Source organism: Evansella halocellulosilytica, assembly GCF_002335745.1.
Taxonomy (GTDB): Bacteria; Bacillota; Bacilli; order Bacillales; family Salisediminibacteriaceae; genus Bacillus_CA; species Bacillus_CA halocellulosilytica.
In genome coordinates, this window is record NZ_NIST01000001.1 from 4,854,090 (window position 1) to 4,911,760 (window position 57,671).

Here is a 57,671-nt window from a genome sequence, read left to right on the forward strand (position 1 = left end):
CGATCTCCTACCATGACACCTGCTCTGAGAAAACGGTGAATGAGTTTGATTATAGACCCATCTGTCACTCGTTTCCTTATTTGATGTTCCAGTTTATCATGTGGGATCGTGTCAAAGTAGGATTGTAAGTCGGCATCGATGACATAATGGTATCCTGCATTCAAGTGTTCAGTGACTTTGTCTAAAGCCATATGAGCACTTATTCCGGGCCGAAAACCATAGCTACACGGAAGGAATTCTTCTTCGAAGATCGGTTCCAATACATTTCGAAGAGAAGCTTGTACGATGCGATCTTCCACCGTTGGTATCCCTAGTGGACGTTGTTTCTTGCCATTATCTTTGTCGATCATCTTTCGTCGAACAGGTTTGGGTCGATATTGTTTATCTTTTAGCTTCTGTTGGAGCACTTCTAGATTGTCCTCCAGCTTTGCTTCATAGCCTTCAATTGTTACCTTATCAACCCCTGGTGCACCTTTATTCTTCTTCACTTGATAGAAGGCACTTACTAGATTCGCTTTCTTGTACACTTTGTCATACAAACTGTACCATACACGTCTTTTCATCTGTTATTCCCCTTACGCCATTGCTTTCGCTTCTTCCTTTGTTTCTGCTTCCCCATATAAATGTGATTCTACAAGGTTGATAGCTCACGGCAATAACTTGTGCATCTCATTTGGCGGTAGACGGTGTACCCTTCTGTTCCACCCTGGCATCAGCCCCCTTGGCTCTTGTCCAGCTTCTGTCTACTTCCGCAGTCATAAGTAAGCCTACTCACATTGTTCTTCTATGGGTCACGCCCTTCGCACGAATCCCTACCTTTTGAGTATAGGTTCGCAACTGTATCTATGTACAGTTTCACTCATGTGCTGTCCTCGCTACTGTCGCCAGTAGGTCATTGGCATGTGCTTCTTCACTACTATGGCGATCTCTGACTTCTCCCTTTAAAGCTCATCCTGTGTCCTTGGCTTAGCCTTGTGACATCAGTACCTACTTTAGGAAGCAGGGAGATCTCAATGGGTCACATCATGTACTTTCCCTCTAACCCAGCCCTCATAACACTTTGAGTTTCTAACTATTCGGACTTTCTGTTGTCTTGCACAGTCATCCAACTCTCGTGCCAACATGGGATATCAGCTCTGTTCAGAGGTTTGCCTTCAGATCCTCCGCACGCTACTTCACAGTCAACGCACTACCTGTCAGCTAATGCTTGCCGGCTAGTCGATGCATTCGGGACTTTCACCCTTTAGCACATGTGCTGCCACTCGCGAAAGACACAATTTTCGTTTGCAAAAATTGTGCCATCTTTATGTTATTTAGATTAACTGTATCAATGAGCAACTTTTCTCAAGAAATATGTTAACATTTTTTTATAGTGTTCTCTAAATAGTTATGATGCAATCTCTTGTTGGCGATTCTGTTTTTCTTTCTCAAGTTTCTTAATGTCAAGCTGCAGGAAGATTGACATTAGTAACGCTAAAAAGATTAACCCCGTAAATACATAAAATACCGGAATGTAGCTTTGCGTACTTTCTCTAATTTGTGTGACAATGAGTGGTCCGAAAATTCCTCCTAATGACCATGTTGTTAAAAGATACCCGTGTATTGCACCGAGCTGCTTTGTCCCAAACAAATCGCCAATAAACGCAGGGAGGTTCGAAAATCCACCTCCATAACAGCTGACGACGATAAATACGAGCGCTTGAAACAAGAGAACATTCGTCATATTCGGCATAGTCAAGAAGGCGATTAATTGAAGGACGAAAAACGTAATAAATACGACCGGACGACCGAGATAATCTGAAATCGCTGCCCAACCTAGTCTACCGCCGCCGTTAAAGATCCCCATTATCCCGACCATCGTGGCGGCTCCTGCTGCTGATAAACCAACGACTTCCTGCGCCATAGGTGAAGCAACAGAAATCATCATAATTCCAGCTGTAACATTTATGAGCATCATACTCCATAGCAACCAAAAACGTCTCGTTCTCACAGCTTCTTTTGCGGTTAACTGTGACAAATCTTTTTTTACTGTTTTTTTCCCTGACGCAATGTCTTTTTTCATTCCTTCAGGCATCCAACCTTCTGGAGGTGGGGCGATATAAGATGCCCCTATCAACATGAGTACGAAGTAACTCAAGCCGAGAATGTAAAACGTGATCGGAATATTGATCATTTCCATTAAACTAGCAGCAACAGGAGCTGTAATTAGTGCGCCTGTACCAAATCCAAGTACCGCCATCCCTGTCGCTAACCCTCGCCGGTCAGGGAACCATTTTACGAGTGTAGACACAGGTGCAATATAACCAATCCCCATACCGAGCCCGCTTGCAAATCCATAGGTGAAAATAAATAGGAATAGTGAATCAATAGCAACAGCTACACCAGCCCCCGCTTGACCTAAACCGAATAAAATGGCTGCAAAAATCGCCGACTTTCTTGGTCCCTTTTTTTCAACAAAAGGACCAAAAAATGCAGCTGCAAATCCTGCAAGTGCCATCATAATCGTAAACGATAACGTAATTCCTGTCGTTGACCATCCCATCGTATCGTGAATCGGATTCGTATAAACACTATATGCGTAAGCAGCACCGATAGATAAATGAATCGCGATTGCAGATAAAGCGATGAGCCACCTGTTTTTCGAGATATTCATATTGATTCCTCCCTTGTTCTTATTTCATCTAAAAATAAGGTTCAGAAGCGTAACGATTTGATCGATAACAGTTCTTGTTCACTCATGCTTGAGTAGGGAATGATCTGCTCGTCATGAGCTTTATTTTCAAATATATATCTTATTTTTCCATTGTCGATAAGTCGCCGGTTGGAAGATCAAGCTCCCAAGCTTTTAACACGCGTCTCATAATCTTGCCACTACGAGTCTTTGGCAAACTTTCCTTCACTTCAATTTCTCTTGGAGCTGCGTGTGCAGCTAACCCTTTCTTTACATAGTTTCGAATATCTTCTTGAAGTTCATCACTCAGTTCATACCCGTCTCTTAATGAAATAAAAGCTTTTATAATTTCTCCACGAACATCATCTGGCTTCCCAATTACCCCTGCTTCTGCAACGGCTGGGTGTTCAACAAGTTTGCTTTCAATTTCGAACGGACCGACACGTTCACCAGCTGTCATGATGACATCATCAACGCGTCCTTGGAACCAGAAATAACCGTCATCATCCATGTAAGCCGAGTCACCAGAAACATACCAATCTCCAGCAAGGAAATACGACTCGAATTTTTCAGGGCGATTCCAAATGGCTCTCATCATTGAAGGCCAGCCCTTTTTAATGGCGAGATTCCCCATACGATTTGGAGGAAGTTCATTCCCTTCGTCATCAACGATTGCCGCTTTCACACCTGGAATTGGTTTACCCATGGAACCTGGTTTAATCTCCATTGATGGATAATTACAGATAAGCTGAGCTCCTGTTTCCGTCATCCACCACGTATCATGAATTCTTAAGTCCATTACTTGTATTCCCCAGCGTACAACTTCGGGATTTAATGGCTCTCCGACACTTAACACATGTCTTAAAGAGGACAAATTGTATTTGTTAAGGATGTTATCACCGGCACCCATCAACATACGGAAAGCTGTTGGCGCACTATACCAAACAGAAACTTGATAATCTTCAAGTGTTTGATACCAATCATCAGGGCTAAATCGCCCACCTCGGATCACATTAGAAACACCTACAAGCCATGGCGCAAATATTCCGTAAGATGTTCCTGTTACCCAGCCAGGGTCTGCAGTACACCAATACACATCATCATCTTTTAAATCGAGGACCCATTTCGCTGTTTGGTAATGTTGAATCATCGCATTATGAACATGTAACACGCCTTTAGGTTTTCCAGTCGAACCTGATGTATAATGAAGAATCATTCCGTCTTCTCGATCGACCCATTCTATATTTAGTGATTGGCTAGCATTTTCAAACTGGTGATAGAAGTCAACAATCTTTCTATCCTCTTTTACGTCGTGACCGACAACAACGATTTTCTCAAGATCCGGCAGCTCATTAACTGGAACACGCCCAAGTAAGTCTGGGGTTGTGACAAGTACCTTTGCACTACTGTCCTCCAAACGATCCTTTACCGCGCCTTTCATAAACGCTTCAAATAGCGGACCAACGACAGCCCCGAGTTTAATCGCACCTAGTAAAACGAAATAAAGTTCAGGCGTGCGCGGCATAAAAATGAAGACCCGTTCTCCTTTAGTAACACCAATATCCTTTAACACATTACCTGCTTTATTAGAGAAGTTCTTCATTTCGTTAAACGTATATTCTTCTTTTCTGTCTTGATCAGAATAGTATAGCGCTACCTTATTCCCTTTTTCAGATTCTGCATGACGATCAATCGCCTCATATGCGATGTTGACACGTCCGGTTATGTTCCAAGAAAATTGTTCTTCTACTTGCGACCAATCAAACGAATCATATACCTTAGCGTAATTTCCTAGAATAGAATTTGTGTCCTTTGTCGAAAGTGTTTGTTCTACCATTTTTATAGCCTCCTTAATCAATAGCCCTTTTTAGCAGGACATCCTCTCCTGAGGTAAAGCGCTTACATTCTCAGCAAAAAATAGTCACCATTGTCCATAAAGTAATACTGGGTCCCTTTTCTAAACCCACGATCTCATATATTTCCACTATTTCCACGATGAATATATTTGTTAATTGTATAGGAGTTCGAATATCATGTGTCAATAAATTGACAGAACACAATATAACTAGATAAAATAAAAATAAATCCGATTAATCAAAAAATTCACACAATAAAAAGTCATAGGAGGATGAGAAAAAAATTGAGGAGTAATGTTATTCATCAATTTTCTACATTCATTGAAGATTGGGTTCCAGAAGAGGCTTCAATTGCCATTGCAGGTGGCGATAAATATATTAATTACATTCCTGGAAAGCATGATATCCGTATTAATCAAGGTCAACCTATTCCTTCAGGGAGTATTACTGAGCGTGTTTATATGCAAAAGAGTAAAGTCGAATCTTTCGTTGATAAGTCCGTGTTTGGTGTTCCTTATTATGGAGTCGGTTATCCGATTGAAGATCAAGATACAGGCTTCTGTGGGGCATTAACTGTTATTCTGCCACCAGAATATCCAAAGAAAAAGCCTGAACCTTTGTCTTTTATCGTAGGTAGACTCGAAGATATTTGGGTCCCGATACGTGTCGAGGATATTATTTACATAGAAAGTCACCAAAAGAAAACGATTATTTATACGAAGGATGATTGCTTTCATTCAAAATTCCCACTAAAAATATTGGAGCAGCAGTTATCAGACTCGTTTCTTCGTATTCACCGCTCTTTTATTGTAAATATTGCATATATTAAACAGTTCTCTCGCGATATCTCATCTAACTTAGAGGTGAAATTAAAAGATCACAACGGAACGAAACTTGCGATAAGCCAAAGTTATGTACAGAGTGTACGAAACACTTTAGGCTTTTAAAACAAAAAGGAACATGGCGAATTTAAGCCAAGTTCCCTTTTTATTCTCAGTTTTTACCACTTTCGCTCATGCACGGTTGATTCAAAAAAAACTAAATAACCTACCAATAGTTGGGCTCGTAATATTATCATTATATTTTTCTGGCTAGAGGATCGAAAGTTGCCTTCCTAGTTCAAGTAAACGATCAATTACTTTAACTTTCATTTGACGCATACTACACTATAAAAGGCGTAATAAACTGACAGGCGCCACCGATAATCGTTATATCATAAACGTTTTTCTTCATTCATACGAAATAATTTATACTTTTCTACTATCTATTTAAACCAATGTAACGGTTCAGGATTCATATTTTGAAAGATGTGCTTTTGTTCTGTATATTCTTCTAACCCTGAAAGTCCTAATTCTCTTCCTATACCAGATTGTTTGTAGCCTCCCCACGGGGCATGTGGGATATATGGGTGAAAATCATTAATCCAAACCGTTCCCATACGAAGCTTAGCTGCGACTCGTTCTGCTTTTGTAATATCCATTGTCCATACTGCCCCTGCCAACCCATAAATTGAATCATTTCCAAGTGTAGTCGCTTCTCGTTCTGTTTTAAATCGCTCAATCGTCAGAACGGGACCAAATACCTCTTCTTGTACAATCGTCATTTCAGAAGTACAACCTGTAAAAATCGTCGGTAAATAGAAGAATCCGTTCGCAAGTTCTGGATCATCAGGTCGCTTTCCACCAATAAGAAGGTTCGCGCTTTCTTTTATCCCGATTTCGACGAATTGTTCCACTTTCTCACGGTGTTGTTCAGAAATTAATGGACCTGATTGTGTCTCTGCATCCATTCCATTTCCTAACTTAATGTTTTTCACTCGTTCCACTAGTGCTTCAACAAATTCATCGTGAATGACATCCTCAATGATTAATCTAGCACCTGCAGAGCATACTTGCCCCGCATGAAAATAAACTGCGTTTAATGCCTGATCCACTGCAGTTTCAAATTTACAATCTGCAAATATGATATTTGGATTTTTCCCGCCTAATTTTTTACCAGTCACAATACCGCCAGTAAATGAAATAAGGTCAACATCATGACTTACCGCTAGCTCATTTCCTACTGATGATCATGGACCTAACACAAGATTTATGACCCCTTTTGGAAATCCTGCTTCTTCCATCAGCTCGAACACTTTAATCGTTGTAAGCGGAGTAATTTCACTCGGTTTCATGACGAGCGTATTCCCTGATGCTAAAGCTGGTGCTAGCTTCCATGCTGCTTGTAAAAGCGGATAATTCCACGGGGTAATCTGGCTGCACACACCAACAGGCTCTCGGACAACGCGGCTCTTTGAATTCGGAATCGGTGAATCAATAATTTCTCCAGCATACTTATCAGCGAGTCCTGCATAATATCGAAAGACTCTAACTATATCGTCCATATCTGTTTCACTTTCTGTTAAGGTTTTTCCTGTATCCAAGGTTTCTAATTTCATTAACTCCTGTTTATCTCGTTCGATCAAATCAGCTACTTTATAAAGAAGTTGTCCCCGTTCTGTTGCAGAAATTGCCTCCCATTCACCGTGATCAAATGCCTCGCGAGCAGCAGCAATCGCCATTTTAGCATCTTCTTCATCACCTTCAGTGACAACTTCTATGACTTCTCCGTTAAAGGGATTGATTATGTCACGGGTTTCCTTTGATTGCGATTCAATCCACTGTCCATCAATAAACATTTTTTTCACATTCGCTCACTCCAATTGTCACTCTATTTATAAACAACCACTTTCTCGTTTTTGACGGCTACATTAAAATGTTTAATTTTGAACTTTTCATTCGCCACCATACATCCATTCTTTTTAATATCAAATTCACGCCCATGCCAAGGACAACGAAGAATATCCCCTTCTTTTCCAAAGTTATATTCCCCAATATTGTCAGTAGGCTCCGGAGCACCACAAAGCTTACCTTTCGATAATGGCGCTCCTTGGTGGATACATCGGTTTAAAAATGCATAATAATGCCCATCAGAAGCACGACAAACTATGATTGAATGCCGGCCAAATGTACTTTCCAACATTTCACCTGGTTGAAGGTCTTCCTTATGACAGACAACTTCTTCCATTATTTATCCCTCCTTGATTGGGGAAGCTTCGGATAAAAGTTACGTGCATTTTCAGAAAATAGCTTACGTTGTAATCCCTCATCTAAGCCCGGTGGCAAAGCTTCAAACGGTGAATCATAATCCCAATGTGGATAATCTGTCGAGAATGACACGATTTCATCTGAACCCATTTGCTCGATCGTTTGTAAAAACTCTTTTTTCGTCATTTCTTCTAACGGTTGTGTCGTAAAACAAAGATGCTGACGAATAATATCACTCGGCATCCGTTGAATCCACGGTACTTCGTGTCGAAGGTCTTTATATTGTTGATCCATTTTTCGCATTAAAAATGGAACGTAAGTAAAACCTCCTTCAATCATCATTAGTTTCAATTTTGGGAACTTTTCGAACACACCATTAAATACCATGTTTGTTACCATCGTCATGTGGGAGATCGGAATGAGCGTATGCCATTCGATAAAATATTTTGGCCAGCTTCCGTAATGAATCGGCGGTTCATTATGATGCATGCCAATCATCAAATTGTGTCTCTCTGCTGCTTCAAAGATCGGGTGATAATAAGGATCACCCCATAATTTATCATCAATCGGTAACAACACTTGGATCATTTTTTTGTGAGAACCAACCCTCTCTATTTCGCGTGCAGCTCCTTGAGGGTCTTGCGCAGCAATATGAACAGATCCATAGAGTCGCTCATCTTTATTTAACCAATGATCAATTTGCCAATCGTTATATGCAGTTGCAAGTGCTGTCGCCATCTCATACCATCCATGCATCGATGATGGAGATGGATCGAGTGCCCCAGTTAAAACCCCTATTTCATGACCGATCGGGTCTAATAGCTGCTTTTGCATAAAAGGTAGATCAGATCCTGCAGGACGTCCATCTGGTACGACCGCATCAGCCCGATCTACCCCAGCTACCGCGGGTTGTGTAAACGGCATATGCTTCTCCTGAATCCAATGGCAGTCTTCGATATATCGTTTGTACGGCTGATCTAAATAAGGAAGTAAATCTTTATATTGCACTCGTTCATGAATATCCGTATCAATTAAATGCAGCTTTTTATTATTTGTCATTAGACTTATTTCCCCCTTGTCATATACTTTCTTGCACTTGAAGAACAGCATATCACGTGGAAAATATTTCACCCAAACCTACTGAGTGGCGATGAGAAGAGCTTACCTCACTGAGTGACAGTCAGTGAACGTCAGTGAAAGCCAGTGACATATTTTCAATTATTCCAAAAAAATAGTAGCCTTGCTCGTTGACCAGTATTCTGTTTACTGCTGATAAAGACTATCTCGAGAATTAATGGACGATCCAACACATAACTAGGATCAGCATCCTGCTCGCATCGACACAAAAGTCACAGCACCTAATGATTTCAATTGAATCTAGTTTATCGTTCTATTAAACTAGTAGTAGACTAATAATTGATTTCCCCTTCTTTACATTACCCTACTTTTGGCGGACATCAAATCCGTTATTTCCACCTAAACCTTTGCTTTTGCAGTCTTCGAGGACACTCAGTTCCTTATTTACCTGAAATCATCTGTTTTGAGCTTCTTTTTCTTTCATTAACGGAACCGGTGGCCGCTTAACCTTCAAAATAGCTCTTATCCATACGATTAACGGATCTCTTGGCCGCCAAATTTGTGCTATATTCTACGCGGTCATCAGGTCCGTTATTTTCACTAAAAACGCTAGATTCGGATTGGCCGCCAAATACTTGCTCCTTATAGCCCGGACACGATATGCCTTACCTTATCCTCTAACATAATCTTCAACTAAACAAGTACATAGTCACCTTTTTCAGCTTCTGAGTGCTTTCTTGCTTTCTTTAAAATTTGCTCTAATTCAAAAACAATCGTATCAATTTCATCCGTTGTCGTGAATGGAGAAGTAATAAATAACTTTGTCGAAGCAATTGGAACGAGGCACCCTGTATCCTTTGCTTCAGCATAACAAACTTTACTCGTATCACCCCAAAGAATTTTATCTCTTACTTCTCCCATATATTCAAATATTTTCTTATTCAGGTCATTTGTTTGATTGATTTCTCCCTCAGTTAATAAGCCCTTTCTTTCCAAATCCCAGTTTTCCGACCCTTGATAAATTCTAAACGTCGTAATCGGACCAGGTGAAAATTTGTTCGTAATCGCAAGATTAGGAAAAATACTTGTTAATCGGCTCCTTAATTTTAAATTAAAGTCTAAGAAATGACCTAAAAGCTTTTGGTAACCTTCTATACCAAATTCCAATAACGTCGCATACATGACAATCGAACTCCCAGAGCGTGAACATTCGAACGTATAGCTCGTATGATAATTCCCATAGCTACGGTCACCAATATATGGACTGTCTTCTTTACTGATCGAAAGCCTGCTTACATCTTTTTTATCTTTCGCTAATAAAAAACTATTCACATACGGTGTTTGACCTAATTTATGAAAGTCAAAACATACACTGTCAGCTAAATGGAGATGTTGTAACCGATCTTGAATCGTTATCAAAGCATCTAATGTATCGTTGGAAAATGCAAGTGGATTGTTATTGAAATCATAATTATTAAAGAAAGCATAAAATCCGCCCATAGCTGAATCAGCATGAATAAAAATAGGATCGATCGCGTATTTGTTTTCCAGGTGAATACAAGTTTCCTTTACTTCTTTCATATGATCGATTCCAAAAGTATCTGTTGTGCCAGTTGTCGCAGCAATATATAATGGTGTACCGCCTTTTTGAATAACTTTTTCAATTTTTTCCGATAAATCATCGATGTTCATTGAATGGTCTTCATTCACCTTTACTTTCATTAAATGGTTGGTGCCAATACCTGTAGCTTCAATGGAGCGTAAAAGACTATAATGCGAAAGTTCTGATGCAAAGCAGTATAAATTATTTGGAATGCCTTCTTCTTTATAATTCGGTGCATGTCTTGCAATAGCCATTCTTAAACTAGAAAAAACAGCACCTTGTCCGCCCCAAGTCGAGTAGCCAAGACTTTCTTGTCTGTTGTAACCAACTAGTTCAGACAACATCGCAGTCACCTTAATTTCTGCTTCAGCAGCAGCCGTACCATAAGCATCCCAAATACTATTACCATTCGATAAACACATCGTTAAAGTTCCTATTAAACTCGCAATAGAGGGAGTTGTCACCACATTCCCAAAAAAGTTTTTATTCGGGTATGGATGACCATCCAATAAATGCGTCATTTCCTTTACAATCGTAGAATAATCTTCACCTATATTCGGAATAACTGTATCGTTTGTTATTTGCTCATAGTAGTTAGGGTGACGATCTTTTTCTTTACTATTTAATAAAGGTGAATGTTCATTTTTCATCTGATCCATATTTGATAAAAGATGATTCATTAAGTTTATTATTTCTTCTCTTTTATTTTTATTTCCATCTTGGCTCGGGTATAAATCGGAAATTTCCTTCATAATCAATTCACCTTTCAACTTCTCCATTTTCAAAAAATAAACGTTTAATGTACATAGAAATGGAAACCTTCACACTTTGGATTAACAATAGAAAACACCTGCTTTCACAGATGCTTTCCTTCATTTTTATTTGGTTCTACTTTTCTAATAAAAACAGCAGTCACTTACGATGCGTCTGCAACACTATCAATTAATGTTACTTTATCAATGAAAGATGGAATTCTCTTAATTTGCATCATTGCAACAGCAGAATCAAGCTTCACAAGGTAGATTTTTTTAAATCCTGTTTCAAAATACATTTGTACAGCTTGATTTAACATATCAACGATCTCTGCTGAAGACACCTTTAATTCTTTGCCATCCAAAACGAGTGAATATTCGTTCGCTGAAATACCCGCCACTTCTTTTTTAAAATCTTCTATATACTGCGCTCCCTCATCTGAAGTAAACATTCCTCCTACAGTAACAACCATTTTCTTATTCGTCTTATCCACATCAAACTTATACATATGTTCCACTTCCTTATATTTTTATTTTTTCTATTAAAACCGATTTTTAGTGATTAAAATCGGTATAGAACGACTGACACGACATGACCTGAGCCAATTGAAAAAATTAACGCAAAATCGCCTTCTTTTGCACTTCCTTTTTCTAATAAATCTCCGAAAGCAAACATTGGGCTTGCATTACCACAATAACCAAACTTGTCAGACACAAATGTAAACTTATCCGCGCTCACACCAAGCTTTTCGCTTGTAACATGAATAAGCTTCTTCGAAAATTGAGATGCGATATAATGTTGAACGTCGTTAGGTGTCAAACCATTTCGCTCTAATAATGGCTCAATCACTTTTACAAACTCTCCCGGTATAAATTCATCACTTTCATGATCCCAATTTAACTTTTTACTTTCTTCATCTATTTGTTCGCTTGATATGTTGCTGTAACCGCACTTTGGATACATCATCATTTCAAAATGGGATGAATCTGTATGATAACCAGAATCAATAATTCCCTTTTCTTGATCATTCACTTTATCAACAATTACAGCAGATGAACCATCAGACAAAACGCCATAAGTAACCGGGTTATCTTTATGTGCCATCTGACTTGCATTAAATGCGCCAGTTACTAAAACTCTATTTAGCCGACTGCTCCCTTTCATATACTTCGTCACTACATCTAATGCAGTAATGACCCCCGTGCAATTTTGATTCATATCTAAAACAAAGTGAGCATTTTTTAAACCAAGCCACTTATGTAAAACGATCGCATTACTTGGTGAAGTATACTCCGGGCTATCTGATACATAAATGACACCGTCTATCGAGTCTTTATTGACTCCCAACTTCTTTATGACATTTTCAGCCGCTTTAAAAGACATTGTCGTACTCGTCTCATCTTCATCTTTAAAAAATCTCGTCTTTCTTCCTACCGATTCATATAAACCATTAACGCTAATACCTCTTTCACTAAAATGGCTAGCCATTTCCTCATTCGATACTTCATTACTAGGTAAATACATTCCTACGCCTTTTACTAATACACTTCCTAAACCCATTTACTACCTCTCCCATTTTTCATATTTTCACCATCGTTTCCGACGATCATTTTTATGACAGCTAATGCTTGCCTACCGAAGTCCCCCACAGCCTTTGCCTCGTTTTCCTAACACTAAAAAAGCCACCCAAAAAAGGGTGGGCATTAACACGTGTATTGTTTACTCCCTCTCCTTCTTCGGTAACTCGGCTGCCATATCTATTAGACTTAGGCCCGTAGCTTTGCGTCCCTATCTTTCAAATAGGTTTGCCATTATCGGAAGAACATTCAATTCCAACAATAATCTCTTATATTCATCTTAAAACACCCAATAACAAGTACTATAGAATCATGACTACTATACCACTTAAGAATTTAACATACATAAAACTCTCTTTAAATAGGTATATAGTTCTATAAAAGTGTTAAATCCTCTTTTAATAAAGGAATATGTAAAAAAGATACAAGTATATCTAGTCCTTTTTCCTCTCTTAGGTCCCAAATGAAAATCTTTAATTAGTCTTCTAAATAATAAACGGCACAGTCCCACGATAGATGTGAGACTGTACCGCTTTTAACTTATTGTATACTTCGCTTTTTTGGCGGACATCAGATCCGTTATTCCCACCAAAACCGCTAGATTCGTTGTGTGAGAGGACACTGAGTACCCTATTTACCTAAAATCATCCGTTTCGTGCTGCTTTTTCCTTCATTAACGGAACCGGTGGCCGCTTAACCTTAGAAATAGCTCTTTTCGACACAAATAACGAACCTCTTGGCCGCAACAACATATGCGAAAAACTAACTAGATGAATAAGTGCTCTTACACAAAACACTATGCATCAAAGGACAACCACTAATAGTCGTTTGCCAATTCATAACCGGTACTATTTTTAAGGACGTCAAACATGACTGCTCCATTTGAGTCTCGATAAATGTTTAAAGAAAGATAGCCAGTACCGATTTGCATATTTTGAATCGTTAACTCATTGATTGAATCCAACAAATTTGGATTAATGTCTATTGTTTTGTTAATTCCATCTGGTTTTACTCCTGACATAAGCTGCACATAAAGAAGCGCTGTTGCTGCTGCCCATGCTTGTGGAGAACAAGTTGTCAAATAAGGAACTAGCAGATCATCTTCTCCTCGTTCATATCCACAGTATAATTCCGGTAGACGCTGGTCTGCAAACTGTATTGAAGCATCTAACAGCTGTCTCATTAGTTTACCGCACTCTGAGTTAAAATGATGTTTTTGCAGTCCGAGAAGGATCATGCCGTTATCATGAGGCCATACACTTCCATTATGATAACTCATAGGGTAATATCCAGCTTCACCTGAACTCATCGTTCTAACACCGTAACCATTGTTTAAGTCTTCTTGGAATAACCGGCTAACAATCGCTTCTTTTTTTTCAACTTCAGCGAAAAGAAGGTGCCCAGTATTGGAAGATATCGATTGCACCTGTTCATTCTTCCCATCTAAAGCCATCGCATAATATCCAGATTCCTCCATCCAGAAATGTTCTTCAATGTGTGAGTGCATTGCATTCGCTTCCTTTGCCATTGCTTCGCTTTCATCAGAAAAGCCTAACTCAGCATATACAGCACTTAACTCTTTTTTCGCCGCGTAAACATATCCTTGCACTTCGACTAAGGCAATAGGTGACTCTGCAAAGGTCCCGTCTTGATGAATCATGGAATTCGAAGAGTCTTTCCAACCTTGGTTCGGAATTCCTTTCTCTGCATTTTTCTTATATTGAACGAAAGGATTTTCTCCGTCCTTTTCTTTATTGCGTATCCATCCAAGAGCAGCATCAAGATTAGGTTTGAGCTCCTTCATAAAGTTGTCATCTTTTGTCCAGTGATAATATTTTGACGCTAGTATAAGGAATAAAGGTGTTGCATCCACTGTTCCGTAATACGGGGTAAATGGTACCTGCCGAGTATTTGAAAGTTCGCCAAACCTCAGTTCATGCATAATTTTCCCTGGCTCTTCATCTTTTACATCGTTATGTTCTTTCCCTTGATACGCTGCTAATGTTTTCAACGTATTCTTTGCAATATCCGGCTTAACAGACAGCATAAACAAGGCCGTGATCATACTGTCTCTTCCGAATGGGACTGCATACCATGGAATGCCTGCTACAGCCATGTCACCATAACCTATATCCGTTAAAAGCATTTGCATATCATCAACGGCTTGTTGGTACATCTTCATAAATTGCGGGTCATCAGCTTCAATAGATGGCAATGAAGCATGCCAGTTCTTATACTTATTCTTCAAAGCACTTTTAGCATGATCATAAGTGACAACCTCAACTTCTGCTGTATCACCGTCAAAAAGTGGTACAACTTGTACAACTAATGTCACAGACTCTTTCGGTTTTAAGCTCACTTCAAAATGAACACTCGTCCCAGTTACAGTTGAACGTAACTGAGTATCCCAGGATATTTTTGTTTTTCGCACCAATTCATCTATCCCTTTGTACGAAAATAAAAGAGAGTTCCCACTCTCAGTTACTCCAATAAGTTCACCAACATCTCCACCTCGGAAACCACGTACAATAAACATATCCGTAAAATTAGCATCAAATTTTATCTCAGGCTCGAATTGATAATTGGTTGAAAAATAATTAGTGAAAGTAAATTTTTCATAAAAAACTCCATTAGAAATAAGTGGCTCTCTCATTATTTCAACAGCGCCCTCGTCATGAACTTCATGCAAATAGCGAAATGACGTTAGATGATTTAATTGGGCGTGTTTTGACAGCAACTTCGGTCGTGCCCCATTAACGAGGAATGTATTTTCACTTAGAAACCTAGTATCTTTCGTATATAAACCCGCACCTTCAACAGCCGGGTCAATTTCCCCTTCTGCATTCGCAATTAAAAATAAATCTTGGTCTCTTAATACAAAGTTATCCATATTCCCCTCCTAAAAGCGCTATCAAAAGTCTGTTTATTTATTTGCGCTGTAAAATGCAGCTTTTATTTTCTCGAAAGATAATGTTTTTGTTTCTGGAAATATGATGTCTGCTTCATCAAGGATTTCTTTTGATCCAATGCCCACTGCAAACATCATAGCTGCCTTAATCGCTGTGACGCCCGCTTCTGCATCTTCAATGCCTATACAAGTCTCGTAAGAAACACCGAGATGATCAGCAGCAGTTAGGAACGTTTCCGGATGAGGCTTCCCGTTCATCACTTCCCCAGCATCAACGATATAATCAAAATAGCGATATAATTTTAATTGATCGATAATAAACGGTGCATTTTTACTAGCAGAACCTAAAGCAATAGGAATTCGTGCTTGTTTAATGTCTTCAAGTAAATCTAAAATTCCCGGAAGAATGTCTTCAGGGGTGATCTTGGCAATGAGCTTTTTATAATGATCGTTTTTCTTTGCAGCTAAGTCTGTTATTTCCTCCATAGTGAAATCGTTCTCTTTCCGGCCGTGTTTTAGAATACGCTGAAGTGATTCAATCCGGGAAACACCTTTAAGCTGTTCATTAAACTCCTCATCTATTTCAATCCCGATCTCTTCTGCCAATGCACTCCATGCCTCGAAATGGTATTCTGCAGTATCAGTAATAACTCCGTCGAGATCAAAAATAAAAGCACTTATTTGATTTCCCATAATCATTCCTCTTTTCTTTACCTTTACTTCACGAGACGGTAAAATACTTCGATGCCAGCTCCGACGGCAGCCGCAAGTTCCCCAAGGAACCCTCTTCTTATTGTCAACGGCCGATCCTTCTGATATCTGGATTGTTCAATTGTTTCTTTAACTTTTTCAAAGTAACTTTCGCATTCGTAAATGAATTTGCCATGCAAAATGACAACCTCTGGATGTAAAATGTTGACCATATTGGCCACACCGATTCCATAATATTCACCAGCTCTTTTCACGATTCTCTCTATTTCTCCATGTCCCTCATTCACCATAGGAACAAGGTCGTCAACATGTTTAATATCAATGTTAGGAAATACTTCATGAATTTCATTTATAATCGCACCGATGGATGAATACGCCATTAAACAGCCGCGATTTCCACATACGCACAGTTTCCCGTTTCTTTCAATAATCATATGCCCCCAAGCACTTGCATCTCCAGGGTTTACATTGCTTGAAATCCCATTCTCGATAAAAGCGCCTCTAATCCCGTAACCATTTATCATGTATAATAATTTCTCGTCATGATATGAGCCGAAATAATATTCAGAAAGACCAGCAGTATCGACTCCATTACTTAAATATACTGGAATTTCCAATGCTTCATATAACATAGAAGAAATCGCCACATTTTCCCACCCACTCGCTTGAAATCCTTCAGGTAAAAGAACCACTCCTCTTTCACGGTCAATTGGTCCCACTGCTCCAACACCTATACCGACTATTAAATGATGACTACCAATGAATTGGTTTTTTAACCGCTCAATTTGTTCGATGATCTCTGCTGTTGTTTTTTCAGGTGTATACGAACGATCCATCTTAAAAGTAGACTCCGCGAGCATTGTAAAGTTTGCATTCAACAAGACTGTTTTCACGTGCGTCCTAGATAAATCCACACCAAAATAATACCCAGACGTTGGTGTAATACGATATAGCATTGGTGGACGTCCTCCGCTCGTTGTCCCAGGTCCGGAAATAAAAATGAGCTGATCTTCCTCCAATGAATCCAAAATTCTCGAAAGTGTCGTTTGAGGAATCTTGAAATGCTCCTTAAGTTCATTTTTGGAGGTTTCTCCATTTGTCTGAATATAGAAGTAGATTTGTTTTTTTAATGTGTTTTTTAATTGATCGTCTTCAAGAAATTGTTTTAACATGCTTTTCACCTGCTAATTGGATGACGAAACGAATGGAACCTCATCCTTTATCTAGTTCATCAGTAAGCCAATTTTTCGCTTACTAAGGATTCATATACGAACGAAGGCGGTATTTGTCCTCTTGATATACTTTTGAGATAATTGATTTAAATCGTAAATTCTCGAACAGACTCTCTTTCGTAAATCTCATGTGGCAAGTAAGTTTTCGTATCGAATTTTTCCCCATTCAAGATACTGTTTAGCTTAACGACTGCCTGATCACCAATCTCATACATTGGCTGCGCTACCGTAGTAAGCTTCGGGATAAACATTCGTGCTATTTTCGTATTATCAAAGCCTAGGACTGAGACTTGCTCAGGAACGTTTATACCTATTTGATTTAAATAAGTGATCGCCCCTACTGCCATCTCGTCACTTGCTGTAAACACAGCTGTTAAATGAGGATTTTTTTTATACAAACGTTCCATAGCTTGATAGCCGTCTTCGAACCGGAAATCGCCACATTCTATATCATTAGAAGGTAATCCCGCTTCACTAAGACGCGCGCAAAACCCTTGGTGCCTCGTATACCCTGCAATTGGATCGTCCAATGGACCGCTGATCATCCCAATCGATCTATGCTTTTTATGAATTAAATATGAAGCTGCATCATACCCAGCCTGTACATCATTTATTCTAACCGTCGGAAGATCATGTACCTGGCTTTCAGTCGATGCTAATACGATCGGAAGATTTGAAGTTTTACAAAACTCATAATAACAGTCAGTTAAAGCCTCACTCGTAAAAATGACACCATCTGCCTGTTTTTCTTTTAGCGCTTTTAAATAGTTTAATGTTCTTTCTTCGTTTCTATCGGTGTTGCATAACATTAAATTAAGATTCAATCGATTCGCTGCATTCTCCATGCCTAGTATGACTTCTGATACGTAAGGGTTGGAGATATCAGGAATTAACGCGCCGATTGTTTGTGTTTTTTTATAAATCAGGCCTCTTGCAAGAGCATTTGGCGAATAATTTAATTCCTGAATCGCTGCGAGCACTTTTTTTCTTTTTTCTTCCTTTACAGTGTCAGGTGAGTTCATCACACGTGACACTGTACTGACCGAAACTCCAGACCTTTTCGCTACATCTCTAATTGTTGGACTCATACCTATCACTTCTTTGCTTTCAAATTATCTATTAATTGATCCCTTTTCTTTCAGAACGAGCTTTTCTTTACGGTGGAACAGCTCTAGTTCCTCTCCTTTTTCAAGCGAATAAGTTACACGATCTTGAGACATGTCAATCTTAAGCAGCGCCCCAAGATATACGAGTTTAAAAGATAAGTTCTTCCATTTTTCAGGGAGGTGAGGATTTAAATGAAGTTCCCCATTTTTAATCCGTAGACCCGCAAAACCATAAACAATCGCCAGCCAAGTCCCCCCCATATTTGCCATGTGTAAACCGTCTTTCGTATTTTTATGAATATTATCAATATCTAATCTGGCCGTTTTATTAAAGTACTGATACGCTTTATCATCATAACCAAACTTCGAGGCCATCACACTAAAAATACAATAGGAAAGCGATGAGTCATGTGTCGTCACTTTCTCATAATAATCATAGGATCGCTTCATCACATCAAGACTTTCAATATCATCTAAAAGAAAATGTGCTAACACTGTATCTGCCTGCTTACATACTTGATATCTATATAATGTTAACGGATGATAGTTTAATAATAATGGAAATTTTTCCTGAGGGGTATTGCTTAAATCCCATTTTTTCTTTTGAAGGAACGTATCATCCTGTGCATTAATTTGCAGTTCGTCATTATAAGGCAAGTACATCTTCTCTGCAGCTTTCTGCCATTCGGTTACTTCTTCCGCGGTCACTGACGTTTTTTCTTGTACTTTATTAAACATGTCGATATCTTCTTGCAAAATCGAATATGCTTTCACAGCCCACTCTAAATTATATTTGGCCATTGCGTTCGTATAATAGTTATTATTCACGATACAAGTGTACTCGTCAGGTCCTGTCACATCATCAATGCGGAATTTCCCTTTATAGAAGTGCCCTGTATCCATCCATAAACGCGCAGTCTCAATGAGAAGTTCAGCACTGTAATTTTTAAAGAACTCGTCATCTTTCGTGACTTGATAAAATTGAATAAAACTGTAGGCTATATCTGCACTAATATGGTATTGTGCTGTTCCAGCTGGAAAAAATGCTGAGCTTTCTCCTCCGTTAATTGTCCGCCACGGAAATAATGCACCTTTTGTATGTCCGACTTCCTTCGCTCTTGCTTTTGCTGATTCTAATATACCATAACGGTTAAGTAGCAAGTTTCTTGCAATCTTTGGATTTGTCATTAAAAAAACCGGGAACATATAAATTTCTGTATCCCAGAAGTAATGTCCTTCATAGCCTTCTCCGGATAACCCTTTTGCTGCAATATTACTTTTTTCGTCTTTTCCTACGGATTGTAAAAGATGATATAAATTAAAGCGGATTCCTTCTTGGAGCTGATCGTCGCCGTCAATTTCGATATCAGAAATAGTCCAGAACTCCTCCAAATATTCTTTTTGCTTTTCAAGAAGCTGATCAAAAGTTAAATCAAGTACTCCGTCAAGCAGTTCGTTTCCCGCTTCCACAAGGTTCTCTCCATGTCTAATCGTATCTGTGAAAATCGTAAACTTTTGAAACTCAACTCGCTCACTCATATCAAAACGATACGTTTCTGTAACCCCTTCTCCTACACAGGCATCTACTTGATGTTCATATGAACAGTCTATTAAGTTCGTTTTCGCAGCTGCTGCTACTTTAAACTTTGTTTCATACGTTTCATCAACGACATTTGAACGACCATTTTCATATCCTGATTGAATCACACGTAAACGCTTCGCGTGACCTGAAGCAATCCTCGGGTCACCTTTGTCAACATAGTTCGATACATTCCCGTTAACTTTAGACACAATTCGGATATTCATGTTATTGTTCACTGGCTCAACCTTTACGTGTACAGCGAATAACTCTTTCGTCACAAAAGAGACGAGCCTTCTAAATGTAATATTGACCACATCTCCTTTATTAGATCGCCAGCGCACAGTCCTCTCAACATACCCTTGGTCAAAATAAAGCTCTCGTTTATATTCTAAAATCTCTCCATCAAACAAAGAGAATTGTTCTTCATTAATAAAAATTTGGATCGTTTGTGCATCAATAATATTTAATAGTTTCTCCTGTTGGTCAGGAAAACCGTGCAACTTTTCCCCATATTTTATATCTGTTTTATCATGGAATGCATTAATGTAAGTGCCTCTGATCGAGTTTAACCCTTCTTTATACCCTTCTTCAAAATTCCCTCTAACACCTAAATACCCATTCCCTAATGAAAACAACGTTTCTTTTAATAGCAGTTCACTTTCTTGTATTTCTGTATCCGTTATACTCCAAATCATCTGCCAACACCTCTAGTAACTTCATTTTGGAAAAACTCTAAAATGCACGTTCAAAAAGGAAAACAAAAAGAGCCGAGTAAATCAAGGCGACTAAGTTTTGAGTCGCGGAGCGTATGGTGTTAATACGTGAGATACGTAGAAACGAGTCAACGCAGAGATACGAAAGCTATTTTTCCTAGACTTTTTGAACATCCTCTAAAAGAACTGTTTCACTTATAAAATAACGAAACAGTTCTCATTTACCTTTACTTCTTGCTATTATAAGCTCGGCCAGCCTTGATTTCTTCTTCCCACTCTGGGGCATCTTTCCCTGGTATTGGCCCTTTCAATAATGGGTCATTGGTTTCTTCCATCCAGTCAATGACATCTTGCCGTAACTTCTTCAGTACATCCTTATATTCCGGATGGTCTGCAACATTCACTTCTTCAACTGGATCTTTTTCAAGATCATATAACTCTTCTTCTGTATTTGGAACATAGTATTTATCGCGAACGACTTGGCCTGAAGGACTTGCATGTAAGTCATGTGGCAAATAGACGGAAGGACCTTCCTCAAAGTTGCGGATATACTTATACTGCTTCGTTCTTACTCCCCGCATCGGGTGATACTTATCATGCCAAGTTAATTCACAGAAGAAGTTTTCCCGTTCTACATAATCGTCCCTCTCTTGCAGGAGTGGGTAGAAACTATGGCCATCGATATTATTAGGAGTCTTACCACCGACAATTTCCATTATTGTAGGCATTAAATCTACATTACACAGAAGTTCAGAGGAACCCCCTCTCTTCGTTGCTTCGTGCCCTTCAGGAAACTTCATAATTAATGCTGTTTCGAGACCCGAGTCCTTTAACGTCCCTTTTGCTCTTGGAAAAGCAATACCGTGGTCGGTCGTAAAAATGACAATTGTATTTTCCTGCAACCCGTATTCTTCGATTGCATCCGTGATACGTTTGATCGCTTTATCCATTTCTTTTACAGACCCTTGAAAACGGGCAATATCTTCACGTACTTCAGGGGTATCAGGCAAATATGGCGGGATATCTACGTATTCATCATCATCTTGCTCAAAGGCATCAAATGGACGATGTGTCTCTTCAAAACCTAAAGACAAGAATAATGGTTGATCACCTTTTTTTTCATCCAAACTATTTTCTAAAAAGCGAATAAACGTATCCGTTACCTCTTTTGCTGGGTTACCAGGCACTTTATGATGATATTCATATCCTAAACGGGAAGCGTCGAGTTCTCCTTCCATCGCTTCATGGAAAAAGCCAAATAAGTGTGTTTCGTAGCCTAATTTACTTAATTCACCAGGCAGTGTTTGATTATTCTCATTCATACTGAACCCGAGATGTCCAAGCCCCATCATCCCATGGTTATGACTGTATTTTCCTGTTAAAATACTTCCCCGGCTCGGGCTGCATTGCGGCTGGGAACAAAAGTAGTTATCAAACCTTACCCCATTTTCTGCAAGCTCATCAACTGCAGGTGTTTGCACCTTCTTCCCGTAACATCCTAAATGTGTACCAGTATCATGTGTAATAATGTATACTATATTGGGTTGCACCTTTTTCGCCATCCGAGTCTCTCCTTTTTTTAATGAATCTATATATGAACGAATCTGTCATTTCTGTCATTTTCAAGATTAAGTGGTTAATAGCTAGTTTTATGATCCTACCTTTTCTTTCACCTTTAATGTAAATTGATAAAATAGATAGAAGGTTACAATCGCACTTACAGACATTGTGAAAAATGCGACTACAAACCAAAACCTGATACTCATATAAACGATAATCAAATGTAAAACTAAAATGAAAATGGTAAGCAACGGACTGCCTACCGTTACAAAGAAAGCATTTTTCAGCTGCGCTTTTCTGCCCATGTCGTAATGAACGTATATCGATAAGAAAATGAGCGTGAAAGCAAAGAGGAAAACACCTATTATCGTAAAGATGACCCCAAATATTTCGTGTTGCTGATTAAAGTAATACATATCGACTGCCCAGACAATCCATAATGATGTAAGAATGAGTCCAGCGATCAATGAATGCTTGTAATTGACGCTAAAATGCCTCCAAAATGATTTCCAAAGTGAGACACCTTCATTATTCATCACCCATTCACGGGCTATTGCAAACACTGCAATTGTACTAGGGTAAAAGAGCAGGAGTAGAGAAATGATTAAAGGAATACCGAATATAAACATCGCGTTTATACTTGGGCTGATGATGATAAAGAAAACAATCGCAAGAACAGGCAAATTCACAATAAACCAAAGAAGGTTTACGATACTTAACTTCATAATCCAATCAGCTATGATATGAATTCCGCCCATAAAACCAGATCTAGGTTGCATATTCCCTTCCCCCATTTAATTCTTCGTTCAAAATCGTTCATTCATATACTCTTCTCATACCCTGCACTCTATTTAACTGCACCTTCACCGATTCCTTTAATAATGAATCGTTGAGCAAAAATATAAAAGATAACGACCGGGATTACGGTTAATGTTAAGCCTGCCATTGCCATGTTCCATTGGATATTAAATTGCCCAAAGAAATAAAAGGTTGTTAATGGAATCGTTCTTAAATCTGTACTTGTAAGAACAAGAGATGGTAATAGGAAGTCATTCCAAATTTGAATCACATTTAAAATGATGACGGTTACTGTAATCGGCTTTAACATCGGGAATACAATCCTCCAGAATAAGCCTAATTTTGTACAGCCATCAATTGTTGCTGCTTCTTCAAGAGAAACTGGAATCGATTTTACGAATCCATGATACAGAAAGATCGCCATACTTGAATTAAACCCAACATGCATGAAGATTAATCCACCGTGTGTATTTAACATTGGGATGCCTGTAGCTTTCATAATTTGGTCCATAAACTGTAGTAACGGCATCATAATCGTCTGAAACGGGATGAGCATTGTTGCGATGAAAACCATAAAAATCACTTTACTTAACGTGTTATCTGTACGCGCTAACATCCATGCTGTCATTGATGATAAAATGACAATGAATATGACCGAAGTAATCGTAATAAAAAGGGAGTTTCCAAATGCATTCAGAAAATTCATCCGTTCCATTGCTTCTACATAGTATTGAAAACTGAATTCCTCCGGTAAGGCGAGAACATTATCATACATTTCTGATCTCGTCTTAAAGGAGTTAACGACCATAATGTAAATGGGAGATAAGAAAATGAAGGCACCTAGTAAAAGGAGAACTTCTCTAGCAATTTTCCATGTTTTATTCATTACATTTCTACCTCCCGCTTCTTAGTCATATACACTTGCGTTAATGTTATACCTGCTACTAATATAAAGAATACAACTGCTTTTGCTTGTCCATATCCATAATTGCTATAGCCAAAAATTTCATTATAAATATGAAGTGCGAATAGCTCTGTCGAGTTTACAGGTCCTCCTCCTGTTAATGACAAGTTCACATCATAAATTTTAAATCCGAATGAAAGAGTTAAGAATAAACAAATCGTAAATGCAGGCATTAATAGTGGAAAAATAACGTTTTTTAACCTCTGCCACCAGTTTGCGCCATCAATATACGACGCTTCTAAAACTTCATGAGAAATACCTTGTAGCCCAGTAATGTAAATAATCATCATGTATCCAGCCATCTGCCAAGTAAATACAAACACTAACGCATATAATGCATAATCAGGATTTAACAGCCAATTAAAGAAGATTGACTCAAAGCCTGTTAACTGCCCCATAATCCTGAAAGCATCAGAGAAAATAAACTGCCAGATGTAGCCTAAGATTAGCCCACCAATTAAGTTAGGCATAAAAAACATCGCTCTTGCTGCATTTACCGTTTTTAATTTGGACGTTACTAAAAGGGCTAATCCTAACGCGATCACATTTACTGTTATTAATGAGAGAACAGTAAATTTAATTGTCAGTATACCGGAATCTATAAATCTCGAATCTCCTAATAATTGAATATAATTATCTAAACCTACAAAAATTTTCGGGTTGGCACTTATTCCATCCCAGTTAAAAAATGAATAGAATATTCCCATCCCAAATGGAATAAGTACGACTGTCGTAAATATCAAAATGAGCGGAACTGTAAATAAGATATACCAGCCTTTATTCTTCCAACTTTTCACGGTCTATCCCTACTTTCCATCAGTACCATATTAAAAATAGTAGCTATAAATAGGTGGAAGATAAACAAAGCTCGTTTGCTTTGTCTATCTCCCGAAATAAACTAATTATTCACCGGTTGCCATCCAAGCTTCATACATTGCGTTAATGACATCCTGACCCGTTACTGAATCGTCAATAAAGAAATCTTCCGCTACTGGTACCCAGTCATTAATTACAAGGTTTGCAGGATAATGCCCTTGTGACCAAGGAATCGTTTGCCCTTCATTTGTGTAGTCAAGAACGGTTTGTGACAGTGGATCTAAATCAGGGGCTTCGATATTTGTGTACGCTGGAATTGCATCGAATTCTTCAACAATATAACGATGTCCTGTTTCACTCGTATGCATCCACTCTAAGAAGTCTAATGCAGCTTGAATTTCATCATCTTCCTTATTCGCATTTACTGCCCAGTTTTGACCAACGCCTACCGCTAGTTTATCGTTATCCATTAATGGAACAGGCAGCATGCCAATTTCAAAATCTAACTCGTAGTCATTAAACATTCCGTAAGCCCAGTTCCCTTGGTGAATCATCGCTGTTCTTCCTGTCGCAAAGTCACCAATTTGTGAATCATAATTCATTTCTAATGGATTCACAGTGTATTCGCGAATATCTTCAAGCATTTGTGCAAATGCGTTAAACTCTTCAACATCTGAAAAATCTACTTCTCCATCAGTAACTTGTTCCATAAACTCAATGTTATCTTCTTGAAGTGAGAACGGATAGTTACTCATATGTCCAATAAGGAAGTATCCTTCTTGTGATAGGGATAACCCTTCAATATCATCGCCCTCATATTGAGCTAACGTATTTACGAAAGAGTCATAATCAGCAACGTCTTCTGGGTCAATCAAATCTTTGTTATATACTAAACCGAAACCTTCCACACCATATGGTACACCAACTAATTTCCCGTTAATTTCCATCGCCATGTTTTCTGCGATATTTTCTACGTAAGATTCATCACTCATATCATAAATATAAGAATCGATTAGGTGTGCTTCAGAGGCATGACCGATCGTGAAAATAGATGGGCCTTGATCACTATTCATACGAATTTGTAACTGTTGGAAGTAATCGTCACCTGTCGTACCCCAAATCTCAACTTCTACGCCTGTCTCTTCTTCATATTCTTCAGCCATTCTTTCTAACGGTTCAGAGATTTCTACTTTACTTTGGAAGATCGTAATTTTGTCCGCACCACCTGTTGCTTCTCCATTATTCGAGCCGCTGTCACCTGCATCCTCGTTGTTGTCACCACCACAAGCTGCAAGGAATAATGATGTACCGAGTAAAACGGATAAACATAGACCTGCTTTCTTCATGTTTCATTCCCCCATTCATTTTTTAAGCTTTACAGCCACAAATAATCGATTTCAGAAATGAAAGAGCTTTATTCTGGAATCGGATTTTTTTGAAAAGGTTTTCAAAACTTCCGAAAATAAAATCTCTATCTTTCTAGCATGTATCGAAATAGAGATAATATTTTTATATAAAATCGTTGGAATTAAACCTTTTTAGAGGATGTTCAAAAAAGTCCGGGAAAATAACTTTTGTATCTCTACGTTGACTCGTTTCTCCGTTACCTACGTATTAACACCATACGCTTCGCGACTCAAAATATCGTCGCCTATATCTACTCGGATCTTTTTCTCCTCCATTTTGAAATGTACTTTTACTCATTTCGGTTTAAAGTGATCTTTGAAAACCTTTTCTGAAAACCTTTTCATAAATTATTATGCTTCTTTATTTGAGAAATGTCAATTGTATATACAAGAAAATTTAATCTTTTTTTACAACTCGGAATCCCATATTCCCAGTAGAAGAATCTTTCGTGTTTCCGATTCTTGCAGCAATGCGGTATCGATTGCAATACGTATCGTGACACAAATAAGACCCACCTTTTAATGCCATGAATCCAGGAGCTTCCTTAACATTTAACCCTTTACTTTCATTACAAAAATGATCGTCGGTCCATTCCCATACATTTCCGATCATATTGTATAACCGGTACTTATTAGGTTTATAAGCGTCTACTGGGGCTGTCCCAATGTAACCGTCCTCCCCTGTATTTGAAACTGGAAACTTTCCTTGCCAAATATTACATTGATGCTCTCCATCAATTAAGAATTCATCCCCCCATGGATGGATCGTATCGACAGTCCCACCGCGAGCAGCATGCTCCCATTCAAGCTCTGTCGGCAGCCTAGTACCCGACCAATCACAGTATGCAAGCGCATCATTCCAAGACACATGAACAACAGGGTGATCCATCTTCCCTTCAATTGAAGAATCCGGTCCCATTGGATGTTTCCAGCTTGCTCCTTCAACAACACACCACCACGGTGTATTTTCCACGACTTGTATGACTCGTGATTTATCTTTCTCACTCAAAAATAAATGAAACACAAAAGACCAGCCAAACCTTTCAGCTTCCGTTATATAACCTGTTTCCACAACAAACGTTTTGAAATTACGGTTCGACACCGCACATTGATCGATCATAAAAGGGGACACGTCTTTTTGCAGCTGTGGTGTTTCAAAATCAGCTGGATAACCTACTTTCGAATTCGTACCTAAATATGCCGTTCCACCGGCTATTTTCTGAAACCGATGTTTAACATCGGACTTTTTTTCTTCAGTCTTTTCAAATCTTTGAGGCTCGAGATCACTTTTCTGTTTTCTCACTGGTGTACAGCAACTCTTTTCCATCTTTCATTTACACCTCGCATTATAATAAAATGACGCCGCAAATCCCCGAAGCGACAATGAATATGACTGGATGTACTTTATATTTGATGAGTCCTATTAATGTCACTAAAAAAATCATGGCGATCATGAAATGGTTGAAAGAAAATTGAAATTCCAAAAGCTGATTAGCTAACGCAAACTTAATCGCTGCATAACAAATCAAACTTAGAACGACTGGCCTTAAGCCATAAAATACAGCCCCTAAAACCTTCCCGTTTTTTATTTTTAAAATAAGGGATGACAATAATAAAATGATCATTAAAGACGGTAATGTCATCGCTACACTCGCAATAATTGCCCCGCTTATCCCTCCTACGTGATACCCTACGACAGTTGCACTATTTGTAGCAATAGGGCCTGGAGACATGCCGGCTACCGCAATTATATCGGTAAACTCCTGGGTCGTAAACCAGCCTTTATTTGTCACCTCTGCTTCTATAATTGGGAGCATCGCATATCCCCCTCCGAAAGAAAATGCTCCTATTTTAAAAAACATGATAAATAACTCAATATACATACAGCGCCCCCACTCGAGACTTTACTTTTTTCTCCGTTTCCAATAGCCGATCATACCACCAATGATAATGAAAAGAATTGGATGCATTCCGGAAAATAACAACAACAATAATATGACAACAAACAGCCCGATTGTGAATGAATCTATTAATGCTGTTTTTGAAATTTTAACTCCGGCATAGACAATTAAAGCTACAATGGCTGGTCTTACCCCCTCAAAAAAGAGAGTCATAAATTCATGGTCTCTAAAATGAAAGTACAACAAACTAAGGAATAAAACACTCCCAAAAGTGGGCATTAATACACCGAGCAGTGCCGTAATTGCTCCTGCAACTCCTGCAATTCTATGACCAATGAATGTCGCAGAATTAATCGCAATTGCTCCAGGAACCGATTCAGCCATGGCAAAAACATCGGAAACATCTTCTAAATCGAGCCATTTCTTCTCCTCAACAACCTCCCGTTCGATCATCGGAATCATCGCATAACCTCCACCGAATGTAGCAGGACCAATTCGTAAAAAAACATAAAAAAGTTCCTTTAGTGTACATGTCTTTTTCTCCAAATCTCATCCCTCGTTCTCAATCTCCATCTTATTCATTTAGTTTACCATACTTTTAACCATTTCGGTTAAAAGTATGGTAGATTTATGAGAATCTTTCATATAGGCATGAAACTTCCCATATTGCTTCTCTACAAGCAATCTATAATTACATAAAAAACGAACAACAAAACATTTGTAAAAACATGAGGCATTACTCCTCCCCATGCATCGACATCCACTTTACCATCTGGTGAAAAGCGCAAAATGTTTAGTAAATGTGACAGTGGTAAAAGGATAAACTCTCATCCTTTTATATTTACTACAATTAAGTCTTCCCTAATAATATCTAGAATTTCCCCCACCTCTCACCACACAAATATTTGCAATTCAGAATATTCCATTTATAATTAACAAGAGAGCTTAATCGCATTGAGGATTTCAAAAAGGGATGAAATCATAAAGTCCGTGCTTTCATCAACTAACTAGAGGAGGTGATTTTTTTTGAATTCGGATGAATTGCTCGTATATTCTTTGAAAACAATGATGAAAGAAGCGTTTGAAGGCCCATCAGAAGATGGCAGTTTTTATATTACAACACGACCAGAGGCCGGTCTATTCGGCACGTTAAATGCATTATCAGCAAATGATGCCTCACAGCCTTCAAAGACAAGTGACACACCGATCGTTTCTCATATTTACCATATATACTATTATTTAATGATCTCAAACTCAGATTTTACAGATAGTCCGCTTGATTATAATGATAAAGACAGTTGGAAAGTGCGGAAAGCAAATGAGAAGGAATGGCACCAGATAAAAACAGATCTCTACCATGAGTACGAAACGTTTATTGAAAACGTGGAGCAAGTTGTTGAGTGGACCGATGAAAAAGCAAACACTGCCCAGCAAACTTTAGCACATACAGCTTATCATTTAGGAGCATTGCGACAGATGATATAGTCAGAGCATCATTCATTACTTAATTAAGGAGATACTTGCTACAAAATGCGCTATATTAAGTTACATTGCACGGTAGTCAGGATTTTTGGATTGCTCATTATTGTTCGTATCTATTTATGTATGCCTTCATGCATCCTTTTTGTCAATATTCATTCCACATACTAAAGTTTAAAAACCTAGTAAATACCACAGAACAGCAGTATACTGTCATGTGCTTGTCCATATGGTAAATACTAGGTGTGATTGTAGAAACTATGACACTTCTTCTATATTTCTATGATAGTTTTTATTTTCTGCAATACCTTCGACGGTTGAATCTTTTGTTAATAGTGAGACTACAATCATAGACGCAAATGAAATTGGTAATGCAATTAAGATCTCAGTATTACTCGTCATATCAAAAAAGAAGAAAGAAATGAGATAAGTTAAAGCACCTGTAGTTAAACCAGCAATCGCTCCATTCGTGTTTGCTTTCTTCCACCAAATCCCAAGAAGCATTGGTGCGAGGAAAGCACAAACCATAAATCCGATTGCAGCTGTATATAATACAATTAAAAATGGCGGCGGGTTTAATGCGAGTAACATAACAATAATTCCTATAATCCATGTGCTGATCATCGATACTTTTAATATTTTTTCTCTGCTTGCATCGGGATTAAGTACTTTATTGTATAAATCATAGGCAACTGCGCTACTTGTTGCTAACAACAAGGCATCTGTTGAAGACATGACGGCAGCTAATAGTCCAGCAATGATAATTCCCATAATAATTGGACCAAAAAATTGTTCTACAATAAGCAGCAACCACATATCTGAGGCATGGCTTGCTAAAGTTTCCTCACCTAATGTAGGTATATATGGAATCATTATTAAAAATGGGACTAACAACAAAGTAGCATAAATGAACATACTAATATTCATGGAAAGTTTTGCAGATCTGACATTCGATGCTGTAAACACACGCATAATCAAATGTGGTGCAACACATACTGCCGCTGCCCAAGTAATAAAGACTCCTAAGTTAGCAGATATTGTCCCATGACTTCCAAGAACTTCATTTTCACTCACAGCTCCTAAAAAGAATTGTGACCAATTTTCAGGTAAGTTTATTAAACCTACAACACCAATTAACAATACAATTAAAACAATCGTTCCTCCTTGAAGAACATTTGTCCATGTAACAGCCAACATTCCCCCCATCGACACATATAGGATAAATACTAAACTAATAATAAGAAGACTCCACTCGTAGGATAACCCTGTAACATAAATAGTAAGAAGTCCTCCAGCCGTTAATTGAGACATGAGGTACATGCCTGAACCTACGACTATGACTAATGGTACAGCTATCTTCAAAAATTTACTCCCATAAAATCGGTCATTTAAAAAACCAGAAACAGTAAATTGTTGGCTGTTTCTTAGTGCCCTAGCCACAAGAATGCTCGCTACCGGGAAGCCAACAATAGCACCAGCAAACATCCAGCCAACATAGGACATTCCCAATCCCCATAACGTTCCTACAAGTGCTAAGAATGTTCCACCACTCCCTAATGCAGACAACATCGCCAAAGCATTCACGGTTGTACCTATCTTTTGTCCAGCTGCATAATATTCACTTACACCTGAACTGGACTTGGCGATACTTTTTTGAGAAATAAAGCCTAAATAGACACAAAATATCAAATATAAAATGACAATAAACAACTCAAGAGTCATTCTTTTTCCTCCTTATGTTCTTTCTGAATTTTCAGTCAAAACAAGATACAAGCCAGCAATAGGTGCTATGAAAAATAATAAAATTGAACCCCAGACTACTAATGAAACATTTAGCAATTCGATTTGGTAGCTCCAAGGTAGTAAAAATAATGTTACATATAGAACTAATCCAATTAAATACCACTTTTCACCACGTGGCATTGGGTACCAATTACGATTTTCCTTCATACTTTTACCTCCTCATATAAAATAAAAATTCATTCACTTACATAACTGTCGAATACCTTTTCCATTTCCATTTATTTATTAGTCGCAAAAGTACAGCATATCGAAATCGTGTATGACCTTTCAGTTCCCAAGGCTTTTCAGGTGAAGATTTTACAAAGCTGTGTAGTATATTGGAAACTTCACTTTTTGCGTGTTTGTTAAACTGGACAGACAATAATGTAACTGATGATAAATGACCTTTTGTACCTAATATTGAAGAAAAGAAACGTGTTAAAGGATCTGCAGTAACATAAATTAAAGAAATATTCATATTTTCATTTTTAACGATAGTTTGCTCTTTAGTAGGGTCGTACATATAAAGAGGTGGTGCCTTTTTTAAATCATATTGAATGTCATGCTCTTGCAAAACAGACGTTAATGTTTGAACAGAATGATCTGGTGAACGCCCAATGTAAACTTCCCATCGGTTTATACCAAATGACAACAAGTTAATCACCCCCTTATTCTTATTTCTTCCTATTGACCAGTAAAATGTGGAGTTCTTTTATCTAAAAATGAATCCATCCCCTCCTTTTTATCTGTCGTTTCAAATAAGACAGATTGGATTAGTCTTTCAATTAATATTCCTGTATGAATGTCCGTCTCATAACTTTTGTGCACCGCTAACTTTGCTAGTCTCACAGCTAATGGGCCTTTTCCCCCTATACGATTTATGATGTCAAATACTGTTGATCAAGCTCAACTTTAGCGACACAATCTGTTAAGAGCCCCATCGTATAAGCTTCTTCTGCCTTCAATATCTTTCCAGTTAATATGAGTTCCAACGCTTTCCCTTTAGGAATAAGTCTCGCTAACCTTTGAGTTCCACCTGCTCCAGGTACGATTCCTAAATTTAATTCAGATAATCCGACTTTTGCATTTTCAGCTGCTATTCTAATGTCACACGCAAGGGCTAATTCGAACCCTCCACCTAATGCATAACCATTAATTCTAGCAATAGTTAGTTTCTCAAAGCTTTCAATTTTGTTATATACATTTTGTATTTTCGGATTTAACAAAATATCTAAACCAGATGTCTCTCTTAATTCTTTTATATCAGCACCTGCAGCAAAAGCATCATTTCCAGCCCCGGTAAAAACCAATGCAGTAATATCATCGTTTTCTTCAACAAATCATAAAGCGCTTTCAATTTCAGTTATTACGTTATGATTTAAAGCATTATTCACTTTCGGACGATTAATCGTGATTGTTGCATGATTCTCTTTAACGTTGAAATGAATGGTATCAAATGACATAGAAACACTCCTCATTTAAGTATCTTGTCGAATGAGATGTTCATTTAATTTTTCTTTAATTCCATCTGGTATAGGCTCTGCTTTTTGTTTTTCAAAATTAAAGTTCACATAAACTGCTTGTCCTTTTGCACATAAAATTCCATCTTGATGTACTTCTTCATATACTTCAAAGCTAGAGTTTTTCACTTTGGAAATAAACGTTTTAATCAACACTTCTTTCCCATAATAAATTTGATGAAGATATTCAACATTCATTTTAATAATGACGCACTTCCAATTTGAAAATGATAAGTCTGGGGTAAATAACTTAAAGATCTCATCTCTTCCTGCCTCAAACCAAATAGGTAAAGTCGTATTGTTAATATGACCTGCACCATCTGTTTCGGAAACACGTGGTTCAATCCTTTTCCTAAACATTCAATCCCTCCTATCCTCTCACCTTAAAAGCTATAATGAGATCTCTCCATTAAACGCTGATAAATAGATTTTATAAATATCATTTTCCTCTAGCTTTAAAGGACTTCTAGCTAGTAATCTCGTTTGCTTTAAAGCTTCTTTTGTTAAACCTGATAAATCCTCTTCTTTGATTCCATACTCTTGTAAGCTCGTAGGAAGGTCTAATGATTGCACGAGATGATATAAAGTATGAACACAAGATATCGATAAATCTTCTAGGTTATTGGATTGTTTTTTATGACTTCTATCTAGATTAGTCACGACATTTGCTAGTTTTTCTTCACAGCTTTTTTTTATATGCTTGACAACATAAGGCAGCAATACGGCATTTGATTCACCATGCGGCAGTTTAAACTTATTCCCTAGCGGATAAGCAAGAGCGTGGACACCGCCAACACCGGCATTATAAAAAGCCATTCCTGCTAAATAACTAGCAGTAATCATCTCTTCTCTTGCTTTCATATTATCTCCATTCAAATAAGCAGTTTTTAATGAATTGCCGATTAACTGAATGGCCTTCATAGATATTCCGTCTGTGACTAAGTTAGCATTGACAGAAATATAAGCTTCTATTGCATGTGTTAATGCATCTATTCCTGTAGCAGCAGTAACACGTTTCGGTACTGACAACGTTACAGTCGGATCGACAATCGCTACATCTGAAAGTAAATATGGATGTGTTATAACATCTTTTGTACCATCGAGAGAAAGAACAGAGATATCTGTCACTTCAGAGCCAGTCCCAGCTGTAGTAGGAATCATCATTTTCGGAAGGCCTTTCTTTTTGATTTGTTTTGTACCCGTCAAATTTAAATAATCACTGACTTTCCCTTCATTTGCAGAAATAACTGCTGCTAGTTTTGCTAAATCAATTGCACTTCCTCCCCCCATTCCTATGATTAATTCAAAATTCCCCTCTCTCGTGAATTTTACTAGCCTCTCTGCGTCTTCAAGTGGAGGCTCTGGAATAATATCCGTATAAATATCAATGTGATACTTTTCCTCTATACTTTTTAACACTTTTGCACATAAGCCAATATCTACAAGTGTTTGATCTGTAACGACCAATATTTTTTTTACGCCTAATTTCTCTATTTCTGAAGAAAGGTTAGACAAAGCTCCTTCACCTACATAACTTAGGGAAGGAAAGATTAGTTTTGAAGTCACAAGAATCCCCCTACTCATTTAAATTAACCATGACAAATTTCGTTTTCGTCATTTCATCTAAGGCGTATTTAATCCCCTCTCTGCCATAACCACTATTTTTCACACCGCCATATGGGATATGGTCTAGCCGAAAGGTTGGCACTTCATTAATTAATACACCACCACTTTCAATTTGCCCCGCTGCTTTTAAAGCTCTATTCATATCTTTCGTATATAAACCAGTATGCAGTCCAAACTGTGATTCGTTTACCATTGAAATAGCTTCTTCCAAATTTTTATATGAAATAACAGATACAACCGGTCCAAAAACTTCCTCACAACATACATTTAAGCTAAGGTCTGTATTTAATAAAATGGTTGGTTCAAACGTATTATTAGTTCCATTCCCACCTAAAGCTACTGTTGCACCTGAATTTTTCGCTTGTTCAACCCAATTTTTAATTCGATTAAATGAGTCGGGTGATATTAACGCAGCAACATCTGTGTTGTCATCAAATGGCGATCCTATTCTTAATTCCTTTGTTTTTTCAACTAATTCATTGCAAAAGGTGTCATAACATGACTCATGCACAAAAATTCTTTGAAGTGAGATACAAATTTGCCCCGAAAATGTAAATGCAGCCTTCACACATTTTTGCGCCATTTTTTTTATATCAGTATCTGGTTCAACAATTAATGCTGAATTTGATCCTAACTCCAATGTTGTTCTTTTTAAACCGGCATTTTCCTTAATAATCTTCCCTACCGGAACACTTCCAGTAAAGGTTATTTTCTGTATATCTTCGTCCTTAACGATCGAGTCACTTAGTTCTTTACCATATCCAGTAACTAACTGGATTGCCTCTTTCGGTAAACCTGCCTCAAGAAAAATCTCCGTAATTTTAATTGCACTTAACGGTGTTTGCTCGGCAGGTTTAAACAATACTGCATTTCCAGCTGCAATCGCAGGACCTAATTTATGAGCAACTAAATTAAAGGGAAAATTAAAAGGTGTAATTGCTGCAATGATACCTAAAGGTTCTTTTATCGAATAACCTAATCTATTTTCTCCTCCAGGTACCGCATCCATCGGAATCGTTTCCCCATTCAACCGTTTTGCTTCTTCAGCTGCTAATTTATAAGTAATAATCGTTCTATCTATTTCACTCCTTGAATCCTTTATAGGCTTTGCTGTTTCTAAAGAAATTGTCCTACTCAGCTCTTCCTTATTTTTTTTTATTAACTCACTAACACGCTCTAAAATCATACTTCGCTCATGTGCACTTCTTTTTTTTAATGACTGATAACCTTTTCGTGCAGAAATAATCGCATCTTTTATATCAGTTTGATCGCCTTTACTAATATGAGCGATCACAGTCTGATCTACTGGAGATACAAGCGGAAATGTCTCTTGTTTTTCGTACCAGACTCCCCCTGTATACATGGACAGCGACTGAATATTCATTTATTCACCTACTTTCATACTTTTCACTTTAAAAATCAATGCAAAACTCATGCCAACTCTAAAACCTTGTTTTACAAGCTTTAGTTAATATCAATTAATAGAGCGGTTAACTTTGTAACCGATATCCTTTTAAAATTTTCTGAATTTACCGTCTATTACATCCTTTTGAATATCGGTTAAATTTTTAACCGTCGGTGATTTCTCGAACCATCTTTTGGCCATTAGAGGATCACCATACGTGATCGTTTTTTGACAATTGCGCATTTCTGTTTTAGGTTAATAAATAAAAATGAAAAAGGAGAAGGGAAAATTATGAATGGTCCGATTTATTTAGATGAAGTGAAGAAGGAGTATGTCGATTACAACAATCATATGAATGATGCTGCCTACTTTAAAATGTTCAGCCTTGCTACCGAACATTTCATGGATGCCATTGGATTAGATGCTAAAGGAAGGGAAGAAATGGACTATTCCATCTTCACACTAGAATCTCACGTACGATATTTAAAAGAGATAAAAGAAGGAAAGAAGTTTTCGATTTCATGCCAAATTTTGCAGCATGATAAAAAAAGAATTCATCTATTCTTAGTGATGAATAACGAAAAAAGTGAAAAGATATCATCATGTGAAATGATGCTTATTGGGATTAATCTTAAGACAAGAAAGCCTGCGAACTTTCCATCCGTTATATTAAAAAATATCGAGAACTTCTCTTTACAGACTAAAGAGGATGATTGGCCGAAAGAAGTAGGGAAAATAATGGAGTTAAAACACAAAAAGAAGAAGTGACCTTTGTTCAATCACTTCTCTATACCATCATTACTAGATCCTCTACAACGTCACTTCAATTCGATGTTTTTTTATTTTATTTAATAAAGTCGCATGATGGATCCCTAGTTGTTTTGCTGCTTGCCTAATTGAACTCGTTCTCCCTAATGAATCTTCAATCAGCTGTTTTTCTAATTGATTTAATTGCACTTTTAAAGGAGAACTAGAATCCGTCACTACTTTCTCTTTAATAGATGTTGAAATATTAAGATGCCTGTTATCTATAACGGTATCATGTACAGATACAACTAGGTTTTCAATCGTGTTTTTCAATTCTCTCACATTTCCAGGCCACTCATAGTTAACTAATAGTTGCATAGCCGAATTTGATATACTTTTATTTAAATTATATCTCTTATTAAAATGGTTTAAAAAGCTATTGAGGATTTCTTTAATATCCTCTTTTCTTTCTCTTAAAGGAGGAATATCGATCTCTAGAACTGCTATTCGATAATATAAATCCTCTCTAAACTCTCCTTCAGATACAGCCCTTTTCAAGTCTCTATTCGTCGCTGCAATGAGTCGAATATCAACTTCCCGATACTTCGTGCCGCCAACACGCTGTATTCTTTTATCTTGCAAGACTCTTAACAATTTTACTTGCAATGACAGCGGCATATCTCCTATTTCATCTAAAAGAATCGTTCCTTTATGCGCTAACTCAATCAATCCCATTTTCCCGTCCTTTTTTGCTCCAGTAAAGGAACCAGCTTCATACCCGAATAACTCCGACTCAATCAAATTCTCCGGTAAGGCACCACAATTAATTTTAATAAAAGGCTTATCATACCGATTACTAAAGTTATGGATTTGATTTGCAAGCACTTCTTTACCTACACCTGTTTCCCCTCTTAAAAGGATACTCGTTGGATACGGTGCTACTTTCATAACTAATAAGTTAATTTCTTTCATTTTATCACTTTTAAAAATAACCTCTTCTGATGATTGTTGTTTATATCTATATGTGTTGTTCGTAAGCATAGAAATCTCTTCTGCCCTTTTAATTTTATCTTGCATCCTATTCAATCTAGTCACATCTCTTACACTCGTCACAACCATATTTATTTCTCCATTATGATTAAAAACAGGGCTGCCAGTTACGATCACTTCATTTTTTTTATTAATTGTTTGTACTAATGTCATTTCTTTTTTTTCTTTTAATACTGACAATGAAACCGATCTATCAAGTTTACCCCCTTCGATTAGTTCACCCATATGTTTCCCTATAAGATGACCCCTCTTGATCCCAGATATCTCTTCATATGCTTTATTCACTAGTAATGTATATCCGTGGCCATCAACTACGTAAATGCCATCACTTGAAAATTCTATTATTTCTTTCATTTGATAAAACAAATCGATTTCATTAGCATTCATCAGAATGAATACGGTAGCCTCATGATAATCTAATTTCATTACACGAAGATTGTCACCTTCAAAAGAACAATTAAATAAGTCCTCATTACTTTTCAAATATTTACTTAATAAATGAACAAGTTTATCTTTATACTTTTGAAAATGATACTTAGACTTACTTTTTATTTCCCAACTACCATTTTTATAAAGTGCTGTTCCAATTAACGTTTCTTTTTTGAGCATACGACCCCTCTTTTTGGTTATTTTTTTAACCGCGGTGGTAAAATCAACCGCCACTTTTAAACTATTATAGTTATAATATTTAGAATAATCAATATTATAAGGTTATTTTTATAACCACTTAGCTTATATGTGTATACTGAAATCGCTCATTGATCTACGTGCATTATTGGCATGAATATTGCATGTTATATAAAACAAATTCGTAAAAACATATCATAAAGAAGGAGAAGATCTAATGTATGACTATTTAACATTTACTATTGATCAAGGAGTTGGAACAATCTCTCTTAACCGGACTAAATCTCTAAATGCATTAAATAATGATGTCATTGCAGAGTTAATGGATGCTTTTGAAACGTGTCAATATGGTGAAAAAATTAGAGTCATTGTACTAGAAGGAAAAGGAAGAGGTTTTTGTGCTGGAGATGATTTAAAAGGGATGGGTACAGAAAAACACCCTAATCCTGAAGATAAATTAAAAGAATTTCAAGAAGGGTATCCTAGATTAGTTTTAAAAATGCAGTCAATAGAAAAGCCAATTATATGTAAAGTCCATGGTTTTGCTTTAGGTGCTGGCTTCGAGCTTGCTCTCTGTGCTGACATTTTAATCTCTACAAAAGATGCAAAATTCGGTTTACCTTTTGTTTTAAGAGGGATTGCTGCAGGCACCCACCTTTTGCAGCAATATGTAGGATATCATAAAGCTTGTGAAATGTTATTTACCGGAGAAACGATAACAGGTGAAGAAGCCAAAAAACTTGGTATTGTCAATCGGCTCTCGATAGAGAAGGAATTAGACGATGATGTCAATCAGTTAGCTTCTCAATTAGCTAATGGAGCTACAAGAGCTATCGGACTAATGAAATCAGCATTAAATAGAAGTGCAAATTATACTCTTGAAGAAGGGATGCATGAACAAGCCTACGCTACAACAGCTTCATTTATGACCCAAGACTTTGTCGAAGGTCATGAAGCATTCAAGGAAAAAAGAGAACCGGTTTTTAAAGGAAAATAACACATAAAGGAGCGATAACAATGCGAATACCAATTCATGAACTATTAAGACAGCACGCAAAAGAAACCCCGAATAAAAAGGCTATTGTTTATTATGGAAACGCCATTACTTACAAAGAACTTGATCTATATTCTGATAGATTTGCAGCTTTCTTGCAAAATAAAGGGATTGAGAAAGGTGATCGAGTAGCTCTCTTTTTACAAAACAGCCCTCAATACATCATTGCTCATTTCGGAATACAAAAGATAGGTGCAATTGTTGGACCTTGCAACCCGATGTTTAAGGAGTGGGAGCTCGAGTATCAGCTAAATGATTTAACCGCAAAAGCAATTGTTTTAGCAAATGATTTATATCCTATATATGAAAAAATCAAACATAGTACAAGCGTAAGAGAAGTGTTTTTAACAAGTTACTTTGACTTTTTACCAGATGAGTTACACATTCCTTTCCCCGAAAAGGTAGAGCCATTCGTCAAAATAGAAAGTTGCTGGTCTTTTAAATCAATCGTTCATAATGACTCTCTTCATACTCCGCAAAAAGTAGATATAAACATGGAAGAAGACGTTTCATTAGTCGTTTATACATCAGGCACGACCGGTGCTCCAAAAGGAGCTATGCTCACTTTCAATAATGCATCTTTTAAAACTGAATGTTTAGTTAAAACATATGACTTCTCACCTGATGATGTTCACCTAAGTATTATGCCAATCTTTCATATCGCCGGTATGTTAGTCGGCTTAAATGGTCCGATCATGACAGGAGGAACAATTATTTTATTAACTAGGTTTGCACCTAATGCCGCTCTATCGGCAATAAACCACTACGAAGTGACAGTAGCATATACGACCCCACCAATGAATGTAGAGATGATGAAACATCCATTATGTAAAGTTACTCAGTTTGAGCATTTACGTGCCAATTTAGCTACTAGCTTTGGACTACCAGTGACAGAGGAAATTTCAAACCAATGGAAGGAGGTTTCAGGAGTTGAATTATTCGAATTTGCTTATGGAATGAGTGAAACTCATACTGGGGATGCACTGATGCCAAAAGACCGTATCCGCTTTGGGACAGTCGGAATGCCAACGTATGAAACGCAAATAAAAATCGTCTCGCTCGAAAATCAAAATATTGAATTACCTCAAGGAGAATTAGGGGAAATTGCTATCAAAAGTCCAAGTGTTTTTAAAGGATATCTAGATAAACCAGAAGAAACAAACAAAGATCTCCAAGATGGCTGGTTCTACACCGGTGATATGGGAAAGTTTGATCAAGACGGATACTTGCATTTTACTGGTAGAGCAAAAGAAATGATTAAATGCTCTGGATATAGTGTGTTCCCAGAAGAAGTTGAAAAAATGTTGATAAGACACGATGCGATAAGTAAAGCGGCAGTTATCGGCGTACCTGATCATAAACGTGGCGAGTCTGTTAAAGCATTTGTGGTGCTCGATGAAGAATATAAAAATAAGATAACTCCAGAAGATATTATCAGCTGGTCGAAAGAAAAGATGGCAGCTTATAAATATCCTAGATATGTAGAGTTAGTAGATTCACTGCCCCAAACGACATCAGGAAAGCTACTAAGAAGATTATTAAAAACTCAGTAAATTTTAGGTGGTGTGCATATGAATCAACCCGTTATTGTATCAACCGCTCGAACTCCGATTGCTAGAAAAAATGGAAAATTAAAAATGATGGATCCTGCTCAATTTGGAGCCATATGTATACGTGAAGCATTAACAAGAGGAAAGCTTGATCATACGGATGTCGACGATGTGATTATTGGAAATTGCCTCTCAGGCGGCGGAAACATCGCCCGCCTATCTTTACTTGAAGCAGGACTAGATGTCTCTGTCCCGGGCATGACAATCGACCGACAGTGTGGTTCTGGAATAAATGCTGTTTCATTAGCTGCACAAGCTATTTCTTTAAAAGATCAAATCATTGTTGCTGGCGGGACAGAAAGTATGACAAATGAGCCATTTCTCATGCAATTACCAAAAACAAAAGGACTTAATGCTACCCCTACTTTTGAAACAAGACCATTATCTCCTGAGTCGATAGGCAATCCGAGCATGGGAATAACTGCAGAAAACCTCGGAGAGAAATACGATATTTCTAGAGAAGAGCAAGATGATTTTGCTTTAAGCAGTCAATTTAAAATGAAAGAAGCTCAACGTAAAGGCTATTTTAAAGAGCAAATTGTCCCTATACATGTAGTAGAAAATAATCAGCAAATACTTTTTGATACAGATGAACACCCTCGTCCATCTACAACAATAGAAGGCCTTGCCAAGCTTACTCCAGTTTTCAAGGAAAATGGAACGGTCACAGCTGGAAATGCCTCCGGTTTAAATGATGGCGCTGGGGCATTAGTCATGATGAGTGAACGCAATGCATTAGAGAGGAACTTAAAGCCATTAGTAAAAGTGGCAGGCTGGGAAGTTGCTGGTGTAGACCCCCATTACATGGGGATCGGTCCAGTCCCTGCTACTCAAAAATTACTTAAACATACAAATTTAACACTAGATGATATCGACCTCATCGAAATAAATGAAGCATTTGCTGTACAAGTTCTTGCTTGTTTACGCGACTTAAAGATCGACCCTCATAAAGTAAATGTTACTGGAGGTGCGATTGCACACGGACACCCCATTGGAGCAACAGGAGCTATTTTAGTCATAAAATTGGCGCACGAATTAAGAAGAAGGAATTTGAAAAGAGGAATTGTAACAGCTTGTATTGGCGGTGGACAAGGTATTGCATTATTATTAGAAAATGATCAATAGGAGTGTGTTAAATGGTTCAATCAGCAGCTGTAATCGGTTCAGGTGCAATGGGCTCTCAAATTGCCATGGTTTGTGCCTTAGCTGGAGTCAAAGTAGTTTTAAACGATATTGAACAAGAAAGTCTTGATACAGCGAAACGAAACTTACAATCTCTAATGAAAAGACGAATCAAAAAAGGAAAGCTTTCAGAACAAGACGTCAAGCAAGCTTTTCAAAACATAACATTTACAATAAATTTCGATGATGCCGTGCATGAAGCAGACATCGTGATTGAAGCCATTATCGAAAATCTTGAAGCAAAAATCAGCCTGTTTAAACGTTTAGAAGAAAAAGTAAGCAGTGAGACGATTTTAGCAACTAACAGCTCCACCATCGTTAGTTCAAAGTTAGCTAATTTTATGGAGAAGTCTGAACGAGTATGTAATATGCACTTTTTCAACCCTGCACTTGTCATGGATTTAGTCGAAGTTGTGAAAGGGGAGCATACTTCTACAGCTACAGCTAATCATGTAGTAGATTTCTCAAAGAGGATTGGAAAAACCCCCATCCTTATAAAAAAAGAAGTTCAAGGCTTCGTCGTAAATAGAATCTTAAATGCGATCAACGATGAAGCATTATGGTTATATGAAAATGGGATTGCAGATTTTAAGGATATTGATTTAGGCTGCAAAAAAGGGCTTAACCACCCAATTGGGCCTTTTGAGCTCCTTGACCTTACTGGTATAGATGTTAATTATCATATTAAGGAGATTATGTATAAAGAAACAAATGATGAAAAAGATAAACCATCACGCACACTTGAGCAAAAATATAAAGAAAATAAACTCGGCAGAAAAACGGGTGAAGGTTTTTACACTTACGAATAAGTCTAAAACCTTCTCATTACTCTCCGCTTTCTGCCTATACATAATGCCCGCATATTTGTGTGGGCATTATTCAGTTGTAGAAGATACAACACTCAATTGCGGGTCAATTTACGGAAAACTTGGCTGATCACTAAAGAGATTCTCAGCAAGTACATTGTGTTTAATTAAAATCTTTTAAATTTTTGTGCAAACCTTTCAAAACACCACAATCAAATCATATAGTCATTCATTTAAAACTTCCTCATCACTTACATAACATCCGCTAATAGTTCATTTTCCCGTTCTCTAAAGTATTTTGCTGTTTTCGTGACCATCTGATCCAGTTTCCTTTTATCTGGGATTGCATTCATTGCAGGGTAGGGATCTCCACCCGGACCGAGCGGTTCTGGTGTCACAAACTTCCCTTCTTGATTAAAACCAATTAAATATAGTGCCATAATAATTGTATCTAAATCCATACTCCCTTCTCCAAGAGCCCCTCTATTGCTATCAGCCATATGTAGATTAACAAGTTGATCACCTGCTTCAAGAATCGCCTCGCCTATATGCGCTTCTTCAGATTGCATATGATAAACATCTCCATTTATATGGTTTATACTACTATGGTTAATAGCTCGAATATATTTCTTTGCATCTAATATTGTATGGATCAAACTCACTTCAGCTGAACGCACAGGTTCAATTGCAGCTTTTATTTTTCTTTCCATAAACAAATCCCCTAAGCTTCTAAGTGTCATCACACTTCTCTCAAATTCCGTATCGTCATAAGCGTCCGGTCTTCCAACTGCTGCTGGAACAACTAATAGATAATAGCCCCCTACTCTACTTGTAAAATCAATTTCACGTTTTATATAGTTGATTGCAGCCTGTCTTTTACTAGGCATATTACTAGAAAGATCGTTTTCTTTTGAATACATCCCACATGTCCCGGAAACTTTCATTTGATGTTTTTCTAAAACTTCTAAAGTGCTTTCAACATCATAGCCTAGATCTTCACCGTAATGATTTCCATGAAGTTCTATATAATTGATACCAGCACCCTTTAACCTAATTACAGAGGCTTCTAACGGCTCCAACCCAAATCCCCAATTACTCCAAGATAAATTCAAACGATTTTGAAAAAGTTCTGGCTTCTCTTTTTTTAATTGTAAAAAAGCATGTTTTATTTTTTCAGACTTCAATTGATAATTTTGAGCTTTCACCAATCTCTCACCCTTTCCATAAAATATATTATTCTCGTGTTTCATCGCTAATACAGTAGCCCCTCACATTGTAGTTGAAATGTTAGGGGCTACTTTACTTTCTGTCATTTCTATTTAAATTGATTTAAAAATCAAAACCTGCGTAATTATCAACTGTGTAATCTACTGGTGGTCCCATAATAACAATTTTATCTTGTACTTCTATTGGCCCTATTTCATCAGCAATAACATCACCATCTTGTGGATTGTTACCATTTACTAATTCTTTTGATAAATAAACTGTTAAATAGCCAAGGTGTTCTGGATTCCAAAGTGAAGCTACATCTAGAGAGCCATCTTCTAAAAATGGTCCTGAGTCCGTCGGTAATGCAGACCCTACAACTGAAACTTCATCATTTAAATCACGCTCTTGCACAGCCTGTGCTGCACCTAATGGAGCTGGTGTTGATACTGCTAAAACACCTTCTAAATCCGGATTAGCCCTGAGTAAATCTAAAGTTATTTGATAGGCTTCTTGTTGTCTTTCATCTGTCGGGATACGATCTTGTATGACATTAATATTTGGATATTTTTCCTCAATCGTGGCTTCTGCAGCATCAATCCAAGAATTTAAGTTTGCAGCCGACAGACCACCGGTTAAAATGGCAATATCACCTTCATCCGTTCCCATACTTTCGACTAAAGCGTCCATCATGTGCTCACCAAATTGCTGATCATCAATTTGTCTTATTGAAAGGTCAACAACACTTTGGTCTGCTGGTGTGTCCCAATCTACTACAATTATCCCTTCTTCTTTCGCACGTTCCAAAACTGGTGTAAGACTTTCAGGGTCATTTGGGGCAACCGCAATCACATCAACCCCTCTACTAATTAGATCCTCAATAACACTTACTTGCTGAGCAGCATCTGCTTCTGTCGGCCCTGTATATATGACATTTACTCCCAACTCTTCTCCAGCTTCAATAGCTCCTGTTTCAGAGGCATTAAAGTATGGAATCCCAACTAATTTAGGAACAACAGCTATCGTCATTGCATCTTCATCTACAATTACTTCCTCTCCTGCATCACCAGAGTCTCCCCCCTCAGCAGCATCGTTAGAATCTGCTCCAGTATCCTCATCCCCACACGCTGTTAAAAACAATAGAAGTAGTGCTACTGCTAGTACAGAAAAAAACTTTTTCATAGAATCGTTCCCCCTATTAAATAGAATTTATATGTTACATACATTCAGTATGATAACAACATTACGCGGCTGCGCTTGCAGAGCTTTTCTTTTGTTGCAATTTATCCGAATAATAATTCATGATTAAAACTAATATTAGTATCGCCCCCATTAAAACGTTTACAAATGTTCTTGGTGTCCCTAATAAATTTAATCCACTTGAAATTAACTGAAAGATTCCAACAGCATAGACGGTTCCTAACACTTTTCCGTAACCACCTTGGATTTGAGTTCCACCTAACACAGCTGCAGCAACACTTTGTAATAAGTAAGCTGAACCAGTGTCTACTCTACCGGCATTATATCTGGATGTCATAATAACAGCTGCGATACATGCTAAGAGTGCTCCGTAAAAGTAAACAAACATCAGTACTCTTTTCGTATGAATACCAGAGAATAATGTAGCCACTGGATTACTCCCTACCATGTATACACTTCTTCCCCATTTTGTTCTATTTAATAGAGTGGCTGTTAATATCGCTACTAGAATAAAGATAATCATTGAAATAGGAATTGGACCAATCGCTTCATTCCCAATAACTCGATATGATTCAGGAAAACCTGAAATCGAACTTCCACGTGTAATCCCTAATCCTATTCCTTCAAACAAAATCATTGACCCTAATGTAACTAATATCGGAGACACGCCTATAATGGCAACAAAAAAACCATTCAGTAATCCACATAGAAGAGCGACAACTAACCCGAGTAAAATCGCAATTGGAATAGGGTATCCTACACTTAGTGCTAAGGCAATAATTACACCAGATAAAGACGCTTTATAAGTTAATGAAAGATCAATTCCAGAAGTTAAAATGACAACCATCATCGCTAATGCAAGTATTCCGAATTCAGGTAATTGAAACATCATATTTCGAAGGTTACTTGCTCCTAAGAAATTAGGTACAAATAAAGCCATACATACAAACATTGTTAAAAATACTAAGCCTAATATTGATTCTTTAGATAGTCTTCTTCCTATCACCATTCATCATCAGCCCCCTTCCTTTCTATTTGACTTCTATTTGAGTTAATGTTGAATCCAATCTTCGTTTTTGAATATGATCGTATGAAACAGCGATCAGGATTATGGCCCCAGTTACAACATTTTGCCAATATGAAGCTACACTTGCTAAAATTAATCCATTTTGCATAACTCCGAGTAATAACGTTCCTAATAACGTCCCAATGATGGACCCATTTCCTCCTAAAATACTTGCTCCACCAATAACGACTGCAGCTATTACAGTAAGTTCAAATCCTATTAATCCATTCGGATCAACTGCTCTTATATAGGCAGTTTGAGCAATTGCAGCCATGCCTGCTAAAAAACCCATATAACCATAAATGAAATATTGTACTTTTTTTACGTTAATCCCTACCCTTACTGCTGATACTTTGTTACCTCCAAAAGCATAAATGGACCTGCCAATAACTGTATACTTCAAAATAACCCACGTTAAAATTGCAAAGAAAATAAGCATATAAATTAATATCGAAACTCCAAAAATTGTAAACCTCGAAAAATTAGTAAAAACGTCTGGAAAATTTGCACCACTCATATAATTTCCGTTTGTAATGAATAAAACCATTCCGCTAATGATACTCATCGTTCCGAGTGTCACGACAATCGGAGGAATATTATACTTTGCAACAAAAAATCCATTCAGACTGCCTAAAGCAACTCCAATGACAGCTGCTACAATAAAGACGATTAACAACGATATAGGATGATTAGGCAGATGAGTCATTAAGTAGCCGATTGATACAGCCACTGCAGAAGTAACAGCTGCAACCGACACATCAATACCACCGGTAATAATAATTAAAGTAACCCCAAGTGCTAAGATTCCAAGAACGGTATTAGCTTTAATAACATCCATAATATTGTCCACTGTTAAAAAAACTGGATTAATGATTGTAATGGTTATACAGACGATAAGTATAATGGCTGCTATCCCTGTTTCTTTTGACTTTAATAAGTTTTTCATAAGAGAACCTCTCCTTAATGTTTCTGCAGACTCTCGTTTTCTGTTTCCTTCACTTCTTCCCCATTCTTCCCTTTAAATGCAACACCCATGATCATTTCTTGAGTTGCTGTTTCTGCATCAAATTCTCCGTGGATCCTTCCATGTCTCATTACTAGTATTCGATCACTGACATTTAAAACCTCAGGAAGTTCAGAAGAGACCATGATAATCCCCATTCCCTCTTTCGCTAAGGTGCGAAGTAATTTATGAATTTCTGATTTTGCTCCAACATCAATTCCATTTGTAGGTTCATCTATAATTAATATTTTCGGGTTAATTGCCATCCATTTAGCTAATACTACTTTTTGCTGGTTCCCTCCTGATAGCTGCTCAGCTAACATTGTCGATATCCGTGGCCTGACATCATAAGTTTCCATATACTCATCGGTCAAAGCCTTTTCTTTCTTTTTGTCAATGAGTTTTAATCTATTCTTTAAATGTTTTAAATTTGTTATCGTAACGTTATCAATAATCGATTGAGAGAGGACAACTCCTTCTTTTTGTCGGTTCTCTGGCACATAAGCTAATCCTAATTTGAGCGCTTTTTCTGATGTCTTCGGCCAATACTTTTTACTCTCTAACAAGATTTCTCCTTTATCGGGTATGTTTAATCCGAAGAGTGATTGAACTAACTCGGTTCTTCCGGAACCTACCAGCCCGGTTATCCCGATAACTTCTCCTTTATGTAATGTAAAGGAAACATCTTTAAAATTACCTTCTTTGGATAAGTTCTCCACTGCTAAAATAGGTTCTCCAATAGGATTCCTTTCATATTTTTCTATTCTTATTTCTCTACCTACCATCAAGGAAATAAGCTTATCTTCTGTCATCTCTTCACTTTTATATGTTCCGATATAATTTCCATCCCGTAGAACAGTAAATCTGTCAGACACTCGAAAAAGTTCATTCAATTTATGACTAACAAAAATAATGGAAATACCTTGGCTTTTTAATTTATCTATGATTCTATAAAGAATATCGATCTCAGATGATGACAATGAAGAGGTAGGTTCATCCATGACAATTAACTTGGAGTCAAAAGCAATCGCTCTTGCAATTGCTACCATTTGTTGTTTCGCGATACTTAATCTTTCAACAGGTGTGTTCAAATCAATGTCGATCCCTACTTCTTTTAATGCATTGGATGCCGTTTTCTTTATATGATTCCAGTTAATACGATGAAGAATAGATTTGCCTTGATCTTTACCAATGCTAATATTTTCGGCAACTGTTAAATTTGGAAATAAACTCAAATCCTGATAAATAATTGATATTCCCTTTGAAGTAGCATCGATAGGTTTTTCAATATTAGCTGCCTTTCCTTCCAATTTAAATTCAGCTCCATCGTCCGGTTGATGGACTCCAGCTAATATTTTTATTAACGTCGATTTCCCTGCGCCATTTTCACCAATGAGTGCATGAACCTCTCCAGGTTTTATTAATAATTCAACGTCGTTTAGGGCTTTTACACCAGGAAAAGTTTTACTTATGTTTCTCATTTCTAATAAGTAGTCCACAAGCTTACCTCCTTTTTAGAACAATGTCTTCCTCTATTGGTAATTCAATAAATAATGATGAATATCATGTTCTTTTGCATATTCCAATACGTCATCCAGTGTTGGTAAGCCCGATTGAGCTCCGATTTGTGTCACAGCTAAACCGCTTACAATTACTGCAAATTCAGCTGCTTGAAATAAGTCAACCCCATCTGCAAGAGCACAAGCGACAGCTGCTGAAAATGAATCACCAGCTCCAACAGTATCAACTGGATCAACTTTAATTGCTGGGATCACTTCCTCTCTTCCTTCTTTATAAACGAAACAGCCTTTATCCCCCATCTTCAATATAATATTTTTTACACCTAAGTCATCTAAATGACGAGCTGCTCTTCTAGCTGATTCGGTATTATGAACGTCAACACCCGTTAGAAACTTTGTTTCTTGCTTATTCGGAATAATAACATCACAGTAGTTTAGCGCTCTAAAAGTAATCCCATCAGCTGGCGCTGGATCTAAAACGGTTAGTTTATTCATGCTTTTCGCTTTGATCATTGCCTGAATCACAACATCTTCAGGTACTTCCATTTGTAATAACAATATCTCACTTTCTTTCATCGCCTGTTCTACTTGTCTTAAATCTTCTGGTTTCATCGTGTCATTTGCACCTTTGATGACTAGCATTGTATTCTCTGCTGTTTCATCTATCATGATCATCGCTACACCCGTTGATGCTTCTTTCGTCATTTTTATATATTTTGTATCTAGACCACTTTTTTGAATATCACTTAAAATTTGACTACCGAACATATCATCTCCAACAACCCCTACCAGAAATGTTTCTTTCCCTAACCGATGGCAGGCAGTTGCTTGATTCGCTCCTTTTCCCCCTGGAAATGTATTAACGGTTTTCCCAAACTTCGTTTCTCCTCTAATTGGATATTTTCCTGTTGTAGCTACTACGTCAGCATTAATACTACCGACAACAGTAATTTTTTTTGACACTCCTGCACTCCCCCATCTAATTTGTATAGAGTTCTTTATCAACTGGACTTTTACAATAACTCCGAATCTTCTCAACGCCTTCTTGATACGTTATTTTTTGATTAAATAAACTGGAAGTTCCACAAACCAAAAGATCAGCACCAAGCTCGGTTACTTTTGGGATATTTTCAAAGCTTATATTTCCATCTACCTGAATCTCAAAATTATAATTATGCTGAGTTTTATAGTTTTTTAGCAATTCTATCTTCTTAAACATACTTGGAATGAACGTTTGACCAGAAAATCCAGGGTTCACAGTCATGACACACACATAATCAACCATATCTGCTATATAATCAATCGATTGGATTGAAGTGGAAGGGTTTAACGCTACACCTGCTTTTATCCCTAGCTGTTTAATCTTTTCTAAAGTCCTGTGTATATGTGTAGTTGCCTCAAGATGAACCGACATCATGTCAGCCCCAACATGATGAAAAATATCTATATACCTTTCTGGATCATTCACCATCAGATGAAGATCAAATGGCTTATTTGTAACTCCTCTTACTGACCGTATTAAATCAGGTCCAAGGGTAAAGTTAGGGACAAATTGTCCATCCATAATGTCTAAATGATAATAATCTACCTTTGCATCTTCTAAGCTTTTCATCTCGTCTCTTAAATGATCTAGTTTTGCACACATGAGAGAAGGACCTACTTTTGCCATAAACAATTCACCTCAATTTTCCAGTGAGATTTCAGTAACCGCTTTCAAAATAAAATCAATAAAAGGATCATTAGATAACTTTTTATTCAAATTTTTCTGTATATTTAACCATTATTATAACAGACGAAATTGGGTTTTCAACACAAAAGATAAAAAAAACAAATATTTTTATGACTTTTTTGTGGTATTTTGTTTTCAAACCAAAAAAAATCATAAATATTCACAAATAACCCCCTTGGATGAACGTTCATCCAAGGGGGTTATTTGTATTCAGCACACTGCTATTGATCATTTGTTTTCTGTCTGGATAACAAACTCATACAACTTTTTATTGTTTACTCTTCGACTTTTGCAATTTCGGTCACTATACCGACTTCATTTAATTTTCTGATTTTACTGATCTCCATATTGTTATCGGTATATAAACAATCGATAGAATCAAAGTCACAAACTTGTACTAGAGATTTCACTTCAAATTTACTACTATCAGCAAGTAAATAATTCTTCTCTGATATTGACATCATTTTACTTTTAGTTTGGGCTTGTTGTTCATGTTGGTCACTTACTCCCCTTTTAATATCGAATCCGGAACATGAAAAAAAGAATTTGTCTATATGATACTTCTCTATCGTATTCTCAGTTGTAAATCCAACTAAAGATAATGAATCCTGTCTTAAATGCCCTCCAACTACAATAACGGATACTGCTGGGGCATTTGCCAGCTCCAAAGCGACCACAATACTATTTGTAATGACAGTTAAATTCTGATCTTTGATTTCTTTGGCTAATAAGGCACATGTCGTACTAGCATCAATACCAATGATGTCACCATCATCGATACACTTACTAGCTTCTTTTGCTAATGCGATCTTTTCTTTGTAATGTTTTTCTTTTCGTTTTAATAAAGGAACTTCAATTCCATCCTGCCTTTTTCCTATGGCTCCACCATGAACCCGATGTACAAACCCTTCATTTTCTAATTTTTCTAAATCCCTTCTAATCGTCTCTTCTGATACTTCAAAAGAATTACTTAATGCGGAGACCCTGACAGTTCCTTCTTCTTTTACCTTTTCAATAATATATCTTTGTCTTTGGTTTAATAATCCTCTAATTTTATCCTGCATATCCATCTCCTCACCTCACAAAAACCAAAATAAAAACCCAATGAAATTTAAACAAAAACAACAATTATGCCAAATTTATTTTTATTTCAGAAAAAAACGTGGAAAAGCCTAAAACATCTCAATATCAGTATACATAGCATAATGACGATAAATCAATAAACTATCTTAAAGTATTAAATAAAGTTAATCTCTCCATTCTCACATTAACACATTCTCCTCCTTGAAATTGAAAAACACAATTAGATGAAAATGAAAAGGCGCCCCAAACTCTAAAGAATAAGGGACGTCTGTACATAAATAAATATATTGAGTTTATAAGGTCACAAAAAGAAATAAAGTGTTTACAAATCGAGAATTTGCCACTAGGACAACAAATTCATAAAACAAAGCCTTAAAATTTTGCCGTAATGACATGAACCCCATTTTCTTTGAGGCTTTGGACGATAGTCTCCTCTGTGTTCTTATCCGTAATAACAGAATCAATTTTATTGATGTCACTGACTTTCGTTAAAGCCCGTTTCCCAAACTTACTGTAATCAGCCATATAATAGACCTTCTCAGATAACTCAATGACCTTTTGCTTTAGTCGAGCCTGTAAGTCATTTGAATCACTTAACCCTCGTTTAAGATCTATCCCTTTACTTGAAATAAATGCTTTATCAATAAAGTAATAATCTAGAGCTTTTTCCGCTAATGTGCCTACAAAAGAAAGAGAGATAGTCGTTAATGACCCTCCCATGCAGATCACATTAATATTTTCCTTTTCACTTAACTCTAGAGCAACTTTCATCGAATTTGTTAACACCGTTAGCTTTATATTCGGTAAACTTGCAGCCACATACCATGCGGTTGTGCTAGCATCAAGAAAAATCCGATCCTCTTCCGATATTAAATGTATTGCTTCCATTGCAATACTCTTTTTCTCCTCTACATTTAGTATTTCACGTTTAAAGTAAGGGATTTCCGACTCATTCGTCTCCACTGAAACAGCTCCACCGTGACTCCTTGTTAATCTTCCTTCCTCTTCTAACTTCCCTAAATCTCGCCTAATCGTTTCTTCTGTGACTCCAAATGCTCGACTTAATTCAGAGACACGGATACTCCCTCGGTCATTTACGAGTGCAACAATTTTTTTATACCTCTCTTCAGCAAGCATCATGTACCCTTCTTTCTATTGCGGTCAATTATAGTGTTATAAGATTATTTATCCATGACTATTATATAGGTTACTTTAATTGGACCATGAACTCCAACAACTAAATTCATTTCAATATCAGCACTATTGCTTGGACCTGAAATGAAATTAACACATGAAGGAACATCCCCTTTATCCTGTTCCAACTGATGGATCTTTGTTGCTGCCTGTGTCATCCTTGGAACAATCGTACTTTTCGGAATGATAGCTACATAATACTTTGGAAGTAAGCTCACGGATCTCCCTTTTCCATTACCACTTAATAAAACGACCGTCGCTGACTCAGCCAGTGTCATATCTGAAAATGTGATTCCCACATCGGCTCTTTCTGCTATTTTAATATTTTCTTCGCCTTCTCCTGAATTCCAAATATGAACATCTATTCCACTAGCTGTTGCCTCCTCATAATAATGATCCACCTCATATTCCCGAAAACGCGGATCATCCCAGCTTACTATAGATTTCACTTCATATTTATTCATCACCATACTCAATGTTTTATTCAACTCTGTAACCGTTGTCGTCTCAACATCAGTGTGAATTCTAGTACACTGTTGAACGAATACATTCACTAATTCTTCTTGTGTTAACCCTTCGAAAACTTTATACTGCGGGTTATGTTTCCAAGATGGACGGTCAATGGGGGATGTCCTTCTTTCTCTTCCTAAACTAGAAGCAACTTTTGACAAAAACGTCTCCTTATTAAACACTTCTCCTACGTTCAAAATGTTCCTCCCCCTTCCTTTTTATGCCGATTCTTCATCCAATCTCTGAACGACTCTTTACTAGGCTCAGGAAAATCACGAATATCAGTCCATGGTTTCATCGGACCGGGGCCTTTTTCAATTTTTCCATCCTTCCCTAATGGGCCAAACATCGTCGGCGCCACTTTGGAGCCAAGATTATATATGGATGGAGAACTGGCTGCTAAAGAAAAGCCTTTCATTGCAAGCTTTTCACCAAAGCCCCCGCGCTTTTCCCTTTCAATAATATTTCGACGGTGCTTAATAAGAAGTTCATGTAATGGGATTTTTACTGGGCATGCATCTGTACAGGCAGCGCATAAGCTTGACGCATACGGCAGTTCTTTATAATCATCATAGCCGCCTAGTAACGGAGATAATACAGCCCCGATTGGTCCAGGATAAATAGATCCATAGGAATGTCCACCGATATGACGATATATTGGACAGACATTAATACAAGCTGCACATCGAATACATTGAAGCGCTGATTGAAATTCTGTGCCTAGAATGTTGGATCGACCATTATCCACAATAATTAAGTGAAACTCTTCAGGACCGTCTACATCTTCATCTCCTCTTACGCCAGTTAAACCAGTAATATAACTTGTTAGCTTTTGTCCAACGGCACTACGGCAAAGCATACTGACTAAAATATCTAATTCTTCCCAAGTTGGAACAATTCGCTCCATTCCCATAACAGTTATTTGTGTTTTAGGTAATGTAGTAGCTAAACGGGCATTTCCTTCGTTTGTCACTAATGAAATCGCCCCTGACTCTGCTACTGCAAAATTACAGCCAGTAATTCCAATATCTGCGGTTAAAAACTCCTTTCGCAGCTGTTCTCGAGCGAAGAGAGCTAGTTCTTCCGGTTTGGATGTCTTTCGATAGCCCTTCTTTTCCTGAAACGTATTCCGAATTTGATCTTTATTTTTGTGCAAAGCAGGAGCCACAATATGGGAAGGGGGATCATGGTCGTCTACTTGTAGGATATACTCTCCAAGATCTGATTCAATCACTTCTGCTCCGATAGCTTCAAGGGCATCATTCATACTAATTTCTTCTGTAACCATCGATTTTGATTTAATGATTTTCTTTGCTTGCTTCTTTTTTACAATTGTTGTGATATATTCATTCGCTTCTTCTGCTGTCTCAGCAAAGAATACATTCCCACCTTGATTAGTGACCTTTTCTGCTAATTGCTCTAAATAGTAGTCAAGATTTTCTAACGTATGCTGTCTAATTTCTTCAGATAGATTCCGCCATTCTTCCCAATCACCAAGCTCTTCTTCCGCAACCTTTTTAGCATTCTTTAGTCTTTCTTGCGCTGAAACAACTGCATTTCTCATAAAAGAATTTTGGAGCCCTGTCTCAACTCGGCCGTGAAATTCATCTTGCCCTATTTTCATTGGCATTTCCGGTCAGCCCCCTTCATTTTTCCTGTCCGCTATTCAGAACTTCAGCAATATGCATAACTTTAATTGGCTTTCCTTGTCGATTGATTCTGCCACCAATGTTCATTAAACATCCACAATCTGCCCCAATTAATACTTCCGCTTCGGTCTGTTCAATGTGGTTAATCTTTTCATTTACCATTTGCTCAGAGATCGGAACCATTTTTACAGAAAAGGTCCCACCGAATCCACAGCAAGTCTCTTTATTTGGAAGGTCGGTAAACTCTAAGCCTTTGACATTTTCTAAAAGCTTTAACGGAGCATCCTTTACACCTAGTAATCTAGTCATATGGCATGATGTATGATAAGTAGCAGTAGTAGATAGAGAGGCTCCGACATCCTCCTGTTTAAGAATATCAACGATAAATTGGGTTAATTCAAATGTTTTCCTAGAGAGTTCTTCCGCTTGATATTGCCATTTTTTTTCGTCATCTCCGTCAAACAAATGAACATACTCTTGTACCATCGCTACGCAAGAACCTGAAGGAGAGACGACATAATCAGACGAACGAAATGTTTCAATCAGATGCTTCGCAACTTTTTTCGTTTCTTTATGATACCCACTATTATATGCCGGTTGTCCACAGCAAGTTTGTTCATTTGGAAAATCAACTTCACATCCTAACCTTTCAAGGAGCTCAACGGTATCTTTGCCAACTTTCGGATAGAACATATCGCTTAAGCATGTAATAAATAATGATACTTTCATATCTGTCTCCTTCTCCTTATTTAAAGGAAATTCCTGTGAAGAAACGTTCTCTTTCACAGGAATTTATTGTTGATTGATAAAACGTTAATACTATTTTAACGTGTAAATGCTGCTGGTACCCCACCATCAACCGTAATCATGCAACCCGTTGTTTTTTCAGCTTTCGAAGAGGAGAAGAAAGCAATGGAATCTGCAATATCTTCAGGAAGAATGTTTACAAGTAATGTCGTACGTTTACGGTAGTGCTCCTCTAGCTGATTCGGCTCGATCCCATAAGCTGCTGCACGCTCATCTCTCCATCGTGACCCCCAAATCGCAGAGCCTTGTAGCACCGCATCTGGTAATACAGAGTTCACACGTATACCATACTCTCCTCCCTCTGCTGCAATGCACCGGGCTAAATGAGTTTCCAATGCTTTAACAGAGCTATATGCAGCTGCATTTTTCCCCGCATAAATAGAATTTTTCGACCCTACGAATACCATGCTTCCCCCCATTGCTTGTGCCTTCATTTGTTTAAATGCTTCTCGAGCTACTAAGAAATATCCAGTGCCGAGAACATTCATGTTAAGATTCCACTCTTTCAACGTCGTTTCATCGATTGAATTGGAAGTTGCTAGACCTGCATTATTTACGATAATGTCTATCCCGCCATAAGTTAATGCAGATGCTCTAAATGCAGCTTGAACCTGCTCCTCACTAGTAACGTCCATTTTTATCGCTAATACGCGATCTGCTCCATATTCTTCCCTTATTTCATCAGCTATTTTTTCAGCACCTTCTAAGTTTAAGTCCGCTAAAACGACATGCGCACCTTCTGAAACAAATTTCCTGGCAGTGGCACTTCCAATTCCCCCTGCACCACCTGTTATAAAAGCAACCTTTCTAGAAAACTCAGCTTCGGGTGGAGCAAGAGACAATTTATATAGTTCTAGTGGCCAATACTCAATGTTATAGGATTCGTTTTCATTTAAAGATACAAAGTTCCCAAGTGCAGTAGATCCTTTCATCACTGAGATCGCCCGGGTATATAGAGCTCCACTAACCTTTGCCATCGTGACGTTTTTACCAGAGTTCACCATTCCAATACCAGGGATTAAGATCACTCGCGGAGCAGGCTCCATCATCTGGTCCCCTTCATTTTTATTACGTTCAAAATAAGCTTTATACTTTTCCTTAAAGCTCTCCACTCCGGTTTTGATTGCTGTTATTAACTGATCTACGTCTTTTGTTTTAGGGTCCCAGTCGATGAAAAGAGGGACTCGTTTTGTGTGAACTAAATGATCTGGACAAGCTGCCCCAACTTGGGAAAGTTCTAAAGCATCATGACTGTTCACAAACTCGAGTATATGATCTTCACTATTATAGGTTAATAGCATCTCCCTATCGCCACTAACTGCACCGCGAATAACAGGTAATACTTGTGACAAAATGTCCTTTTGTTCTTCAGACGGTAGCGATTGATACTTTTGCCCGCCAAATACGGTCTCGTTATCTATTTTATGGTTAATATAGGCTTCTGCTTCATTAATAACTGAGATCGTTTTATCATAACTCTCTTTAGCTGTATCTCC

The 57,671-nt window shown here is 37.6% G+C and carries 51 protein-coding genes, 1 pseudogene and 1 riboswitch (1 of these 53 only partly in view); of the genes and pseudogenes, 7 read left to right on the forward strand and 45 right to left on the reverse strand.

The genetic code is table 11. The annotated features are described in order from the left end of the window. The 3 genes from CD001_RS22905 to acsA all read right to left on the reverse strand — a co-directional run. On the reverse strand, positions 1-563 hold a 563-nt coding region (locus CD001_RS22905; RefSeq protein WP_257009912.1), incomplete at its 3' end, for a reverse transcriptase domain-containing protein. A gap of 824 nt (positions 564-1,387) precedes the next feature. After that, positions 1,388-2,653, reverse strand: a complete 1,266-nt coding sequence (locus tag CD001_RS22910; protein WP_179298868.1) for an L-lactate MFS transporter — start codon at positions 2,651-2,653, stop codon at positions 1,388-1,390. 139 nt (positions 2,654-2,792) lie between these two features. After that, positions 2,793-4,508, reverse strand: a complete 1,716-nt coding sequence (gene acsA / locus CD001_RS22915; protein ID WP_096189919.1) for an acetate--CoA ligase — start codon at positions 4,506-4,508, stop codon at positions 2,793-2,795. A gap of 291 nt (positions 4,509-4,799) precedes the next feature. Here acsA and CD001_RS22920 point away from each other — a divergent pair, with 291 nt between their 5' ends. Then, a complete protein-coding gene (locus CD001_RS22920; protein ID WP_096189920.1) occupies positions 4,800-5,474 on the forward strand; it encodes a LytR/AlgR family response regulator transcription factor in 675 nt (224 codons plus the stop codon). Positions 5,475-5,791: 317 nt separating this feature from the next. On the opposite strand, the pseudogene CD001_RS22925 reads toward CD001_RS22920, so the two are convergent. From CD001_RS22925 to CD001_RS23015, 19 genes and pseudogenes are all read right to left on the reverse strand, one after another. Beyond that, positions 5,792-7,204 (reverse strand): annotated as a pseudogene (locus CD001_RS22925) (aldehyde dehydrogenase family protein). A 32-nt stretch (positions 7,205-7,236) separates the two neighbouring features. Then, the gene (locus CD001_RS22930) at positions 7,237-7,593 is read right to left on the reverse strand and encodes a Rieske (2Fe-2S) protein (protein WP_096189921.1); all 357 of its coding nucleotides are present in this window, start codon (positions 7,591-7,593) and stop codon (positions 7,237-7,239) included. Next, the gene (locus CD001_RS22935) at positions 7,593-8,672 is read right to left on the reverse strand and encodes an amidohydrolase family protein (RefSeq protein ID WP_096189922.1); all 1,080 of its coding nucleotides are present in this window, start codon (positions 8,670-8,672) and stop codon (positions 7,593-7,595) included. The genes CD001_RS22930 and CD001_RS22935 overlap by 1 nt, the downstream gene beginning before the upstream one ends. Positions 8,673-9,383: 711 nt before the next feature. Continuing rightward, complete coding sequence (locus tag CD001_RS22940; protein WP_096189923.1) at positions 9,384-11,045, reverse strand: pyridoxal phosphate-dependent decarboxylase family protein; 1,662 nt, start codon at positions 11,043-11,045, stop codon at positions 9,384-9,386. 164 nt (positions 11,046-11,209) lie between these two features. Then, positions 11,210-11,554 carry a hypothetical protein gene (locus CD001_RS22945; RefSeq protein WP_096189924.1) on the reverse strand — a complete coding sequence of 115 codons (345 nt, stop codon included), beginning with the start codon at positions 11,552-11,554 and terminating at the stop codon, positions 11,210-11,212. A 53-nt stretch (positions 11,555-11,607) separates the two neighbouring features. Continuing rightward, a complete protein-coding gene (locus CD001_RS22950; protein ID WP_096189925.1) occupies positions 11,608-12,606 on the reverse strand; it encodes a ketoacyl-ACP synthase III in 999 nt (332 codons plus the stop codon). Between the two features lie 175 nt (positions 12,607-12,781). Beyond that, positions 12,782-12,866: riboswitch (cyclic di-GMP riboswitch) on the reverse strand. 574 nt (positions 12,867-13,440) lie between these two features. Further along, complete coding sequence (locus tag CD001_RS22955; protein ID WP_096189926.1) at positions 13,441-15,513, reverse strand: amylo-alpha-1,6-glucosidase; 2,073 nt, start codon at positions 15,511-15,513, stop codon at positions 13,441-13,443. Between the two features lie 33 nt (positions 15,514-15,546). Then, positions 15,547-16,224, reverse strand: a complete 678-nt coding sequence (pgmB, locus tag CD001_RS22960) for a beta-phosphoglucomutase (RefSeq protein ID WP_096189927.1) — start codon at positions 16,222-16,224, stop codon at positions 15,547-15,549. A 23-nt stretch (positions 16,225-16,247) separates the two neighbouring features. Further along, positions 16,248-17,414 carry an ROK family transcriptional regulator gene (locus tag CD001_RS22965; RefSeq protein WP_096189928.1) on the reverse strand — a complete coding sequence of 389 codons (1,167 nt, stop codon included), beginning with the start codon at positions 17,412-17,414 and terminating at the stop codon, positions 16,248-16,250. 146 nt (positions 17,415-17,560) lie between these two features. Next, positions 17,561-18,562, reverse strand: coding sequence for a LacI family DNA-binding transcriptional regulator (locus CD001_RS22970; RefSeq protein WP_096189929.1), 1,002 nt, complete (start codon positions 18,560-18,562; stop codon positions 17,561-17,563). A 24-nt stretch (positions 18,563-18,586) separates the two neighbouring features. Continuing rightward, a complete protein-coding gene (locus CD001_RS22975) occupies positions 18,587-20,857 on the reverse strand; it encodes a glycoside hydrolase family 65 protein (protein WP_096189930.1) in 2,271 nt (756 codons plus the stop codon). A gap of 245 nt (positions 20,858-21,102) precedes the next feature. Beyond that, positions 21,103-22,437 (reverse strand): sulfatase family protein, encoded by a 1,335-nt coding sequence (locus tag CD001_RS22980; RefSeq protein ID WP_096189931.1) that lies wholly within the window; start codon positions 22,435-22,437, stop codon positions 21,103-21,105. A gap of 87 nt (positions 22,438-22,524) precedes the next feature. Further along, on the reverse strand, positions 22,525-23,214 hold the full coding sequence (locus CD001_RS22985; protein WP_179298869.1) for a YesL family protein: 690 nt from the start codon (positions 23,212-23,214) through the stop codon (positions 22,525-22,527). Between the two features lie 68 nt (positions 23,215-23,282). Next, a complete protein-coding gene (locus CD001_RS22990) occupies positions 23,283-24,119 on the reverse strand; it encodes a carbohydrate ABC transporter permease (protein ID WP_096189933.1) in 837 nt (278 codons plus the stop codon). Next, positions 24,119-24,994: a carbohydrate ABC transporter permease gene (locus CD001_RS22995; protein ID WP_096189934.1), complete on the reverse strand. Its 876-nt coding sequence runs from the start codon at positions 24,992-24,994 to the stop codon at positions 24,119-24,121. The genes CD001_RS22990 and CD001_RS22995 overlap by 1 nt, the downstream gene beginning before the upstream one ends. Positions 24,995-25,099: 105 nt before the next feature. After that, the gene (locus CD001_RS23000) at positions 25,100-26,359 is read right to left on the reverse strand and encodes a sugar ABC transporter substrate-binding protein (protein ID WP_096189935.1); all 1,260 of its coding nucleotides are present in this window, start codon (positions 26,357-26,359) and stop codon (positions 25,100-25,102) included. Between the two features lie 457 nt (positions 26,360-26,816). Further along, positions 26,817-27,746, reverse strand: coding sequence for a formylglycine-generating enzyme family protein (locus CD001_RS23005; RefSeq protein WP_096189936.1), 930 nt, complete (start codon positions 27,744-27,746; stop codon positions 26,817-26,819). Between the two features lie 19 nt (positions 27,747-27,765). Then, the gene (locus CD001_RS23010) at positions 27,766-28,302 is read right to left on the reverse strand and encodes a chromate transporter (protein WP_096189937.1); all 537 of its coding nucleotides are present in this window, start codon (positions 28,300-28,302) and stop codon (positions 27,766-27,768) included. A 21-nt stretch (positions 28,303-28,323) separates the two neighbouring features. Further along, complete coding sequence (locus tag CD001_RS23015; RefSeq protein ID WP_096189938.1) at positions 28,324-28,866, reverse strand: chromate transporter; 543 nt, start codon at positions 28,864-28,866, stop codon at positions 28,324-28,326. Positions 28,867-29,346: 480 nt separating this feature from the next. Between CD001_RS23015 and CD001_RS23020 the strand changes: the two genes are divergently transcribed. Further along, positions 29,347-29,805: a hypothetical protein gene (locus tag CD001_RS23020; protein ID WP_096189939.1), complete on the forward strand. Its 459-nt coding sequence runs from the start codon at positions 29,347-29,349 to the stop codon at positions 29,803-29,805. A 252-nt stretch (positions 29,806-30,057) separates the two neighbouring features. Here CD001_RS23020 and CD001_RS23025 read toward each other — a convergent pair whose 3' ends face one another. Genes CD001_RS23025 through CD001_RS23055 form a run of 9 tightly spaced genes read right to left on the reverse strand, consistent with a single transcriptional unit; the run spans position 30,058 to position 36,111 of the window. Next, complete coding sequence (locus CD001_RS23025; RefSeq protein ID WP_096189940.1) at positions 30,058-31,521, reverse strand: sodium:solute symporter family protein; 1,464 nt, start codon at positions 31,519-31,521, stop codon at positions 30,058-30,060. A 12-nt stretch (positions 31,522-31,533) separates the two neighbouring features. After that, on the reverse strand, positions 31,534-31,749 hold the full coding sequence (locus CD001_RS23030) for a hypothetical protein (RefSeq protein WP_096189941.1): 216 nt from the start codon (positions 31,747-31,749) through the stop codon (positions 31,534-31,536). A gap of 37 nt (positions 31,750-31,786) precedes the next feature. Beyond that, a complete protein-coding gene (locus CD001_RS23035; protein ID WP_096189942.1) occupies positions 31,787-32,236 on the reverse strand; it encodes a hypothetical protein in 450 nt (149 codons plus the stop codon). A gap of 29 nt (positions 32,237-32,265) precedes the next feature. Beyond that, a complete protein-coding gene (locus tag CD001_RS27160) occupies positions 32,266-32,430 on the reverse strand; it encodes a Clp protease/crotonase-like domain-containing protein (RefSeq protein WP_306454095.1) in 165 nt (54 codons plus the stop codon). Between the two features lie 29 nt (positions 32,431-32,459). Beyond that, complete coding sequence (locus CD001_RS27165) at positions 32,460-32,891, reverse strand: enoyl-CoA hydratase/isomerase family protein (protein ID WP_306454096.1); 432 nt, start codon at positions 32,889-32,891, stop codon at positions 32,460-32,462. Positions 32,892-32,921: 30 nt separating this feature from the next. Further along, positions 32,922-33,044: a hypothetical protein gene (locus tag CD001_RS27170; RefSeq protein WP_306454097.1), complete on the reverse strand. Its 123-nt coding sequence runs from the start codon at positions 33,042-33,044 to the stop codon at positions 32,922-32,924. A gap of 15 nt (positions 33,045-33,059) precedes the next feature. Further along, positions 33,060-33,461: an acyl-CoA thioesterase gene (locus tag CD001_RS23045; protein ID WP_096189943.1), complete on the reverse strand. Its 402-nt coding sequence runs from the start codon at positions 33,459-33,461 to the stop codon at positions 33,060-33,062. 30 nt (positions 33,462-33,491) lie between these two features. Next, positions 33,492-34,685 carry an iron-containing alcohol dehydrogenase gene (locus CD001_RS23050; protein WP_096189944.1) on the reverse strand — a complete coding sequence of 398 codons (1,194 nt, stop codon included), beginning with the start codon at positions 34,683-34,685 and terminating at the stop codon, positions 33,492-33,494. Continuing rightward, on the reverse strand, positions 34,678-36,111 hold the full coding sequence (locus CD001_RS23055) for an aldehyde dehydrogenase family protein (protein WP_096189945.1): 1,434 nt from the start codon (positions 36,109-36,111) through the stop codon (positions 34,678-34,680). The genes CD001_RS23050 and CD001_RS23055 overlap by 8 nt, the downstream gene beginning before the upstream one ends. Positions 36,112-36,423: 312 nt before the next feature. On the opposite strand from CD001_RS23055, the gene CD001_RS23060 reads away from it, so the two are divergent. Continuing rightward, entirely contained in the window at positions 36,424-36,900 is a 477-nt protein-coding gene (locus CD001_RS23060; RefSeq protein ID WP_096189946.1) for a thioesterase family protein, read from the forward strand. 42 nt (positions 36,901-36,942) lie between these two features. Here CD001_RS23060 and CD001_RS23065 read toward each other — a convergent pair whose 3' ends face one another. Then, a complete protein-coding gene (locus CD001_RS23065) occupies positions 36,943-38,538 on the reverse strand; it encodes a sigma-54 interaction domain-containing protein (RefSeq protein WP_257009915.1) in 1,596 nt (531 codons plus the stop codon). A 235-nt stretch (positions 38,539-38,773) separates the two neighbouring features. Between CD001_RS23065 and CD001_RS23070 the strand changes: the two genes are divergently transcribed. The 4 genes from CD001_RS23070 to CD001_RS23085 are packed head-to-tail and all read left to right on the forward strand — an operon-like array spanning position 38,774 to position 43,211. Beyond that, positions 38,774-39,553 carry an enoyl-CoA hydratase/isomerase family protein gene (locus CD001_RS23070; protein WP_096189947.1) on the forward strand — a complete coding sequence of 260 codons (780 nt, stop codon included), beginning with the start codon at positions 38,774-38,776 and terminating at the stop codon, positions 39,551-39,553. A 20-nt stretch (positions 39,554-39,573) separates the two neighbouring features. Next, the gene (locus CD001_RS23075; RefSeq protein WP_096189948.1) at positions 39,574-41,163 is read left to right on the forward strand and encodes a class I adenylate-forming enzyme family protein; all 1,590 of its coding nucleotides are present in this window, start codon (positions 39,574-39,576) and stop codon (positions 41,161-41,163) included. Between the two features lie 18 nt (positions 41,164-41,181). Beyond that, positions 41,182-42,345 carry a thiolase family protein gene (locus tag CD001_RS23080; RefSeq protein ID WP_096189949.1) on the forward strand — a complete coding sequence of 388 codons (1,164 nt, stop codon included), beginning with the start codon at positions 41,182-41,184 and terminating at the stop codon, positions 42,343-42,345. Positions 42,346-42,356: 11 nt separating this feature from the next. Continuing rightward, positions 42,357-43,211 carry a 3-hydroxyacyl-CoA dehydrogenase family protein gene (locus tag CD001_RS23085; RefSeq protein ID WP_096189950.1) on the forward strand — a complete coding sequence of 285 codons (855 nt, stop codon included), beginning with the start codon at positions 42,357-42,359 and terminating at the stop codon, positions 43,209-43,211. A 248-nt stretch (positions 43,212-43,459) separates the two neighbouring features. Here the strand turns inward: CD001_RS23085 and CD001_RS23090 are convergent, their stop codons facing one another. From CD001_RS23090 to CD001_RS23150, 13 genes are all read right to left on the reverse strand, one after another. Next, positions 43,460-44,413 (reverse strand): sugar phosphate isomerase/epimerase family protein, encoded by a 954-nt coding sequence (locus CD001_RS23090; RefSeq protein WP_218839266.1) that lies wholly within the window; start codon positions 44,411-44,413, stop codon positions 43,460-43,462. Between the two features lie 124 nt (positions 44,414-44,537). After that, a complete protein-coding gene (locus CD001_RS23095) occupies positions 44,538-45,596 on the reverse strand; it encodes an autoinducer 2 ABC transporter substrate-binding protein (protein WP_096189951.1) in 1,059 nt (352 codons plus the stop codon). 61 nt (positions 45,597-45,657) lie between these two features. Then, on the reverse strand, positions 45,658-46,623 hold the full coding sequence (locus CD001_RS23100; RefSeq protein ID WP_096189952.1) for an ABC transporter permease: 966 nt from the start codon (positions 46,621-46,623) through the stop codon (positions 45,658-45,660). A gap of 22 nt (positions 46,624-46,645) precedes the next feature. Then, the gene (locus CD001_RS23105) at positions 46,646-47,626 is read right to left on the reverse strand and encodes an ABC transporter permease (RefSeq protein ID WP_096189953.1); all 981 of its coding nucleotides are present in this window, start codon (positions 47,624-47,626) and stop codon (positions 46,646-46,648) included. A gap of 14 nt (positions 47,627-47,640) precedes the next feature. After that, positions 47,641-49,182 carry a sugar ABC transporter ATP-binding protein gene (locus tag CD001_RS23110; protein ID WP_257009916.1) on the reverse strand — a complete coding sequence of 514 codons (1,542 nt, stop codon included), beginning with the start codon at positions 49,180-49,182 and terminating at the stop codon, positions 47,641-47,643. A gap of 33 nt (positions 49,183-49,215) precedes the next feature. Then, a complete protein-coding gene (gene rbsK, locus CD001_RS23115; RefSeq protein ID WP_179298870.1) occupies positions 49,216-50,166 on the reverse strand; it encodes a ribokinase in 951 nt (316 codons plus the stop codon). Between the two features lie 16 nt (positions 50,167-50,182). Then, positions 50,183-50,872, reverse strand: coding sequence for a ribulose-phosphate 3-epimerase (gene rpe / locus CD001_RS23120; RefSeq protein ID WP_096189955.1), 690 nt, complete (start codon positions 50,870-50,872; stop codon positions 50,183-50,185). Positions 50,873-51,207: 335 nt separating this feature from the next. After that, a complete protein-coding gene (locus CD001_RS23125; RefSeq protein ID WP_257009917.1) occupies positions 51,208-51,996 on the reverse strand; it encodes a DeoR/GlpR family DNA-binding transcription regulator in 789 nt (262 codons plus the stop codon). Between the two features lie 391 nt (positions 51,997-52,387). Further along, positions 52,388-53,152 carry a DeoR/GlpR family DNA-binding transcription regulator gene (locus tag CD001_RS23130; protein WP_096189957.1) on the reverse strand — a complete coding sequence of 255 codons (765 nt, stop codon included), beginning with the start codon at positions 53,150-53,152 and terminating at the stop codon, positions 52,388-52,390. 44 nt (positions 53,153-53,196) lie between these two features. Further along, complete coding sequence (locus CD001_RS23135; protein WP_096189958.1) at positions 53,197-53,916, reverse strand: LutC/YkgG family protein; 720 nt, start codon at positions 53,914-53,916, stop codon at positions 53,197-53,199. Next, a complete protein-coding gene (locus tag CD001_RS23140) occupies positions 53,913-55,349 on the reverse strand; it encodes a LutB/LldF family L-lactate oxidation iron-sulfur protein (protein WP_096189959.1) in 1,437 nt (478 codons plus the stop codon). The genes CD001_RS23135 and CD001_RS23140 overlap by 4 nt, the downstream gene beginning before the upstream one ends. Positions 55,350-55,365: 16 nt before the next feature. Continuing rightward, positions 55,366-56,097: a (Fe-S)-binding protein gene (locus CD001_RS23145; RefSeq protein WP_096189960.1), complete on the reverse strand. Its 732-nt coding sequence runs from the start codon at positions 56,095-56,097 to the stop codon at positions 55,366-55,368. Between the two features lie 95 nt (positions 56,098-56,192). Beyond that, positions 56,193-57,671, reverse strand: partial view of a bifunctional aldolase/short-chain dehydrogenase gene (locus tag CD001_RS23150; RefSeq protein WP_257010006.1) — the 3' portion only. 615 nt of this gene lie beyond the right edge of the window; only the last 1,479 of its 2,094 coding nucleotides appear in the window; the start codon falls outside the window, past its right edge; its stop codon occupies positions 56,193-56,195.

Excerpts from the sequence above, each read along its gene's own strand:
- CD001_RS22910 (WP_179298868.1), bottom strand. The coding sequence starts at position 2,653 with ATGAATATCTCGAAAAACAGGTGGCTCATCGCTTTATCTGCAATCGCG.
- acsA (WP_096189919.1), bottom strand. The coding sequence starts at position 4,508 with ATGGTAGAACAAACACTTTCGACAAAGGACACAAATTCTATTCTAGGA.
- CD001_RS22920 (WP_096189920.1), top strand. The coding sequence starts at position 4,800 with ATGAGAAAAAAATTGAGGAGTAATGTTATTCATCAATTTTCTACATTC.
- CD001_RS22930 (WP_096189921.1), bottom strand. The coding sequence starts at position 7,593 with ATGGAAGAAGTTGTCTGTCATAAGGAAGACCTTCAACCAGGTGAAATG.
- CD001_RS22935 (WP_096189922.1), bottom strand. The coding sequence starts at position 8,672 with ATGACAAATAATAAAAAGCTGCATTTAATTGATACGGATATTCATGAA.
- CD001_RS22940 (WP_096189923.1), bottom strand. The coding sequence starts at position 11,045 with ATGAAGGAAATTTCCGATTTATACCCGAGCCAAGATGGAAATAAAAAT.
- CD001_RS22945 (WP_096189924.1), bottom strand. The coding sequence starts at position 11,554 with ATGTATAAGTTTGATGTGGATAAGACGAATAAGAAAATGGTTGTTACT.
- CD001_RS22950 (WP_096189925.1), bottom strand. The coding sequence starts at position 12,606 with ATGGGTTTAGGAAGTGTATTAGTAAAAGGCGTAGGAATGTATTTACCT.
- CD001_RS22955 (WP_096189926.1), bottom strand. The coding sequence starts at position 15,513 with ATGGATAACTTTGTATTAAGAGACCAAGATTTATTTTTAATTGCGAAT.
- pgmB (WP_096189927.1), bottom strand. The coding sequence starts at position 16,224 with ATGGGAAATCAAATAAGTGCTTTTATTTTTGATCTCGACGGAGTTATT.
- CD001_RS22965 (WP_096189928.1), bottom strand. The coding sequence starts at position 17,414 with ATGTTAAAACAATTTCTTGAAGACGATCAATTAAAAAACACATTAAAA.
- CD001_RS22970 (WP_096189929.1), bottom strand. The coding sequence starts at position 18,562 with ATGAGTCCAACAATTAGAGATGTAGCGAAAAGGTCTGGAGTTTCGGTC.
- CD001_RS22975 (WP_096189930.1), bottom strand. The coding sequence starts at position 20,857 with ATGATTTGGAGTATAACGGATACAGAAATACAAGAAAGTGAACTGCTA.
- CD001_RS22980 (WP_096189931.1), bottom strand. The coding sequence starts at position 22,437 with ATGGCGAAAAAGGTGCAACCCAATATAGTATACATTATTACACATGAT.
- CD001_RS22985 (WP_179298869.1), bottom strand. The coding sequence starts at position 23,214 with ATGCAACCTAGATCTGGTTTTATGGGCGGAATTCATATCATAGCTGAT.
- CD001_RS22990 (WP_096189933.1), bottom strand. The coding sequence starts at position 24,119 with ATGAATAAAACATGGAAAATTGCTAGAGAAGTTCTCCTTTTACTAGGT.
- CD001_RS23000 (WP_096189935.1), bottom strand. The coding sequence starts at position 26,359 with ATGAAGAAAGCAGGTCTATGTTTATCCGTTTTACTCGGTACATCATTA.
- CD001_RS23005 (WP_096189936.1), bottom strand. The coding sequence starts at position 27,746 with ATGGAAAAGAGTTGCTGTACACCAGTGAGAAAACAGAAAAGTGATCTC.
- CD001_RS23010 (WP_096189937.1), bottom strand. The coding sequence starts at position 28,302 with ATGTATATTGAGTTATTTATCATGTTTTTTAAAATAGGAGCATTTTCT.
- CD001_RS23025 (WP_096189940.1), bottom strand. The coding sequence starts at position 31,521 with ATGACTCTTGAGTTGTTTATTGTCATTTTATATTTGATATTTTGTGTC.
- CD001_RS23030 (WP_096189941.1), bottom strand. The coding sequence starts at position 31,749 with ATGAAGGAAAATCGTAATTGGTACCCAATGCCACGTGGTGAAAAGTGG.
- CD001_RS27170 (WP_306454097.1), bottom strand. The coding sequence starts at position 33,044 with ATGTCATTTGATACCATTCATTTCAACGTTAAAGAGAATCATGCAACA.
- CD001_RS23045 (WP_096189943.1), bottom strand. The coding sequence starts at position 33,461 with ATGTTTAGGAAAAGGATTGAACCACGTGTTTCCGAAACAGATGGTGCA.
- CD001_RS23050 (WP_096189944.1), bottom strand. The coding sequence starts at position 34,685 with ATGAGTAGGGGGATTCTTGTGACTTCAAAACTAATCTTTCCTTCCCTA.
- CD001_RS23055 (WP_096189945.1), bottom strand. The coding sequence starts at position 36,111 with ATGAATATTCAGTCGCTGTCCATGTATACAGGGGGAGTCTGGTACGAA.
- CD001_RS23060 (WP_096189946.1), top strand. The coding sequence starts at position 36,424 with ATGAATGGTCCGATTTATTTAGATGAAGTGAAGAAGGAGTATGTCGAT.
- CD001_RS23065 (WP_257009915.1), bottom strand. The coding sequence starts at position 38,538 with ATGCTCAAAAAAGAAACGTTAATTGGAACAGCACTTTATAAAAATGGT.
- CD001_RS23070 (WP_096189947.1), top strand. The coding sequence starts at position 38,774 with ATGTATGACTATTTAACATTTACTATTGATCAAGGAGTTGGAACAATC.
- CD001_RS23075 (WP_096189948.1), top strand. The coding sequence starts at position 39,574 with ATGCGAATACCAATTCATGAACTATTAAGACAGCACGCAAAAGAAACC.
- CD001_RS23080 (WP_096189949.1), top strand. The coding sequence starts at position 41,182 with ATGAATCAACCCGTTATTGTATCAACCGCTCGAACTCCGATTGCTAGA.
- CD001_RS23085 (WP_096189950.1), top strand. The coding sequence starts at position 42,357 with ATGGTTCAATCAGCAGCTGTAATCGGTTCAGGTGCAATGGGCTCTCAA.
- CD001_RS23095 (WP_096189951.1), bottom strand. The coding sequence starts at position 45,596 with ATGAAAAAGTTTTTTTCTGTACTAGCAGTAGCACTACTTCTATTGTTT.
- CD001_RS23100 (WP_096189952.1), bottom strand. The coding sequence starts at position 46,623 with ATGGTGATAGGAAGAAGACTATCTAAAGAATCAATATTAGGCTTAGTA.
- CD001_RS23105 (WP_096189953.1), bottom strand. The coding sequence starts at position 47,626 with ATGAAAAACTTATTAAAGTCAAAAGAAACAGGGATAGCAGCCATTATA.
- rpe (WP_096189955.1), bottom strand. The coding sequence starts at position 50,872 with ATGGCAAAAGTAGGTCCTTCTCTCATGTGTGCAAAACTAGATCATTTA.
- CD001_RS23125 (WP_257009917.1), bottom strand. The coding sequence starts at position 51,996 with ATGCAGGATAAAATTAGAGGATTATTAAACCAAAGACAAAGATATATT.
- CD001_RS23130 (WP_096189957.1), bottom strand. The coding sequence starts at position 53,152 with ATGCTTGCTGAAGAGAGGTATAAAAAAATTGTTGCACTCGTAAATGAC.
- CD001_RS23140 (WP_096189959.1), bottom strand. The coding sequence starts at position 55,349 with ATGCCAATGAAAATAGGGCAAGATGAATTTCACGGCCGAGTTGAGACA.
- CD001_RS23145 (WP_096189960.1), bottom strand. The coding sequence starts at position 56,097 with ATGAAAGTATCATTATTTATTACATGCTTAAGCGATATGTTCTATCCG.